Raw genomic sequence first — 56,256 nt, 5'->3', positions numbered from 1 at the left:
CGTGGCGCGCAGCCGCAGCGTGCCGACCAGCCGGACGAACGCCTCGGACCAGTAGCCGCCGGAGCCGGGGGAGGCGCCTTCCGGCTCTTCGGTGACGGCCGTGAGCATGTCGAGGCGGTCCGCGGCGGCCGGGTCCAGACAGCGCTCGGCCAGGCCCATCACCCCGCTGAAGCTCCAGGGGTAGCTGCCCGCGTCCCGGGCGATGTCCAGGGCGTCGACCACCGACCGGCCCAGCGGCTCGGCCCAGGGGACGCCGCACACCCCCAGCATCCGGAAGGCGTCCGACAGGCCGTGGGCGGCGATGAACTGCGCCACCCACGCGGCGCGTTCGTCCTCGGGCAGGACGGTCAGCAGCTTGGCCACATCGCGGGAGGAGCCGGTCGGCGCCGCCTCCGTGGCCTGCGCGGGGGCGGCGGGCGTGCCCAACAGGGCCCGCGCCCAGGTGGCGTCGCGCTGGCGTACGGCGGCGCGGCACCAGGCGTCGTGCAGCTCCGTCCGCCAGTCGTCGGCCACCGGCAGGGCGAGGATCTCCGCCGGGCCGCGGCCCTCGAACACCGCGCGCCAGCCGTGCAGGGGCGCCGCCTCCAGCAGCTGGCCCAGCCACCAGGCGCCCCGGCCCCGCCCGGAGGGCGGTTTGGGCGCCACGCCGTCCCGCTCCATTCCCGCATCGCACTCCCGGGGCGGTTCGACGGTGATCACCGGGCCGGGGCCGTGCCCCAGGCCGAGGCAGGCGGTGGCGCGCCGTGCCATCCGGGCGGCGAGCGCGGAGCCGGGCAGCGCCGAGAGCAGCTCGGCGGCCGTGGCGCGGACGTTGCGGCTGCGGTCGGACAGCGCCTGTTCCAGGAACGGCTCATCGGCCGACGAGAGGCACTCGCGTAGCGCATCGAGGAACATCAGGCGGTCCTCGGCGCGCTCGGCGGCCCAGGTGGTGGCCAGCAGGCCGAGACCGGCGGCCGCGTCGCGGCGGCGCAGCGCCGTCAGCAGGCTGACCCGCTCGGCGAACAGGCCCTCCTCCCACAGGCGCCGCACGCCCTCCGGGGCTTCGGGACCGGGCACCGCGGCCGTACCGCCGAAGCCGCGCAGAGCGAACTTCCAGTCGTCGTTCAGCCGGGCCAGCCACAGGGCGCGCGGGCCCGCCAGGGCGAGCGCCGCGGGCCGCAGATCCGTACGGGCACGGGCGGCGTCCAGCAGGGCGGGCAGCAGCGCCCCGGGGGCGCGATAGCCGTGATCCTGGGCGGCGGCGAGCCACTGGGGCAGCAGTTCGGTGAGGTCGGGGGTGGTGCCGCGACGGCTGCCGCCGCCCCCGCCGCGGTCGGCGAGCAGCAGGGACAGCCGGCGCCGCGCGGCGGGCGGCAGCGGGGGCCGCGGGTCGGCCGGCGCCGGGGCGGGCCGCTCCCCGGCCGGGGCCGGGCGCAGGGCGGCGCGGCGGCGGACCGTGCTCACGGCGGCCGCGTCCAGCAGGGCGGCCGACGGGCTCTGGCCGGGGCGCAACGGCACCGGCGGAGTGCGCCGATCCGTTCCGAGCAGGGCGGCGCTGACCAGCTCCTCCCAGGCGGGCGCGGGCGGTGCCTTGGGCGCAGCGGCAGCGGCAGCGGGCGTGGTCGGCGGGGCGGTCCGTGGGGTGGTCGACGAGGTGGTCCGTGGGGTGGTGGGTGTGGTGGTCATCGGCTCTCTCCCAAGGTCGGGTGGCGGGGTTCGGGCGGTGGCGTGGCCGGGCCGGGGCGGCGGGTCACAGGGACACCGGGGTCGGGTCCCAGACGGTCAGCGGCACGAAGCCGCGGTGGCCGCATTCGCCGAAGACCGTGACCGGCGCGCCGCCGGATATGGCGGCCAGCTGCCACAGGCCCGCACGGCCCAGGAACCGCGGGTCCAGCGGGAGCGCCGACTCCCCGTCCGCATCGGCCAGTTGCCAGCCCGATCCGTCCCTGGCCGGGACCGGGGTGACGTCGGCGAGCACCACCGGCCAGGACTCCAGCCAGGGGTCGTCGCGCAGCGCATCGCCGTACGCGGCCAGGGCGGCGTCGACACCGCAGCCGGGCGGCACCGGGCCGGGGGCGGCCGGGGCGTGCCGCTCGCCCAGGGCGGCGCGCAGCGGGCGGGCGCCCGGGTAGTAGGCCAGATCCGCGTCCAGGACGAGACCGGGCGGCAGGGCCAGGTCCAGGGGCCGGCCCCCGCCCCCGAAGGACAGATGCAGCGCCATCCGGCCCGTCCGCTCGCCGCGCAGGAAGATACGGCGGGTGGTCAACCGGCCGTCGTCGCTGTCCTGTTGGGCGAGCACCAGCCAGCGGTCCCGGACCGTGGCCGCCTCGGGCCCGGTGAGCAGCTCCGCCGCGTCCGTGGTCAGCCCGATGCGGGCGCGCACGGTCGCGGCGAGCGGGGCCGGCAGCCGCTCCCGCCCCAGGAACCCCTGGTCGAGGAGGTGGAGCAGGGCGCACTCCGCCAGCAGCCGGGCCGGCCAGTCCGCTGCCCCGGAGGCCGCCACCGAGCCCAACTCCCGTACCCGGGAGGCAAGTCCGGGCGCCTGCGCGTCGACCATCCGCGCGGCCGTCTCGTCCCACTGGCGGTAACTGCCGCCCTCGGCCGCCGTCAGGCCCGTACGCAGCAGGTCCTCCAGGCGCTGCTCCAACTCCGTGGCGCCGGAGGCGATCCGCTCCAGCCGGCGCTCCGCCCGCCGCCTGGCCGCCTCCGGATCGGACGGTGTACGCGCCGCGCCGCCGCCCCCGGCGGGCGTGGCCGCCGCCCGCTCGGCCTTCTCCCGGCGGCCCGCCAGCCACGGGCCCGCCCACTCCGGCGGCGCCCCGGCCGGCACCGTCTCCCCCTCGCCGGCCCAGAGCAGCAGCAGACCCAGCGCATGCTTGCACGGGAATTTGCGGCTCGGGCAACTGCACGTGAACGCGGGCCCGGTGACGTCGATGACGGTCTGATACGGCTTCTTTCCGCTGCCCTTGCACAGCCCCCACACCGCGCCGCCGTCCGCGCCGGTCTCCGACCACGGTCCGGGCGCGGCGAGCTTGCCGCCCGCCTTGCGTGAGGCATCGTCAGGCGCCAGCGCCAGCACCTGATCCGTCGTCCAGCGTTCCCCCTGCGGATTCATGTCTTCGACGCTACGACCCGCCACTGACAATCGCCCTCGTGAAGAATGAAACAGCAGGTCAGGTGCGGTTTTCGGGGCGTTGTCAGTGGGGTGGTGCAGGCTGGATTCCAGCACGCGGCCGACGCATCGAGCGGCGGGTCGCAGGCGTTGTCACGGCATTTCTGCGACGAGGGGGAGTCATGTCCGAGACCAAGACGGAGACCCAGTCAGGGACCACGTCCGAGAGCAGCATCGACGCACCGCACGAGCAGGCGCTGCGACCCCACGCGGAGGACTCCTTCGCGCACGAACTCAAGGCCCTGGATGCGGCCGACGACCGTCCGCGGCCCGAGCGCTGGCGTCTCTCGCCGTGGGCGGTCGCCACCTATCTCCTCGGCGGCACCCTCGCCGACGGCACGGTCATCACCCCCAAATACGTCGGTCCCCGGCGGATCGTCGAGGTCGCCGTGACCACCCTCGCCACGGACCGCGCACTGCTGCTGCTGGGCGTGCCGGGCACCGCCAAAACCTGGGTGTCGGAGCATCTGGCCGCCGCGGTCAGCGGCGACTCCACCCTTCTGGTGCAGGGCACCGCCGGCACTCCGGAGGAGGCCATCCGCTACGGCTGGAACTACGCCCAGCTGCTCGCCAACGGCCCCAGCCGCGAGGCGCTGGTGCCCGGTCCCGTGATGCGGGCGATGTCCCAGGGCATGACCGCCCGGGTGGAGGAGCTCACCCGTATCCCGGCCGACGTCCAGGACAGCCTCATCACGATCCTGTCGGAAAAGACCCTGCCCGTCCCGGAGTTGGGGCAGGAGGTGCAGGCCGTCCGCGGCTTCAACCTGATCGCCACCGCCAACGACCGCGACCGCGGGGTCAACGACCTCTCCAGTGCCCTGCGCCGCCGCTTCAACACCGTGGTGCTGCCGCTGCCCGCGACACCGGAGGAAGAGGTGGACATCGTCTCGCGGCGGGTCGAGCAGATAGGGCGTTCGCTGGACCTGCCGGCCGCCCCGGAGGGCCTGGACGAGATCCGGCGCGTCGTCACGGTCTTCCGCGAGCTGCGCGACGGCCTGACCGCCGACGGCCGCACCAAGGTCAAGTCGCCGTCGGGCACGCTGTCCACGGCCGAGGCCATCTCCGTCGTCACCAACGGCCTGGCGCTGGCGGCCCACTTCGGGGACGGCGTCCTGCGGCCCGGCGATGTGGCCGCCGGCATCCTGGGCGCGGTCGTCCGCGACCCGGCCGCCGACCGTGTCGTCTGGCAGGAGTATCTGGAGGCCGTGGTGCGCGAGCGCGACGGCTGGAAGGACTTCTACCGCGCCTGCCGCGAGGTGAGCGCATGACCACCGGGACGACGGCGAAGCCGGTGCTGCTCGGGGTACGGCACCACGGCCCCGGGTCGGCGCGTGCGGTGCGGGCCGCGCTGGAGGCGACCGCGCCGGCCGCGGTGCTGATAGAGGGCCCGCCCGAGGCGGATGCCCTGCTGCCGTTGACCCTGCATGCCGACATGCGGCCACCGGTGGCGCTGCTCGCCCACATCGTGGACGACCCGGGGCGCGCGGCGTTCTGGCCGCTGGCCGAGTTCTCCCCGGAGTGGGTGGCGCTGCGCTGGGCCCTGGAGCGCGAGGTCCCGGTCCGTTTCATCGATCTGCCCGCGGTGCATTCCCTGGCCATGGCGGCGGAGGAGGCCGAGGGGGAGGGGGAAGCCGAGGCGGCGGAGGCGCTTGGCCGGGCGTCGGCCGACGCCCCTGATGCACCCGGCATCCCCGGCATCCCCGGCATCCCCGACACCCCCGACGTTCGGATCGACCCCATCGGCGTGCTCGCCGAGACGGCCGGTTACGACGACCCCGAGCGCTGGTGGGAGGACGTCGTCGAGCACCGCGGGGCGGCCTCGGGGGCAGCGGGCGCGGACGCGCTGGCGCCGTTCGCGGCGCTGGCCGAGGCGATGGGGGCGCTGCGCGAGGCGTACGGCGACGGCGGCCACGACCGAGACCTGGTGCGCGAGGCCCATATGCGGCTTCGACTGCACGAGGCGCGGCGGGAGTTCGGCGACAACGTCGCCGTGGTGTGCGGCGCCTGGCACGTCCCGGCGCTGGCCCGCCGCAGCACCGTGACCGCCGACCGGCGGCTGCTCAAGGGCCTGCCCAAGGCGAAGGCCGCGCTGACCTGGGTGCCCTGGACCCACCGCCGGCTCTCCCGGCGCAGCGGCTACGGCGCCGGAATCGCCTCGCCCGGCTGGTACGGCCATCTCTTCGCCTCTCCCGACCGCCCCCTCGAACGCTGGATGACCAAGGTCGCCGGGCTGCTGCGGGACGAGGACTACGCCACCTCGTCGGCGCATGTCATCGAGGCGGTGCGGCTCGCCGAGGGCCTGGCCACGGTGCGCGGCCGCCCGCTGGCCGGGCTCACGGAGGCCGATGACGCGATCCGCGCCGTCATGGGCGGCGGCTCCGACGCCCCGTCCGCACTGATCCACGACCGCCTCGTGGTCGGCGATGTGCTGGGCGAGGTCCCCGAGGACGCACCCGCCGTCCCCCTGCAACGCGACCTCGCCCGCGGCCAACGGGCGCTGCGGCTCAAGCCGGAGGCCCGGGAGCGGGAGCTGGAGCTGGACCTGCGCAAGGAGACCGACGCCGCGCGCAGCCGGCTGCTGCACCGGCTGGCGCTCCTCGGCATCCCCTGGGGCGAGCCCGCCCGCTCCCGGGGCAGTACGGGCACTTTCCGGGAGACCTGGCAGCTGCGCTGGGAGCCCGAGCTGTCCGTACGGGTCGCCGAGGCCGGTATCTGGGGCACCACCGTGCTGTCGGCGGCCACCGCCAAGGCGGCCTCGCAGGCGGTGGGCGCCGCCACGCTCGCCGAGGTGACGGCGCTCGCCGAGCGTTGCCTGCTGGCCGAACTCCCCGATGCGCTGCCGGTGGTGATGCGCGCCCTGTCGGACCGCGCGGCGCTGGACGCCGATGTGGGCCAGCTGGCCCAGGCGCTGCCCGCCCTCGTCCGGTCCGTGCGCTACGGCGATGTCCGCGGTACGGACGGTGCGGCGCTGCGCGAGGTGGCGCTGGGCCTGGCCGAGCGGGTCTTCGTCGGTCTGCCGCCCGCCTGCGCCGGCCTGGACGACGACGGCGCCGCCCAGATGCGCGGCCCGCTCGACGCCACCCACCAGGCCGTCGGCCTCCTGGACCGGCTGCCGGACGGGCCGACCGGCTCCGCGGCCGGGACCGCGGATCTGCGGACCCGCTGGGCCGGTGTGCTGCGCACGCTGAGCGCACGGGACGCCGTACCGGGGCCGCTTCGCGGCCGGGCCACCCGGCTGCTGCTGGACGACGGGCAGTTGGGCGACGGAGAAGCCGAGCGCCTGATGGGCCTCGCCCTGTCCCCGGGCGCGGCGCCGGCCGATGCCGCCGGATGGATCGAGGGCTTCGTCGGCGGCGGGGACGGCGGCATGCTGCTGGTCCACGACGAACGGCTGCTCGCGCTGGTCGACGGCTGGCTGACCGGCGTCCCGGCCACCGCCTTCTCGGGCGTCCTGCCGCTGCTGCGCCGTACGTTCGCCGCCTACGAGTCCGGGGTGCGGCGCACCCTGGGCGAGCTGGTGCGCCGCGGGCCCGCGGCCTCCCGCCGCGACCCGGCCGCCGCCGCCTCCGGAGCCGCGGCCCCCGGCTTCGGCCCCGGCCTGGACCGCGACCGCGCCGCGGCCGTCCTGCCCACCCTCCGCCTCCTGCTGGGGACCGACCAGGACGGCGACCCGCCCCCTCACCTCACCCCTCATCCCACCCGTCACCCCACCCCTCACCCCACCCCACGACCGGAAACCGACCTCACAGGGGCGCGGACATGACCACCACAGCAACGGACCCCACGGCAACGGATCCCACGGCAACGGATCCCACGGCAACGGATCCCACGGCAACGGATCCCACGGCAACGGATCCCACGGCAACCGACCCCGCAGCAACGGACCGCGTGGCAACGCCCCCCGACGCCACCACACCCCCCGATGCCACCGCCCCATCCTCCGCCCTCCCCCCATCCGAACGCCTGCGCCGCTGGCGGCTGGTGCTCGGGGACGGCGGGGCCGACGGCACCGGATGCGGGCTGACGGGCCGGGACGCCGCGATGGACGGGGCGCTGGAGGCGCTCTACGGCAAGGGCAGCGACGGCAAGGGGGCCGAGGGCGGGCGGCGTTCGGCGGGGCTGGGCGCCTCGGCGCCCTCCGTGGCCCGCTGGCTCGGTGATATCCGCACGTACTTCCCCTCCTCCGTGGTGCAGGTGATGCAGCGCGACGCCATCGACCGGCTCGGCCTGAACTCCCTCCTGCTGGAGCCGGAGATGCTGGCGGCCGTCGAGGCGGACGTCCACCTGGTGGGCACCCTGCTCTCGCTCAACAAGGTCATGCCCGAGACCACCAAGGAGACCGCGCGGGCCGTGGTCCGCAAGGTCGTCGCGGAGCTGGAGAAGCGGCTGGCGACCCGCACCCGCGCCACCCTCACCGGTGCCCTGGACCGCTCCGCGCGCATCCACCGCCCCCGCCACCGCGATATCGACTGGGACCGCACGATCCGGGCCAACCTCAAGAACTACCTGCCCGAGTACCGCACGGTCGTCCCCGAGCGGCTCATCGGCTACGGCCGAGCCGCCCAGTCGGTGAAGAAGGAAGTGGTGCTCTGCATCGACCAGTCCGGGTCGATGGCCGCCTCCGTCGTCTACGCCTCGGTGTTCGGCGCCGTACTGGCCTCGATGCGGGCCATCGACACCCGCCTGGTCGTCTTCGACACCTCCGTGGTCGATCTGACGGACCAGATGGACGACCCGGTCGACGTCCTCTTCGGCACCCAGCTCGGCGGCGGCACGGACATCAACCGCGCCCTGGCCTACTGCCAGTCCCGTATCACCCGACCCGCCGAGACCGTCGTCGTCCTCATCAGCGACCTCTACGAGGGCGGCATCCGCAACGAGATGCTCAAACGGGTCGCCGCGATGAAGGCGGCCGGGGTGCAGTTCGTCACGCTGCTCGCGCTGTCCGACGAAGGCGCGCCGGCCTACGACCGGGAGCATGCCGCGGCGCTCGCGGCCCTGGGCGCACCGGCGTTCGCCTGTACGCCGGATCTCTTTCCGGACGTGATGGCCGCCGCTCTTGAGAAACGGCCGCTGCCCATACCGGACATGGCGGAGCAACGGTGACAGGAGCACCAAGGGGGCTTGCCAGACACCTGGCCGGTCATGCAAGGATCAGCTCATCGCTCGATCGCCCGCGACGGGAGTGACACCGATGAAGCGCGTCCGCGCGCTGGTGTGTCCCCGTCCGTATGGGAAGGTCCCCTCCTTGTCCGCTGTGTTCGCTCCGCCTGCCGCCGTGCGCCTGCCGCGCACCGTGGCCGCGCGGCGTGCGCTGCTGGCGGGGCTCTTCCTGGTGGGCTTCGTCGCCCTCGGCTTCGCCTTCGGCCCCGGCGCACACGCCGCCGACCGTACGGGCGCGCAGGCCCTGACCGGGGCATCGACCCCGGCCGGGGCGGCCGACGGGGACGGGGCCGAGCGGCTGTCGGACTCCCGGGAGGCGTTCGCCCAGCAGGGCGAGGCGGCCCGCGACCAGCTCGCACAGCACACGGACACTGCCTCCACGGCGGTCACCGAGGCCGTACGGCCCGCCGCCGACCGGTTCGCTCCGGTCACGGACCAGGTCACCGACCCGGTCACCGGTGTGGTGCACGAGATCGGCACCACCGTCGGCGGCACGCTGCCCGTGCACGTCCCCTCCGGGGACCACGCGGGACGGCCCGGCGACGGTTCCGCGCCGCAGCACGGCAAGGCGCCGGCCGGCGCCCGTCGGGCCGGTCCGCACGGCGTCGGCCCGGCCGCCATCCCGGCGGCCGCGCTGCACCCGGCGCACTGCACCGGTGCGCACCAGGCCGCACCGCACGCCCGTCCCGCCCTGCACACGCAGCGGGACGCGGGCCACCACGGCCTTCCCGGGCAGGCCCCGCAGGGCCCCGTGGCGCCCTCCTCGCAGACCGCGGGCAACGGCCACGGCCCCCGTGGCGGGGACCACCACGCCGCCGCTGCGGCTGCCCCGGCACGCTTCCGGCTGCTGCCCGGTGGCGTCCGTACGGCCGATGGCGCCCCGACGCGCCGCCGCGCCGAAGACATCCTCGAATTCCCCGGCTAGGGCAGACCGCTCCGCGTCTGCATCACCGACCTGCCGCGCGGGGGCGGGACAGGTCTGCCCTAACACCCCCTGAATTCGAAGGACTTTCACCACCATGCGCTCGAACATCCGCCGTTCCATCGTCGTCGCCGCTGCCGCCACCGGTCTGTGGGCCCTGGGCTCCGTCGCGGCCAACGCCGCCGAGCTGCCCGCCGCCCCGCACCTGCCGGCCGCCGGTACGGTGACCGACGCCACCGGGAAGCTGCCCACCGGCGACGTGACCGGCACCGTCACCAAGACCGTCGACGGCGCGACCCAGACGGTGAAGAAGACGACCGGCGACGTGACCGGCGGCGGCCTGCCGACCGGCAAGCTGGGCGACGTCACCGGTGCCGTCGGCGGCGTGCAGAAGCTGGTCGGCAACGCCGGTCTGCCCGGCGCCAACGCCGGTGACCTGCACAAGGCCGCCGATGTGAAGAACGCTCAGAAGACCGCGAAGAAGGCCCTCAAGAAGGCCAAGCTCGGCAAGGCCGGTCAGCTGCCCAACGTCGCGCTGCCCGGCGTCCCGGCCGTGCCCGCCGTCCCGGCCCTGCCCGGCGTCCCGTCGCTGCCCGCCGCCCCGGGCGTGCCGGCCGCGGACCTCGGCGGTCTGACCAAGGGCCTGCCCAAGCTCCCCGCGCTGCCCAAGGCCCCCGGTTCGGCCAACCTGCTGGCCGCCCTCGCCGGTGCCGGTGTGCGTCCCGAGCAGCTGACGAACCAGGCCAAGACGGCGCTGGCCGGCGCCCGCCCGATCGTCGACAACACCGCCGCCGATGTGCTCCCGCCCGTCGCGCAGCGCATCGTCGTCAAGGTCGTCCCGGTCGCCCAGAACGCCGTCGGCAACGCCGGTGTGCTCGCCGGTGACGCGGCCGCCAAGGCCACCCCGTTCGCCACCGCCGTGGACGGCCGTGCGCAGGTCCTCGCGCAGGGTGTGGGCGCCCAGGCCACCCCGTTCGCGCAGGGTGTCGCCACCGACGCGACCCCGTTCGCGCAGGGCCTGGCCACCGTCGCCACCACCGACGGCACGCACCTCGCCACCAACGCCGCCGCCGGCGCCAAGGGCATGGCCCCCGCGCAGGCCGGCAACCTGGCCGACGCCGCCAACATCCCGGCCCTCCCGGCCCTGCCCGGCGCGGCCACCCTCCCGGCCGTCCCGTCGCTGCCCGGTACCGCCACCCTGCCGGCCGTCCCGGCCGTCCCGTCGCTGCCCGGCGTCGCCACCCTGCCCGTTCAGGGCCTCTGAAACCCGCCGGCCGGTGATCCCGGCCGGTAGGCAGCCCGGTCCGCCCTCGCGGCGGAGTGGAAGGACCGGGCACCGCCGTCCCCCGCGGGACGGTGTGGATCGCGTCGGCTGACCCCGGCGCCCCGGAACGGCCGGGCGGTTCTCTGTGGGGGAGAGCCGCCCGGCCTCCGTGTTTTTCGCGGCCGGAACGCCACGAGCCGTGGCAGCACTGCGAGTTGGACACCCGCAGCAGCTCCCGGCTCATCCGCCCCGGCACCCCGTCCGCGCGCCTGCCGGAGAAGCCGAGCCCATCGCCGAGCCCATCGCCGCGATCACCGCGCCGCGATCACCGCGCCGCGCTCGCCGGAGCGGAAGAAGAAGCCGCCGCCGGGGCGCCTGCGCAAACCGCCGCTCGGGCGGCCCACGACTCAGGCCCGCGACTCAGGCTCGCGACTCCAGCCCGCGACTCCGGCTCGTGACTTCTGATGCGTAACTGCTCAATTTCTCAACGCATACTCCGCTGTGGGGAGTTGAGCGGTCCAGAGGGCTTTCCGGGCGCCGCTTGAGGGGCTGTTGCGCGCGGCGCTTTCCGATTCTTCTCCAGCGGAATGCGACGGAAAGGCGGAAAGCGGAGGCGGAGGGCGGGATGCCCGGCCCCGCCGCCGAAAATCATCCCGGAACGGGCGCACACGGGGGTAACGGACCCGTGATGCAGACGGCGCCCGGGTGTCGCCTCCGGTTCGGCGAAACGATCTGTGACCGTAATCTCTGTGACCGTAATCACCGCCGGAGTGTGATCCCTGATTTAGGAGGTCAAGCGACGCGGCGATAACCTGCGAGACGGACATGCCGCGTATCCGGACTCCGTGTACGCCTCCCCTGTGACAGCGCCGTCACGTTGCCCTTCGCGGCACGCCCATATGCATCGCAGACAACGAACCGCGATCACTACGGCGATTCTGAGAAGACAAGGGACGGACGCGCGTGGACCTGTTCGAGTACCAGGCGAGGGACCTCTTCGCCAAGCACGGTGTACCGGTGCTGGCCGGTGAAGTCATCGACACGCCTGAGGGGGCGCGCGCGGCGACCGAGCGGCTGGGGGGCCGTTCCGTCGTCAAGGCGCAGGTGAAGGTCGGCGGCCGCGGCAAGGCCGGCGGCGTGAAGCTGGCCTCCAGCCCCGACGAGGCGGTCGCCCGCGCGACCGACATCCTCGGCATGGACATCAAGGGCCACACGGTCCACAAGGTGATGATCGCCGAGACGGCTCCGGAGATCGCGGACGAGTACTACGTCTCGTACCTCCTCGACCGCACCAACCGCACCTTCCTGGCCATGGCCTCGGTCGAGGGCGGCGTGGAGATCGAGGTAGTCGCGGCGGAGACGCCCGAGAAGCTCGCGAAGGTCCCGGTCGACGCCAACGAGGGCGTCTCGATCGAGAAGGCCCGCGAGATCGTGGCGCAGGCGCAGTTCCCGGCCGACGTCGCCGAGCAGGTCGCCGAGATCATGGTGACCCTGTGGGAGACCTTCATCAAGGAGGACGCCCTCCTGGTCGAGGTCAACCCGCTCGCCAAGGTCGCCGACGGCCGCGTCATCGCGCTCGACGGCAAGGTCTCCCTCGACGAGAACGCCGAGTTCCGCCAGGCGGACCACGCGGCCCTCGAGGACAAGGACGCGGCCAACCCGCTCGAGGCCGCGGCCAAGGCGAAGAACCTCAACTACGTCAAGCTCGACGGCCAGGTCGGCATCATCGGCAACGGCGCGGGCCTCGTCATGAGCACCCTGGACGTCGTCGCCTACGCCGGCGAGAACCACAACAACGTCAAGCCCGCCAACTTCCTCGACATCGGTGGCGGCGCCTCCGCCGAGGTCATGGCGAACGGCCTGGAGATCATCCTCGGCGACCCGGACGTCAAGTCCGTGTTCGTCAACGTCTTCGGCGGCATCACCGCCTGCGACGAGGTCGCCAAGGGCATCGTCCAGGCGCTGGAGCTGCTCAAGTCCAAGGGCGAGGACGTCAGCAAGCCGCTGGTCGTGCGCCTCGACGGCAACAACGCCGAGCTCGGCCGCCAGATCCTCTCGGAGGCCAACCACCCGCTGGTGCAGCGCGTGGACACCATGGACGGCGCGGCCGACAAGGCCGCCGAGCTGGCCGCTAAGTAAGAAGGACGAGGACTTACACAACCATGGCTATCTTCCTCAAGAAGGACAGCAAGGTCATCGTCCAGGGGATGACCGGCGCCACCGGCATGAAGCACACCAAGCTGATGCTCGGTGACGGCACCAACATCGTCGGTGGCGTGAACCCCCGCAAGGCCGGTACCTCCGTCGACTTCGACGGCACCGAGGTCCCCGTCTTCGGCTCCGTCAAGGAGGCGATGGAGAAGACCGGCGCGAACGTCTCGGTCCTCTTCGTGCCGCCGGCCTTCGCCAAGGCCGCCGTCGTCGAGGCGATCGACGCCGAGATCCCGCTCGCCGTCGTCATCACCGAGGGCATCGCCGTCCACGACTCCGCCGCCTTCTGGGCGTACGCGAAGTCCAAGGGCAACAAGACCCGCATCATCGGCCCGAACTGCCCCGGCCTGATCACGCCGGGTCAGTCGAACGCCGGCATCATCCCGGGCGACATCACCAAGCCCGGCCGCATCGGCCTGGTCTCGAAGTCCGGCACGCTCACGTACCAGATGATGTACGAGCTGCGTGACATCGGCTTCTCCTCCGCCGTCGGCATCGGTGGCGACCCGGTCATCGGCACCACGCACATCGACGCGCTCGCCGAGTTCGAGGCCGACCCCGACACCGACCTGATCGTCATGATCGGCGAGATCGGCGGCGACGCCGAGGAGCGTGCGGCCGACTTCATCAAGGCCAACGTCACCAAGCCGGTCGTCGGCTACGTCGCGGGCTTCACCGCGCCCGAGGGCAAGACCATGGGCCACGCCGGCGCCATCGTCTCCGGCTCCTCCGGCACCGCCCAGGCGAAGAAGGAGGCCCTGGAGGCCGCCGGCGTCAAGGTCGGCAAGACCCCCTCGGAGACCGCGCGTCTGGCCCGCGAGATCCTCGTCGGCTGACCGCGCCACCCGGCACCACGGGCCCGCATCCCCAGGGATGCGGGCCCGTGGCCGTTCCGGCTACCGCAGCGCGGGCGTCAGCCGGGCCTCAGCGGGCGCAAAGCGGGCGCCGCGCCCCTTCCGCGGGCCCGCGGACGGTGTGCTGACGGCGTCCGGCTCGGCCCCCGACGCCTCGGGCCGCGCCCTGTCGTCGGACCCGTCCGATACGTCACCGGGCGCACCGGGCTGCGGGCCCGAGGTGGCCGCGGGCCGCTGCGGGGGCGGGGCATAGCGGTCCGGGGCGGTGAGCACCGTGACCGCGGTGGCCGCCGCGACCAGCCCCGTCAGACCGATCGCGGCGCCGGTCGTCCAGCGGGCGGTGCGGGTGCCCTTGGTCCGTACGGCCCGCGGCGCGGGCACCCTGACCTCCTGTGCGGCGGCCAGCTCGCCGAGCCGGACCCGCAGCATCTCGCCCTGCCGGACCGGCGACCGGCCGGCCAGTCCCAGCTCGGGCAGCCGCTGGGCGAGCCGCTCCCGCGCATGCATCAGGCGCCCGGCCGCCGCCCGGCTGCTCGCCTCCACCTCTGCCGCCGTCTCGTACAGCCCGAGCCCGACCCCGTCGTGCAGCAGCAGGGTGCGCCGGTAGGAGGCGGGCAGCTCCAGGAACGCCCGCAGCAGCGCGCGGTCCTCGGGCGTGGCTCCCTTGGCGGCGAGCGGGCGCCGCGGGCGGAACCGGTGCCAGGGCGCCAGCGCGTGCTCGTACGCCACCGCCCGCACCCACCCCGCCGGATCCGCGTCCGCCGCCACCTCCGGCCACCGCTGCCACGCCAGCTGGAACGCCCGCACGACGGCCCGCCGCGCGAGCCGGGGCCGCCCGGTGAGCAGGAACGCCTGACGGACGAGGGTGTCGGCGTGCCGGGCGCACAGCTCGTCGAAGACGGTGGCGGGGGACGCTGCGGGATCCACCGACGTGGGGTCGACGGGCGCGGGGTCCGGGGGCGGCTGCCGTTTGCGCTTGCTCATGCGTGCAGTGTGGAAAACGCGCATAAGCATACGCATGACGACACGTCGGACATTCGGCCACTGCCGTGAGGAAAGTGCGGCAAGCGAGGCAGTGAGGTGAGGTGGTGACGCCCTACTGCTGCGCGTCCAGCAGGGGGCGCAGCTCCTTCGGGAGCAGACGTTCGCAGGACTTGCCGGCCTGCTGCGTCAGGGCGTCGTCGACACAGGTGAAGTAGTCGCGGTAGACGATCTGCACGGTGAAGGTGGCGGCCACCATCATCAGCGCCAGCGCACCGGTGACCAGTCCGGCGATGGCCGCGGTGGTCTGCGGTCGGGTCGAGGCCGGACCGGACGGCCCGTCGGCCGGGCCGGGCCGGGGTGCCGGGCGGCCCTCCATCGCCGCGGTGGTCGCCGCCGCGGTCTGCTTCGCGGCGCCCGGTTTGGCGCGCAGCGAGCTGATGCCCCAGTACAGCGCCAGCGCGCCCAGCAGCAGCGCGACCTCCGGCAGGCTGAACAGCACGAAGAAGAACGACCACAGGCCCGAGAGCAGGGCGTAGCGCGCCCGGCGCTGGGCCGGGTCGGTGGGGTCCCAGCGCAGCCCGGCCGGCCCGCCCTGGCCACCGGGCCCGCCCTGGCCCCGGCCGCCCGGCCGGGACCCGAAACCGCCGCTCTGCCGCCCGGGCTGCCTGCTGCTCCACTGGCTGCCCCACACCGGCGGCCCGTTCTGCGGCTGCTCCTGATCGTCGGGTCGGTCCTGACCCTGCGGATGGCGCGGTTGCCACTCCTGGTCGGGGGTGCCGGCCGGCGGGGCCGCGAAGGGGTTGTCCTTGTCCGGGGTGTGCGCACGGCGCCGCTTGCCGGAGCCCGGAGAGTCGGCGGAGGGGTCCGACGAGGAGTCGGGGGAGGAAGAGTCCGGGGAAGGGGCCTGGGGGGAGCCGGGGGCGGAGTCGGGGGAGTCCTTGTCCGTACCGGACCGGTCCGGGCCTCCGGATGCCTGTGAGGCCCCGGAGGGCGACGGCTTGTGCTCGCGCAGCAGGAACGCCCCCGGGGTGGTGGCGGGCAGCGGAAGGAGGGCCGCGCGGCGGCGTCGGTCCGTCATCTGGAGTGTGTCTTCCCCTTGTCTCATCGGTACGCAGGCCGGCCGGCCACAGCGCCCCGTTACCACGAACTGCATGCAGTCTCTGCCCTGACGCTACCTCCCGTGCTCGCCCCCGTCCCGCGGGGGCCGCTCGGTGTGCCGGTATCGTTGCTGACGGTCGGCGCCTTCGTAGGGTTCCCCGGATCTGCGGTACCCACGGCTTTGTGCGACCACACAAACGATGTGCCGGCACGTGAGACCAGCACGTGAGAAGAGAGAAAGAGACCCGCCGTGGCCTCCTCCCCAGCCCCCGCTCCGTCCGCCCCCCTCGCGCGACCGGGCCGTCCGGCGCGTCTGGTCGTCCTGGTCTCCGGCTCCGGTACGAACCTTCAGGCGCTGCTGGACGCCATCGCCGAGCAGGGCCCGGAGGCGTACGGCGCCGAGATCGTGGCCGTCGGCGCGGACCGGGGGGCCATCGCCGGGCTGGAGCGTGCGGAACGGGCCGGTCTGCCGACGTACATCTGCCGGGTCAAGGACCACGAGAGCCGCGAGGCATGGGACCGGGCGCTGACCGAGGCGACCGCGGCCCATGAGCCCGACCTCGTGGTCTCGGCCGGCTTCATGAAGATCCTCGGCAAGGAGTTCCTCGCCCGCTTCGGCGGCCGGACCGTCAACACCCACCCCGCGCTGCTGCCGAGTTTCCCCGGTGCCCACGGCGTACGCGATGCGCTCGCGTACGGCGCGAAGGTCACCGGCTGCACCGTCCACTTCGTCGACGACGGCGTCGACACCGGCCCGATCATCGCCCAGGGCGTGGTCGAGGTCCGGGACGAGGACGGCGAATCCGCGCTGCATGAGCGCATCAAGGAAGTCGAGCGATCGCTGCTCGTCGAGGTCGTGGGGCGTCTGGCCCGGCACGGCTACCGCATTGAGGGACGAAAGGTACGTATCTCGTGACCGCCACCGAAGGCACCCGGCGCCCCATCCGGCGCGCGCTGGTCAGCGTCTATGACAAGTCCGGCCTGGAGGAGCTGGCGCAGGGGCTGCACGCGGCCGGCGTCCAGCTCGTCTCGACCGGTTCGACGGCGGGGAAGATCGCCGCTGCCGGGGTGCCGGTCACCAAGGTCGAGGAGCTCACCGGCTTCCCGGAGTGCCTCGACGGCCGGGTCAAGACCCTGCACCCCAAGGTGCACGCGGGCATCCTTGCCGACCTGCGGCTGCCGGCCCACCAGCAGCAGCTGGCCGACCTGGGCGTCGAGCCGTTCGACCTGGTGATCGTGAACCTCTACCCGTTCCGGGAGACGGTGGCCTCCGGCGCGACCCCCGACGAGTGCGTCGAGCAGATCGACATCGGCGGCCCCTCGATGGTCCGCGCCGCCGCCAAGAACCACCCGTCGGTGGCCGTCGTCGTCAACCCCGCCCGCTACGGCGATGTGCTCGCGGCCGTCTCCGCGGGCGGCTTCGACCTCACCGCCCGCAAGCGGCTGGCCGCCGAGGCGTTCCAGCACACCGCGGCCTACGACGTGGCCGTGGCCTCCTGGTTCACCCATGCCTACGCCCCGGAGGACGGCTACAACGGCCTCACCGAGTTCGTCGGCGAGACCCTGGAGCGCAAGAACGGCCTGCGCTACGGCGAGAACCCGCACCAGGCCGCCGCGCTCTACACCAACGGACAGCCGGGCGGGCTCGCCAACGCCGAGCAGCTGCACGGCAAGGAGATGTCCTTCAACAACTATGTGGACACCGAGGCCGCGCGGCGCGCCGCCTTCGACCACGAGGCGCCGTGCGTGGCGATCATCAAGCACGCCAACCCCTGCGGTATCGCGATCGGCGCGGACGTCGCCGAGGCCCACCGCAAGGCGCACGACTGCGACCCGGTCTCGGCGTTCGGCGGCGTGATCGCCGTCAACCGCCCGGTGACCGTCGCGCTGGCCGAGCAGGTCGCGGGCATCTTCACCGAGGTCATCGCGGCCCCGGCGTACGAGGACGGCGCACTCGAGATCCTCGCCAAGAAGAAGAACATCCGCGTCCTGAAGGTCGATGGCACCCCGGCTCAGCCCGGCGACGTCAAGTTCATCTCCGGCGGCGCGGTCGTCCAGCACACCGATGTGTTCCAGGCCGAGGGCGACGACCCGGCCAACTGGACCCTGGTCACCGGCGAGGCGCTGCCCGCCGAGGAGCTCGCGCAGCTCGCCTTCGCCTGGAAGTCCTGCCGCGCCGTCAAGTCCAACGCGATCCTGCTCGCCAAGGACGGTGCCTCGGTCGGTGTCGGCATGGGCCAGGTCAACCGCGTCGACTCCGCGAAGCTCGCGGTCGAGCGCGCGGGCGAGGAGCGCGCGCGGGGCTCGTACGCCGCCTCGGACGCCTTCTTCCCCTTCCCCGACGGCCTGGAGATCCTCACGGCGGCGGGCATCAAGGCCGTGGCCCAGCCCGGCGGTTCGGTGCGCGACGAACTCGTCGTCGAGGCCGCGAAGAAGGCCGGCGTGACGATGTACTTCACCGGGACGCGGCACTTCTTCCACTGAGCCGCGGCGGGACAACGCCGAAGGGCCGCACCCTCGTTGAGGGGGTGCGGCCCTTCGGCGTCGTCGTCCGCGTCACATCAGTAACGCGGGCGCTTGAACCACATCTCGCCGTCGTCCTTCGAGACCATGACAATGATCATGATGCCGAGGACGGTGTGCACCAGCCCGACCGGGAAAGCGAAAAAGCTGACCAGGGTGTTGATGACACCGAAGACGATGGTGGCGACGCGGACGCCGGTGCCGCCCTTGCCGAACTGTGTGGCGCAGGTGATCGCGAGCACCGTCAGCGCCACGATCAGCACGATCGCGAAGATCAGGAAGCCCTTGCCGACGTTCAGTGCGGTCATCGAGTCGGAAGTGGCGTACTCCGAGGCGTTCTTGGAGGCCTTGCTGAGGCTGCCGAGGCCCATCACGGCGAGCACGAGACCGATCAGGTTCAGACCGGCCAGCACGAACAGCATCACGCGGGCGGCCTTGACGCCGCCCGGCATCCCGTTCGGCACCGGCCCACCCGGCATTCCCGGACCTGGCATTCCCGGACCCGGCATCCCGGGACCAGGCATTGCCGGCCCTGGCATCCCGGCGCCCGGGTAGGGCCCGTACGGCGAGGGCTGCGGGGGCTGCTGGGGATAGCCGTAGCCGGGCTGCTGGCCCGGCGGCGGACCGTAGGGATTCTGATTCGGGTAGCTCACGGGCAAAGTCCTTCAGACGTCTGGAGCGGGACGGCGCCGCGAAGGCCCCTGTCGCGGCGATGCGAGGGGGCCTTCGGGCGGTGGAGCCGGCCGTGGTCGGCCGGCGAACCGGCTTACTGCGCGCGCACGACCACCGTGCCGACGACCTTGTCCGCGAAGGTCTGGTTCTTCTCGTCCCACAGCGGCCACCAGTAGCCCAGACCGCACAGCGGGGTGTCCAGGAAGTGGCAGAAGCGGCGGCCCAGCGCCAGACCGAAGCCGGGCACCTGGCCGTTCATCTCGCGGACGAGCCGGATGCCCAGGGCCTTCTTGCCCGGGGTCTGGCCGGTCTTGCCCTCCTTGACGAGGATGACGATCCCGCCGGCGATGGCGCACGCCCAGGCGACCAGGCTGAGGATGATGACGATGCCGGCGCTGCCCTGCGCCGAGGACTGCGCGTCCTGAAGGCAGTTGATGTCGCTGCCGCAGCTGCTGACGGCGCTGTGCGCATCGCTGTTCGCGCTCGCCCCGATGATGATCGAGATGATGCCGACGATGAGCGGCACCGCACCCACGATCAGCCCGTCGAGCAGGGCCGCACCCACGCGCGCCCCCCAGCTCGCGAACGCCGTCGGCATGCCCGCCATACCGACCTGGCCGTAGCCGTAACCCGGCGCCGCCTGCTGCTGCGGGTAGCCGCCGTACTGGGCGGGCTGCTGCGGCGCGCCGTAGGGCTGCTGCTGGGGCGCCTGCTGCGGGTAGCCGTAGCCCGGCTGGCCGCCCTGCGGGGCCGCGCCGTACGGGCCCTGCGGCGGCTGCTGGCCGTAAGGGTTGTTCGGGTCGCCGAAACTCATCTGCTGTTTTCCTCCGTTGTGTCAGTGGGGGACGACGCGGCGTGACTCGGAGGAAAAACAGGTTTCACTGGCCACCCCCCGACGAAGCCTGCGGCACTGAACGACAATCCTTCTAGTTACCACTTGGCTCTGTCCAGTCAAGGCCCTAAGGCGTTGTCCAAGCGCAATGATCAATTTCGGCCACCGTCGTCCCGCTGCCGTCCGGCCGCCGCCCCGCCGCCGCCCCGCACGGCCGCTTGCGCGCCCTGATTGGTATGCGGCCGCCCTCATCCGGGAGGATGGGGGTATGACTGCCCAGATTCTCGATGGCAAGGCCACCGCCGCAGCGATCAAGTCCGAGCTCTCCGCCCGCGTCGAGGCGCTGAAGGCCAAGGGCGTCCAGCCCGGCCTGGGTACCGTCCTGGTTGGCGACGACCCCGGCAGCCGCTGGTACGTCAACGGCAAGCACCGCGACTGCGCCCAGGTCGGTATCGCCTCCCTCCAGCGCGAACTGCCGGAGACGGCCACCCAGGAGGAGATCGAGGCGGTCGTACGGGAGCTCAACGAGAACCCCGAGTGCACCGGGTACATCGTCCAACTCCCGCTCCCCAAGGGCATCGACGCCAACCGCATCCTGGAGCTGATGGATCCGGCCAAGGACGCCGACGGCCTGCACCCGACGAATCTGGGCCGGCTGGTGCTGGGCGTCGAGGGTCCGCTGCCGTGCACCCCGTACGGCATCGTCGAGCTGCTGCGCCGGCACGGTGTGGAGATCAAGGGCGCGGACGTGGTCGTCGTCGGCCGCGGCATCACCATCGGCCGCCCGATGCCGCTGGTGCTGACCAGGAAGTCCGAGAACGCCACGGTCACCCAGTGCCACACCGGCACCCGGGACCTGTCCGCGCACCTCAAGCAGGCCGACATCATCGTCGCCGCGGCGGGTGTGCCGCACATCATCAAGCCCGAGGACGTCAAGCCGGGCGCGGCCGTCCTGGACGTCGGCGTCAGCCGCGACGAGGCGGGCAAGATCGTCGGCGATGTGCACCCGGGCGTCGCCGAGGTGGCCGGCTGGGTCGCCCCCAACCCGGGCGGCGTCGGTCCGATGACCCGCGCCCAGCTGCTGGTCAACGTGGTCGAGGCCGCCGAGCGCGCGGCCGGCCTGCGCTGATCCGCAGCCGTCCCCGTATCCCGTACGCACCGTGTCCGCACCCGATCCGAAGGGAGTGCCCCGTATGGCCGCCGAAGCGCATTCGGAACAGGCATCGGAGCCGCAGCGCCCCTCGCGCCGCTTCCCGATGCTGACCCGGGACACCGCCCGGCCGGAAGGCGGCGGCCGGGCCGCCTCCGGCGAGCACCCGGCGCCCGCCCGGCAGTGGCCGCTGCTGGCCGTCATCTCCGGTGTCGCGGCCGGGCTGCTGCTGGTGGCGGTCGACGCCTTCCGCATCGGGACGCTGGTGATCGGGCTGTCCCTGCTGGCGGGGGCGGCGCTGCGCTGGGCGCTCCCGTCGGTGGGGATGCTGGCCGTCCGCTCCCGCTTCACCGATCTGCTGACGTACGGGGTGCTGGGGGCGGTGATCGTGCTGCTGTCGATGATGGTGCAGCCCAGGCCGTGGATCCATCTCCCGTTCCTGGACGACATCGTGCACTTCACGGTGCGGTAGGGGCCTCGGCGGCGGCCACCGGCGAGACGCCCGGCACCGCCCGGACCGTGCGCCCGGCACCGCCCGGACCGTGCGCCCGGCACCGCCCGCCCCGCGCGCCCGGCACCGCCCGGACCGTGCGCCCGGCACCGCCCGCCCCGCGCGCCCGGCACCGCCCGGACCGTGCGCCCGGCACCGCCCGCCCCGCGCGCCCGGCGTCCGGCCGCGCGGGCCCCGGCGTGAGTACCGTGGCGGCATGGCCAAGATCAAGGTAGCCACCCCCGTCGTCGAGCTCGACGGCGACGAGATGAGCCGCATCCTGTGGTCCTTCATCAGGGACAAGCTGATCCTGCCCCACCTCGATGTCGACCTGGAGTACTTCGATCTCGGCATCGAACACCGCGATGCGACCCACGACCAGGTGACCGTCGACGCCGCCCGCGCCGTCCGGCGCCACGGCGTCGGCGTCAAATGCGCCACCCTCACCCCGGACGAGGCGCGCGTCGAGGAATTCGGCCTCAAGGCGATGTACCCCTCGCCCAACGCCACCCTGCGCGCCGCCCTCGGCGGCGTGATCTTCCGCGAGCCGGTCCTCCTGGCCAATGTGCCGCGGCGGGTCCCGGGCTGGACCCGGCCCCTGGTCATCGCCCGCCACGCCTTCGGCGACCAGTACGGCGCCACCGACCTGCGCATCCCCGGCCCCGGCACGCTCACCTTGGCCTTCACCCCGAAGGACGGCTCCGAGCCGGTCGAGCTGGAGGTCCATGACTTCCCGGACTCCGGCGTGGCGCTGGCGATGTACAACCACGACGCGTCGCTCCGCGACTTCGCCCGCGCCGTCTTCCGCTACGGGCTCACCCACGGCCTCCCCGTCTTCCTCTCCACCAAGAACACCGTCCTGAAGAAATACGACGGCCGCTTCAAGGAGCTGTTCCAGGAGGTCTTCGACGCCGAGTTCGCCGAGGACTTCCGGGCCGCGGAGCTGACGTACGAGCACCGGCTGATCGACGAGATGGCCGCCGCCGCCCTCCGGTCCGCCGGCGGCTTCGTCTGGGCCTGCAAGAACTACGACGGCGACGTCCAGTCCGCCCTCGTGGCGCAGGGCTTCGGCTCGCCCGGCGTGATGACGTCCGTGCTGATGTCCCCCGACGGCCGCACCGTGCTGGCCGAGACCGCGCACGGCACCGTCACCCGCCACTACCGCCGCCGCCAGCAGGGCAAGGTCACCTCGACCAACCCCCTTGCGTCCGTTTTCGCCTGGACCCGGGGCCTGGCCCACCGGGGCCGGCTGGACGACACCCCCGAGGTCACCCGCTTCGCCGGGACGCTGGAGCGGGTGTGCACGGAGACGGTCGAGGGCGGGCGCATGACCAGGGATCTGGCGCTGCTCATCTCGCCGGACGCGCCATGGCTGACCACCGGGCAGTTCCTGGACGCGCTGGAGGTCACCTTGCGGGCGAGGATGGCCGATTGAGCCGCGTCCCGGCCCCGTAGCGAGGTGTGCCCCCGGGGCCCACCGGTACGCCCCGGGGCACAACCGGCGCACAAGAGCCCTGGCCGGAGGCGTCCATGCCTCGGTGCGCCCTGGCCGGACGGGGCCGTATCCGATATGGCCGAAAGCGGAGGGCATGCCGGTGGGGATCCCGGGCAGGCGAACGAGTACCCCCCACGGGTGCGGCACAACCTGGCGGTCGCCTGCTTCCCCCCTCCTTGAGTGGGCGACCGCCGCCCCCTCCGCGTCCCCGTACCGGGTCAGCGACACCCGGCCTCGACACCGGTCCCGACACCCGGTGAGGTGTCCCACACCGGCCCGTCGCCTGTGCCGGGCGGGGGTCCGATAGCCTGACGGGCGGGTCTCTCGACACCAAGAGACCTCGATGAGACCTCGATAACCGGGCAGGGACACCCACCGCCACCCCTGGTGGTCCGGGGGCTTGCCCCCAGAAAACGTCGCGCAGGAGATCGCCATGACCCGCACTCCCGTCAATGTCACCGTGACCGGCGCCGCCGGCCAGATCGGTTACGCCCTCCTCTTCCGCATCGCTTCCGGTCACCTCCTCGGCGCGGACGTCCCGGTCAAGCTGCGCCTCCTGGAGATCCCGCAGGGCCTCAAGGCCGCCGAGGGCACCGCCATGGAGCTCGACGACTGCGCCTTCCCGCTGCTGCGCGGCATCGACATCTCCGACGACCCGAACGTGGCCTTCGACGGCGCGAACGTCGCCCTGCTCGTCGGCGCCCGCCCCCGTACCAAGGGCATGGAGCGCGGCGACCTGCTGGAGGCCAACGGCGGCATCTTCAAGCCGCAGGGCGCCGCCATCAACGCGCACGCCGCGGACGACATCAAGGTCCTGGTCGTCGGCAACCCCGCCAACACCAACGCCCTGATCGCCCAGGCCGCCGCCCCGGACGTACCGCGCGAGCGCTTCACCGCGATGACCCGCCTGGACCACAACCGCGCCGTCTCGCAGCTCGCGCAGAAGACCGGCACCCCGGTCAGCGAGATCCGCAAGCTCACGATCTGGGGCAACCACTCCGCCACCCAGTACCCCGACATCTTCCACGCCGAGGTCGCCGGCAAGAACGCCGCCGAGGTCGTGAACGACGAGAAGTGGCTGGCCGACACCTTCATCCCGACCGTCGCCAAGCGCGGCGCGGCCATCATCGAGGCCCGCGGCGCCTCCTCGGCCGCCTCCGCCGCCAACGCCGCCATCGACCACGTCCACACCTGGGTCAACGGCACCGCCGCCGGCGACTGGACCTCGATGGGCATCCCCTCGGACGGCTCCTACGGCGTCCCGGAGGGCCTGATCTCCTCCTTCCCCGTCACCACCAAGGACGGCAAGTACGAGATCGTCCAGGGCCTGGAGATCAACGACTTCTCCCGCGAGCGCATCGACGCCTCCGTCAAGGAGCTGTCGGAGGAGCGCGAGGCGGTCCGCGGCCTCGGCCTCATCTGAGCCACCGCATCTGAGCCACCGCGCTTCCGCGCCGAGCCCGCACTGCCTGCAACGGCCGTGCGGGCTCGGCCGTTTCCGGCGCGGAACGGGGCGTGGTCGGCAACCTTGGGTTATCACGCTGACACGGAGCGGTCCGCTCGCCTATGCTGCGGCTTCCGTATCGCCGCGGCCGGTGGTTCCCAGCCAACTCGCCGGTTGCGGCAGTTCGTTGGCGTTTTTGGGGGAGGCCGATGGCCCGGACGGATGTGCCCGCGCAGCCCGGGGAGCCGGAGGGCGGCGGGCGGTTACGGAAGACGCCCGCCGATCCTGCCGGGTCCGTGGAACCCATCGGCCGGGAGGCCCCGCCCCCGCTGCTGCCGACCCCGCCAGGGGCCAGTGAAACCACCCGGCTGCTGTGCGCCGGGACGTATCTGGACGAGACGTTCCGCGATGAGGTCATCGACGAGCTCTACGTCCACGAGGAGCGGTTCGCCGCCCCCTCCTCCGGGATCGACGCCGCCCGCGTCCTCGCCCATGCGCTGCGCGCCCGCCGCCTCCAGCTGGCCTGGGCGGGGGCGATCCTGCTCCTGTGGATCGTCGCCCTCCCGCTGTCGTCCTGGCTGGCGGCGCTCTACTTCTTCCCGATCGCCCTGATGGCGCTCGGCCGCTTCATGCGGAAGCTGTCCTTCCTTCCGCCGTGGCTGGCCGTGGTCGGTTCCTTCGTGCTGCGCTGGTACGGGCGGATCTCCCTGCTGCTGTTCGTCGTGGCGCTGCTGGTGGGGGCCTTCGGCGGCGGGCTGGCCGGGATCGGGCGCCTGCCGTTGCCGAGCCTGCCGAGCCTGCCGACCTCGGACTCCGGCTACTCGACCTTCTCGACCGCTTCGACCGCCTCGACCGATGCGGCCGTGGGCGCCGACGACCCGTACACCGGTTCGTACGACGTGCCGGACACGGGCGGCGCGCTCAGCAACGCCTTCCCCCTGTGGGTCGCGCTGCTGCTGTTGCCCGCGGTGGCCCTCCTGGTCGCCCTGCAACGCGGCCAGTTCGCCCGCGCCCTGCACAGCGAACTGTCCGAACAGCGCTTCCCCGATGTGATGTCCGACCCCGCCGAACGCTTCGAGGGCCTCCGTTTCCAGCGGCTGCGCGACCTGGTGCGCGCCGAGCAGCACGGGCCGCTGGTGATGTACCGCGACACCAACCCCTTCTGCGGCGCCGGCCAGCCGTTCAAGATCTGGTCGCTGACGGTGGAGCTCAACCCGCGCACCGACCGTACGGCCGAACCGCTCGACAACGGCGCCATCCTGGAGCGCATCGTCCCGCTCGTGGCCGCACTGCGGGTGCCGACCCCGCACGGCTCGCCCGAGGTGGCGGCCGCGGTGCGCGACCGGCTGCGCGCGCTGGAGATCGAGGAGTGCGTCTTTCTGCCGGCCCAGGGGCTCAAGGCCCGTACGCATGCGCCGTACGCCCCGCCCGATTTCGCGCACCACCGGGCCGAGGCGGTCGAGGAGGGCGGCGAGCGGCGCCGCCATCTGCTGCGTATCCGGGTGGGCGGCTGGCGCGAGGGCGTCGTGGTCACGGTGTTCGTCCGGGTCCACACCCAGGGCGGCATGCTGATGCTGGAGGTCGCCCCGCATGTGCTGTGGCCGCTGCGGCAGCTCTTCCAGGACGCCGACCGGATCGCCCACCAGTACCGTCACCACCACCACTTCGGCAAGGCCGTCTGGGCGCTGGCCGGCACCCCGCGCTCCGCGGGCGCGGCCGTCCTGACCCTGCTGCGCGGGCTGGCGTCGGTGTGGCGGCTGGCCACCGACGGCCACGGCTCGGCGCTGCCGGAGGGCCCGGCCGTGTCCGTACGCGAACTGGGCTCCTACGGCGAGTCCTCGCTCTTCCAGGACATGGACGTCGCCCGCTATCTGGAGACCATCCAGCAGCGGGTGGCGGCCGGGGTGACCACGGCGCTGCGCGCGGCCGGTTACCAGACCGACGAATTCGAGCAGCGGATCGTCAATGTCGCCAAGGGCGGCGTCTACGTCGAGTCCGCGCAGGGCGCCGTCGGCATCGGCGACCACAACACCATCACCCACAACACCGGCACGGCGCGCAGCGGCACCGACGGGAAGGGACCGAAATAGCATGGCAACGGCTGACGAGCGCGGGAACGGCATCCATATCGGCAGCGTCCAGGGGGCGTTCGCCATCGGCGACCACAACACCGTCACCCACAACGAGGGCGTCGCCGCACCGGCCGTCGACCCCGCGCACGAGGAACTGCTGCGTGCCGTACGGGAGTTGCGCGACGATCTGGGGCGCGCGGTGCCCGGTCCGCAGGTCGCGGCCCTGACCGTCGAACTCACCGACACCGAGACGGAGATCACCGGTACCGGCGCGGCCGGACCCGGGCGGCTGGCCCGGCTCCGCACGGCCCTCGCCGAGGCCGGTGCCGTCGTCGGGCTGCTGTCCTCGGGGGCGGCCGTCGTCCAGGCGGTCGCGGCCCTGGTGGGCGGATGACGACGCCGAGCGGGCGCGCCGCCCACTGGAACCGCGTAAGACAGGGCTGGGACTACGGCACCCCGCCACCCGCCCGCTATACGGGCCCGATGCCGCCGCGCCCGGTCTTCGTCCCGATGGGCGGCGCGGAACCGCTCCCGGGCCCGGCGACCGGCCCCACCGTCCCGCCCGCGACGGCCGGCCCCGGCGCGCTGCGCGGCGACTTCCTCGCGCCGGACGGCTTCGCCGACGCTTCCGCGCCGCTGGGCCCCGTGCCCGGCAGCTTCCCTCCGCCGGACGGCTTCGCCGACATCCCCGCGCCGCCGGGCCCGGTGCCCGGTCCGCGCCGCCGGAGGCAGGCGCTGGTGGCCGGCGGGGCGGTGGCCGTGCTCGCGGCGGCCGCGGGCGGCAGCTACTTGCTCTGGGGCGGCGACAAACCCGCTCCGGCCCACGCCGCGCACCACGCCACCTCCTCGTCGGCCCACCCCACCGCCCCGTCCACCGCCACCGATGCCACCACGGGCCCGACCGCGGTCACCGATGTGCCCACCGACTATCGCCTCGTCCACGACCAGGCGGGCTTCACCCTCGCCGTCCCCCGTGACTGGCAGCGCACCGAGCGCACCAACGGCGTCTTCTACAGCGCGCCCGACCAGCACGGCCTGGTCCAGATCTTCCAGGTCCAGCACCCGACCGAGACCCCGCGCGAGGCCCTGGAGAAAACGTCGCAGCAGCTCTCCCACTCCGCCGCCAACCCGAGCTACGAGGAGATCTCCCTGGCCCCCCTGACCGACCCGGCGCCCGGAGCCGACGCCGTCCAGCTGATCTACGCCTACGACAGCAAGGACGTCGGCGAACGCGTCAAGATCGTCGACTGCGCCTTCACCGCCGCCGACGGCCGCCAGTTCGCCGTCCTCGTCCGCGGCACCGACACCGAATGGCCCCACCAGCAGGACATCCAGCGGATCGCCCTGCGCACCTTCACGGCGACGGGCTGAGCCCGCGACGGACTGGGCCTGCCACGGGCTGAGCCTGCCACGGGCTGAGCCCGCGGCGGCGCGGCGGCGTCCGCCGACCCGCCGCGCTACCCCGGCAGTTCGGTGCGCTCCCACCACTCGTAGACCGGCAGCGTGCCCTCCGCGGTCTCCTCGCTCCGGCCGGTGGCCTGGAAGTGCTCGTAGCCGGCCAGATACGGGATCTTCAGCTCGCGGGTGCCCGGGGGATCGATCGCCACGATGCGGCCGGGGAAGTCACCGGGACCGCCCTCCAGCACCGCCTTGTCCGCCGTCCCGCTCGCGCCGCCTGTCGCGTTAGCCTTTTGCTGAGCCATGTCCGAATTGTCGTCCGGGTGGACGGGCGGGAGGGAGGCGGCTCGCCGACGGACGACGATCGGCCGCCCGCCCGGCGCCCGGCGCGGCCGCACCCGGCGTACGCGGCCCGTCCGGGGCCATCGGCCCCGCCGTGTCACATTCGCCGGGGCCGCGTCGTCCTACGCAGTGTCGTCCTCCGCCATGAGGACACCCGCCGTACGAGGAGGCACCGCCATGACCGCTGACACGACCCGCACCGCACGGATCTCCCTCAGCCCGCCCCGCACCCTCACCCTGCGGCTGGCCGAGTGGTACTCCCGGCGCACCTACGGCAAGCTCCTGGAGCCCGCCCTGGTCTTCGGCCACCACCCCCGGCTGCTGCGCGCCTATTTCGCCTTCGAGGCGAAGACGGGGCGGTGGCGGGCCCTGGATCCGACGCTCAAGCATCTGGCCCAGATGGTCCCGGCGGCGCGGATCGGCTGCTCGTGGTGCATGGACTTCGGCCACTGGGAGGCCGACCGGCTCGGGCTGCCGATGGAGAAGATCAGCAAGGTGCCGGAGTGGCGGGCGCACCAGGAGTCGTTCACCGAGCTGGAACGGCTGGTCATGGAGTACGCCGAGGCCATGACCGACACCCCGCCGACGGTCACCGACGAGCTGGCCGAGCGGCTGCGCAGCCGCCTGGGCGAGAGGGCCTTCGTCGAGCTGACCGCCATGGTCGCGCTGGAGAACTTCCGCTCCCGCGTGAACGGGGCCATGGGGCTGCGCAGCCAGGGTTTCTCCGACAGCTGCGCCATTCCGCCGGGCGGGCGGCGCCCGTAGGGCGCACTGGTACGTCAGTCCCTGGGGAACTCGTCGGTGGTGATGGTGAATCCGGGAAAGAGTTCCCTGAGGTCGATGGGCTTGCCGTACGCCAGGGTGAGGTCGCTCTTGTACTCGCCGTCCTGCGGGTGCGTGAAGACCCGGCACCGGCCGATGTAGGGGTCGGCGATGACGTAGACGGGCACTTCGGCGGTGGCGTAGACATCCCGTTTCGGTCCGTAGTCGTTGGCCGAGGTGCCCTTGGAGATGACTTCGGCGATGAATTCGATGTCTTGGTAGCACCAGCGGCCCTGTTTGTTCTTCTTCGCGCCGTCGGCGATTTTGGCGACGTCCGGGCAGAGGCCGTTCAACTCGCCGGGAAAGTCGATCCGGACGTCCGATGTCACCAGCACATCCATGCCGAACCGGTCTTCCAGCGCCCGCACGATCCGGCGGATGGTCTGCCAGTGGATATCCCGCTGCGGCACCATGAACACGGCCCCCTCGACGATCTCGATCTTGTAGCCCTCGGGGACAGGCGACCGCTCCAGCCATTCGAACAACGCGTCCAGCGCGTTCGGGCTCGGCTCAAGGGGCTGCTCGCTGGGCTCGTCCATCTCGATCCCGTCGGTCTCGACCGTCGCGGTCCGTTCTTCGGTGATGGTCATCGTGCCGCTCCCTCCCCGCCGCCACGCGCATGCGGGCAGCCGCACGGTCCAACGATCGTACGTACGAAGAGTTACCTCCGCACGAGTCCCTACACCGCCTCCGCCCCCTGCGCCCCCTGCAACAGGTTCTCCAGTACCGAGATGTCCACCGTCTTGCCCCGCGGCGGCGGCTTGAACGGCACCGGCTTGTCGTAGTTGCTCAGCAGGACCGTGCCGGTCTGGTGGTTGGCCTCGGCGGTGAGTTTGCGGGGGTAGTGCTTGCCGCTGATGGTCACGTAGAGGGTCTGGATGACGCCGTCGGTCTTCTTGATGACCGGCAGGACGCGGGTGCCCTCCTGGACGGTCGCTTTGCCCTTGGTCAGGTGGGGAGCGGGGTGGCCGGGCCGTGGCGGGGAGGTGGGGGCGGTGGCGGACTTCTGGAAGGCGGTGAGGTTGCAGGCGGTGGCCAGGCTCCTGAGGAAGGAGTCGGCGGTGGTGCCGTGCAGATAGCGGCCGTGGTACCGGCGGGCGGCCGCGTCGCCCTCCTTGCCCGGCACCTGGGTCTTCCAGAAGGCGGTGTCCGGTCTCATCCAGACGTTCTTGCCGCGTTTGACGAGGTCGACGTGGCCGTAGGAGCCCTTGCTGATGGTGCCGGTGCAGTTGCCCGCCCGGTCGAGGGTGAGGTCGATCCGGCCGGGGTCGGCGGTGGCGGAGGTCCGCAGCCGCAGTGAGGTGGCGCCCGCGAGCGCGTGCAGGGCGGTGTCGTTGACCTGCTGGGCCGTCTTGCCGGCGAGATCGCCCTCGCCGCCGTCCCGGCCCGCCGCGGCCGCCGCGGCCGTCCCGAAGGAGCTGGCGAGAAGCGCTGCGCCGCAGGTCAACGCGGTGATCGCGGTCGCTGGGCGGCGTCTGCTGGCCATCGCGGTACCTCCGGTTCCCAAGGGCGTGCGGGTCGGGCATACGGCTATTCAGGGTACGTTCCGGAATTTTCGGGCGCACATTGGGCGCAGGGCGGGCCAATGGGGCGGCCGCCGAGTGACTCGCCTCACTTTCCGTTGAGGTTTGGGCATAGGTAGGGGGCTTTCGGATAGGGGTCCCCGTTGCTGAGTGCGCGAGTGGTTGCACCAGTGGAAACACGATCCAGTAAGCGGAAGGCAGAACACACGTGTCGGCAAGCGAGACCATTCACGTAGACGGGGTGTGGCTCCCCGCCGCATCCGGCGCCACGCGGGAGGTCCTCGACCCCGCCGATGCGACGGTGCTGGCCGTGGTCGCCGAGGGCGGCGCCGACGACACGGACGCGGCGGTCGCCGCGGCCAAGCGGGCCTTCGACGGCGGCGCCGGCGCCTGGCCGCGTACGGCCGTGGCCGACCGCGCCGCCCTGCTGCGCAAGGTCGCCGAGCTGCTCCAGCGCGACCGCGAGGAGATCGCCCTCATCGAGAGCCGGGACACCGGCAAGACGCTCGAAGAGGGCCGGATCGACGTCGACTGCGTCACCGACGCCTTCCGCTACTTCGCCGACCTGGTGATGAACGAGAGCGGCGGGCGGGTCGTGGACGCCGGGTCGCCGGACGTGCACAGCGTGGTCGTGCACGAGCCGGTCGGCGTCTGCGCGCTGATCACGCCGTGGAACTACCCGCTGCTCCAGGCCAGCTGGAAGATCGCCCCGGCCGTCGCGGCCGGCAACACCTTTGTGATCAAGCCCAGTGAGGTCACCCCGCTCTCCACCGTCCACCTGATCAAGCTGCTGGTGGAGGCCGGGCTGCCGGCCGGTGTCGCCAATATCGTCACCGGTGCGGGCCTGCCCGTCGGCCAGCGGCTGGCCGAGCACCCGGACGTGGATCTGTTCTCCTTCACCGGCGGCCTGGCCAGCGGGACGAAGGCGGGCGCGGCAGCGGTCTCCGATGCCAAGAAGATCGCGCTGGAGCTGGGCGGCAAGAACCCCAATGTCGTCTTCGCGGATGCGTGCGCGACGGAGGAAGGCTTCGACACCGCCGTCGACCAGGCGCTGAATGCCGCGTTCATCCACAGCGGCCAGGTCTGCTCGGCCGGTGCCCGGCTGATCATCGAGGAGTCGGTGCGCGACCGCTTCGTGGCCGAGCTGGCCCGCCGCGCCGAGCGGATCAAGCTGGGCCGGGGCACGGCGGACGGCGTGGAGTGCGGGCCGCTGGTCTCCCAGCAGCAGCTCGACAAGGTCGAGGCGTACGTCGCCTCCGCGCTCACCGAGGGTGCGCAGCTGCGCTGCGGCGGCGCCCGGCCCGAGCCGTCGGACGTGCGGCCCGCCACCGGCTACTTCTACCTGCCGACCGTGCTCGACGGCTGCCACCGCGAGATGAAGGTCGTCCGCGAGGAGACCTTCGGCCCGATCCTGACGGTCGAGACCTTCACGACCGAGGACGAGGCCGTCGCGCTGGCCAACGACACCGAGTACGGGCTGGCCGGTGCCGTCTTCTCCGCCGACACCGCCCGCGCCCGCCGCATCGCCGCCCGGCTGCGGCACGGCACCGTATGGATCAACGACTTCCACCCCTACCTCCCGCAGGCGGAGTGGGGCGGCTTCGGCAAGTCCGGCATCGGCCGGGAATTGGGCCCCACGGGTCTGGACGAGTACCGCGAGAGCAAGCACGTTTACGAGAACCTCCGGCCGGCGCCGGTCCGGTGGTTCGCGGGCTGACGGCCGTCCCGAACCGTACCTCCCAGGCCACGCACGCACTTTGCAGTAAAGGAGCACCCCTCATGCCCGTGTACGACTATGTCGTTGTCGGCGGTGGAACCGCCGGTTCCGTCATCGCCTCGCGACTCGTCGAGGACCCGGACGTCACCGTCGCCGTCATCGAAGGCGGACCCTCCGACATCGACCGCGAGGACGTCCTGACGCTGCGCAAGTGGCTCGGTCTGCTCGGCGGCGAGCTGGACTACGAGTACACGACCACCGAGCAGCCGCGCGGCAACTCGCACATCCTGCACAGCCGCGCCAAGGTCCTCGGCGGCTGCTCCTCGCACAACACCCTGATCTCCTTCAAGCCGCTGCCCTCCGACTGGGACGAGTGGGAAGAGGCGGGCGCGGCCGGCTGGGGCGCCAAGGCGATGGACCCCTACTTCGGCAAGCTGCGCAACAACATCGTGCGGGTGGCCAAGAAGGACCAGAACCAGATCGCCACGGACTGGATCGAGGCCGCCAAGAGCGCCCTCGGCGTCCCGGAGGTCGTCGGCTTCAACGACAAGCCCTTCGAGGAGGGCGTCGGCTTCTTCGACCTCTCCTACCACCCGGAGAACAACAAGCGCTCCTCCGCTTCCGTCGCCTACCTCCACCCGCACATGGAGGCCGGCGACCGCCCGAACCTCACGCTGATGCTGGAGACCTGGGCGCACAAGCTGGAGCTGGACGGCACCCGCGCCAAGGGCGTGCACGTCCGCACCAAGGACGGCGCGGAGGTCTACGTCGAGGCCGCGCGTGAGGTGCTGGTCTGCGCCGGTGCGGTGGACACCCCGCGGCTGCTGATGCACTCGGGCATCGGGCCGAAGAAGGACCTGGAAGCGCTGGGTCTGCCCTGTGTGCTGGACCTGCCGGGCGTCGGGGAGAACTTGATCGACCACCCGGAGTCGGTGATCGTCTGGGAGACCGACGGGCCGATCCCGGACAACTCCGCGATGGACTCCGACGCGGGTCTGTTCGTCAAGCGGGACCCGCAGCACAAGGGCCCCGACCTGATGTTCCACTTCTACCAGATCCCCTTCACCGACAACCCCGAGCGGCTGGGCTACGAGCGCCCCGAGCACGGGGTGTCGATGACTCCGAACATCCCCAAGTCCCGCTCCCGCGGCCGCCTCTACCTCACCTCCGCGGACCCCGAGGCCAAGCCCGCCCTCGACTTCCGGTACTTCGAGGACGAGGGCGACTACGACGGGCAGACGCTCGTCGACGGCATCAAGCTGGCCCGCAAGGTCGCCCAGGCCGAGCCGTTCCGGAAGTGGCTCAAGCGCGAGGTCTTCCCCGGTCCCGACGTGACCGACGACGCGGAGATCAGCGAGCTGGTGCGCAAAGCAGCGCACACCGTCTACCACCCCGCCGGCACCTGCAAGATGGGCGCCGCCGATGATCAACTGGCTGTCGTGGACCCGGAGTTGAGGATCCGGGGCCTGGACGGCGTCCGGATCGCCGACGCCTCCGTCTTCCCGACGATGCCCGCCGTCAACCCGATGCTGGGCGTGCTCATGGTGGGGGAGAAGTGCGCCGAACTGCTCAAGCAAGCCACTGCCCAAGGAGGTGATGCGTGATGGCCAGCACCGCCACCGGCGCATCCGCTGCAAACCCGTCCAAGAAGACCGCTGCCACGGAGGACCGCGAGGTCGTCTTCTCCGTCCGACACCTGTGGAAGGTCTTCGGCCCGAAGGCCGACAGGATCCCCGATGACGCCTCCGTCACCGGGCTCTCCGCCCAGGAACTGCGCGAGCAGACCGGCTGCACCGCCGCCGTCCGCGATGTCTCCTTCGACGTCCACAAGGGCGAGGTCTTCGTCGTCATGGGCCTGTCCGGCTCCGGCAAGTCCACCCTCGTCCGCTGTCTGACCCGGCTGATCGAGCCGACCAGCGGCGACCTGGAGATGGACGGCGAGGACGTGCGCGCCATGGACCGCGGCACCCTGCGCGAACTGCGCCGCCGCCGCGCCTCGATGGTCTTCCAGCACTTCGGCCTGCTGCCGCACCGCAGCGTCGTCGACAACGTCGCCTACGGCCTGGAGATCCAGGGCATGGGCAAGAGCGAACGGCGCGAGCGGGCCAACGAGATGGTGGAGAAGGTGGGCCTGGGCGGGCTGGAGAAGCGCCGCCCCGGACAGCTCTCCGGCGGTCAGCAGCAGCGCGTCGGCCTGGCCCGCGCCCTCGCCGTCGACCCCGAGGTCCTCCTCTTCGACGAGCCGTTCAGCGCCCTGGACCCGCTCATCCGCCGCGATATGCAGGAAGAGGTCGTCCGCCTGCACCGCGAGGAGGGCCGCACGATGGTCTTCATCACCCACGACCTCGCCGAGGCGCTGCGCCTGGGCGACCGCATCGCGCTGATGCGCGACGGCGAGATCGTCCAGCTCGGCACCCCCGAGGAGATCGTCGGCTCCCCGGCCGACGACTACGTCCGCGACTTCGTCCGCGACGTCCCGCGCGAGCAGGTGCTCACCGTCCGCAAGGCGATGCGCCCGGTGCAGGACGGCGAGGCCGACCAGGGCCCGGCGCTGGGCCCCGACACCCTGATCTCCGACGCCATCGAGGCGGTCGCCCGCTCCGGCGGCGCCGCCCGCGTCGTCGACGACGGCCGCTGCCTGGGCATCGTCGACCACGCCTGCCTGCTCAACGTGGTCGCCCGGGTCGATCACCGGCCGGAGGAGGTGGCCGCCTGATGTACGCCACCGCCACCCACCGCACGGCGCCCCTGCGCGCCGTCGGCTCCCGCGCCCCCGTCGCGACGCGCCGCTCCCGCCTGCGCACGGCCCTGCTGCACCGCTGGCGCGAGGCCCAGCGCGCCGCCGCGATGAATGTGGTCGCCGGCACCGTGAAGCGGGGGCGCGCATGAGTACCGCGACCCCGGTTTCTCCGCGCGGCACCCTCGGCGTCGACACCCCCAAGGGCCCGGCCCAGATCCTGGCGAACCGCCGCGGCCTGGCCAAGCTGCTGCTGCTCGCCGTCGTCGCGGCCGTCGTCGTCCCGCTGCTGAGCGCGAAGTACGGCGCCGCCTGGCCGCACGCGCTGACCGTCGACGTCTCCGGTCCGCTCGACAAGACCAGTAGCTGGATCATCGACAACCGCGACAGCCACTGGCTGTTCGTCTACTTCCTCGGCCACCTCAGCAACGCCGTGGTGCTCTCCGTCCGCGGCGTCTACCTGCTGCTGCTCGCGCTCGGCTGGACCGGCGTGACGGCCGGCGTCACCCTCCTCGCCTGGCGCGTGGCCGGCTGGCGCATCGCCCTGACCGCCCTGCTGTCCTTCGTCGTCAGCGGCCTGCTGGGGATGTGGGTCCCCACCATGCAGACCCTCGCCCTGATGGTGGTGGCGGTCGTGGTCTCGGTCGCCGTCGGCGCCCTGCTCGGCCTGGCCGCGGGCCTGTCCGACCGGCTGTTCAGGATCCTGCGCCCGGTCCTCGACACCATGCAGGTCCTGCCGGCCTTCGCCTACCTCCTGCCCGTCGTGCTGGTCTTCGGCATCGGCGTACCGGCCGCCCTGCTGGCCACCGTCATCTACGCGGCGCCGCCGATGGCCCGCCTGACCGCGCTCGGCCTGCGCGGCGCGGACGCCGGTGTGCTGGAGGCCTCCGCCTCGCTCGGCGCCACCGGACGGCAGCGACTGCTGACCGCCCGGCTGCCGCTGGCCCGCAAGGAACTCCTGCTCGGCGTCAACCAGACGATCATGATGGCGCTGTCCATGGCCGTGATCGCCTCCGTGATCGGCGCGGCCGGTCTCGGTGACCGCGTCTACCAGGCGCTCGCCTCGGTCGACGTCGGCGCCGCGCTGGCGGCCGCCATCCCGATCGTGCTGCTGGCCATCGTCATGGACCGCACCACCGCTGCCGCGGGCGAGAAGATCGGTGCGGACACCTCCGCCGCCGGTCCCGCCTTCCTGCGCGGCTGGCGGGCCTGGACCGGCGTCGCCGTGGTCACCGCCGCGCTCGCCCTCCTGGGTCGGCTCTCCGGCTCCCTGGTCTGGCCGACCGGCTGGGCCGTGGACATCGCCCACCCCGTCAACGACTTCAAGGAGTGGATGGTCAACCACCTCTACTCCGGAGTCCCCGTGGTCGGCGGCACCGCCGACTGGGCCGCCCACTTCACCAACTGGGTGCTCAACCCGCTGCGCGACGGCCTGACCGCACTGCCCTGGTACGGCACGCTGCTTCTCGTCGCCGCCCTGGCCTGGCTGATCGGCACCTGGCGCACCGCCCTGACCGCCGTCCTCGCGATGGCCGCCATCGGTGTGCTGGGCGTGTGGAAGCCGTCCATGAACACCCTCTCCCAGGTCCTCGCCGCCCTGGTGGTGACCCTGGTGCTGGGCTTCGCCATCGGCATCCTCGCGGCCGGCAGCAAGCGCCTGGAGGCGATCCTGCGCCCGGTCCTGGACGTCATGCAGACCATGCCGCAGTTCGTCTACCTCATTCCGGTGGTGGCCCTCTTCGCCGTGGGCCGCGCCCCGGCCGCCGCCGCTGCCGTGGTCTACGCCCTGCCGGCCGTCATCCGCATCACCACCCAGGGCCTGCGCCAGGTGGACCCGGCCGCCATGGAGTCCGCCCGTTCCCTGGGCGCCACCCGCTGGCAGATCCTGCGCCAGGTCCAGCTCCCGCTGGCCCGGCCCGCGCTGCTGCTGGCCGTCAACCAGGGTGTGGTCCTCGTCCTCGCCGTCGTCATCATCGGCGGTCTGGTCGGCGGTGGCGCCCTCGGCTACGACGTCGTCACCGGCCTGGCCACCGGAGACCTGGGCCTCGGCCTGGTCGCGGGTGTCGCCATCGTCTGCCTGGGCCTGATGCTCGACCGCGTCACCCAGCCGACGGAACGCCGCACTACGGGGAAGGGAGCCTGACCATGTCCCGTACTCGTACTCGTACTCTCGCCAAGCTCATCGGTACGTCGGCGGTGGCCGGAGCGGTGCTGCTGTCGCTCTCCGGCTGTGGCAAGGCGGACATGACCAAGCAGGGCTCGCCGTTCGCGGCGGCCAAGGGCTCCAAGTCCGTCACCCTGTCCGTCCAGACCTGGGTCGGCGCGCAGTCCAACGTCGCCGTGGCCAAGTACCTCCTGGAACACCAGCTGGGCTATCACGTCGACACCGTCCAGGTGGACGAGATCCCCGCCTGGGACGCGCTCAGCCAGGGCCGCGTCGACGCGATCCTGGAGGACTGGGGCCACCCCGACCAGGAACAGCGCTACGTCAAGGACAAGAAGACGATCACCGCGGCCGGCGGCAACGGCGTCACCGGGCACATCGGCTGGTACGTCCCCAAGTACTGGGCCGACAAGCACCCCGAGGTCACCAACTGGAAGAACCTCAACAAGGTCGCCCAGCAGCTGCGTACCTCGGAGAGCGGCAACAAGGGCCAGCTGATGGACGGTTCGCCGTCCTACGTCACCAACGACAAGGCCCTGGTGAAGAACCTGAACCTCAACTACGAGGTCGTCTTCGCCGGTTCCGAGGCGGCGCAGATCACCCAGATCCAGCAGTTCGCCAAGCAGAAGAAGCCGTTCCTCACCTACTGGTACGAGCCGCAGTGGCTCTTCAACCAGGTGCCGATGGTGGAGGTCAAGCTCCCCAAGTACACCGACGCCTGCGCGGCCAAGGGCACCAAGGACCCGACGTCCATCGACTGCGCGTACCCGACCACCCCGCTCCAGAAGTTCTTCAACACGGAGTTCGCCAAGCACGGCGGCAGCGCCGCGGCGTTCCTGAAGAAGTTCAGCTGGACCAAGGACGACCAGAACGAGGTCTCCGAGTCGATCGCCTCCAGCGGTCTGTCCGCGGACGAGGCGGCCAAGCGCTGGGTGGACAAGCACCCGGACGTCTGGAAGAAGTGGCTGCCCAAGAAGTAGCGCAGCAGAAGTAGCGCAGCGCCCTTCATCAGAGGCGGGCGGCCGTACGCGAAGGCGTGCGGCCGCCCGCCTCTTTGGGTGGCTCCCGTGGCGTACGGGTCCTTCTGCGGGCCCCGTGGCGTACGGGTCACACCGCAGTCACCCGTCCGGATGGCCGCGGGGCCAACCTCCGCGCGGCGCGGCGGCGGGCGCAGCAGTGTGGGGCCGCCTGCCGCCGACGAAGGGCCTCCCGTCATGCTGCTGCCGCCGAAGTGCCCCACCCCGGACTGTGACGACTGGCTGTGGAAGGACACCACCACCACCGACACCGACTGGGACAACTGGCGCTGGTGGTGTCGCCGCTGCGACCGGCGGTGGTATCCGACGGCGCAGCAGCTGCGGGACTTCCGCCGCGGCTCCACGGGCGGCGGCCGGCACCGCACGGGTCCGGCGTACGGGGACCCGCGGGTGGCCCCGCGCTGAGGGGCCGGGCGGGCCCCGGCCTGTCCGCCCGCGGCGCAGGACGGCATAGTGGAGCGCGGCCCCCGTCACAGGGGGCATGACAATCCGGCGCCTCGCGTACGGCGATGCGCCCGTGTACGCGTGTACCAGGGGGACCGCACATGCCGCCCACACCCATATCCACCGAGCCTTCCGAGCCGTCCAGGCCGCACATATCGCGGCGGCGGTCCGTCCGCCGAACCGCCGCCGCCTCCGCGGTACTCGCCGCCCTTCTCGCGGTCACCGTCACCGCCTGCGGCCCCAGCGACGACAAGGCCGGCAGTTCGGCCTCCGCCGAGCACGGCACCGGGGGCCTCAAGCTCCCCAAGGGCATACCGACCAGCCTCGACGACCTGAAGAAGTGGAAGGACGGCGGCTGGAAGAACTGGGACAACTGGGCGCGTAAGGCGAAGGACTTCGCCAACCCGGTCATCAAGGGCCACTGGAACAGGGAGAGCCTGTCGCAGGCGAAGGCCGCCCCCGATCTCAGCGTGAAGGCCACCGATGCGGGCAGCGGGCTCGACGGCACCGACGCCGAGCCGCGGCCGGTCAACGCCCAGCAGATCCCCCGGCCGTACCACCAGAACATGGCGCCGGTCGGCAAGGTCTTCTTCAACAGCCCGCAGGGCCCCATGGTCTGCTCCGGCACGATCGTCAGCGACCCGGCGCACCCGGGCAAGTCCAACCTGGTGTGGACCGCGGGCCACTGCGTGCATTCCGGCAAGAAGGGCGGCTGGATGCGCAACATCATCTTCGTGCCGTCCTACAACGACTACGGCGCGCCGATGAACCAGGTCAACAGCGCGCCGCAGCAGCAGGTCACGCCGTACGGCCGCTTCTGGGCCGACTGGATCAGCACGTCCGGTGAATGGATGAACATGGGGGACCAGGAGCACGGCAGCGCGGGTTCCGCCTACGACTTCGCGGTGCTGCACGTGAAGCCGGAGAACGGCAGCGGCAAGTCCCTGGAGGAGACCGTGGGCACGTCCGTCCCGATCTGGTTCAACGCCCCCGACGCCCACCAAATCAGCGGCATGAAGGCCGTCGGCTACCCGGCCGGCCCCCCGTACGACGGCGCGCGGATGATGAACTGCCTGGACCGCCCCGGCCGCTTCACCATGCAGCAGGGCACGCCGCCCATGGACCGGATCGGCTGCACGATGACCGGCGGTTCGTCCGGCGGCGGCTGGTTCGCCAACCGCGGCGGCAAGCTGGCGCTGGTGTCCAACACGTCCATCAGCTCCGCCCAGCACACCTGGCTGGCGGGCCCCCGCCTGGGACCGGAGGCGCAGCGCGTCTTCGACGGGATGAGCCGGAAGTTCGCCGGGCAGTAGCCGCCGGGCCGGGGCGCCTCTCCCGTAGGCGCCCCGGCCTGCCCTTACCTCCCTACCTCCCCAGCTCCTTGCGCAGCCCCGCCGCCATCTCCGCCACCGCCGCCGTCGCGCGCCGCTGGAGCCCCGGCCCGAAGGTGATGCGGGAGGCGCCGAGGGCGCCCAGTTCGCGCGGGGAGGGGCCGTCCGGGGTGACCACGGCGTTGACCGGGACACCGACGGCGGCGGCGATATCGGCCAGCCGCGGCGGCGGGGCCAGCAACGGATAGACGCAGTCCGCGCCCGCCTCGGCGTACAGCCGGCCGCGGTGGATCGCGTCCTCCACCGCACCCTCGCCCCTGGCACCCCGCAGGAACGTATCGATCCGGGCATTGATCACCAGCCCGTCACCGGCCTCGGCCCGCACCCGCGCCAGCCAGTCCGCCTGCTCCCGCGGATCCCGCAGCGCGCCGGACGCATGATCGCTGTCCTCCAGGTTGCAGCCCACCGCCCCAGCATCCGCGAGCCGCCCCACCAACTCCTTCGCGGACAGCCCGTATCCGGCCTCCACATCCGCCGATACGGGGATGTCCACGGCCCGCACGATCCGTGCGACGGCCGCGAACATCTCCTCGGCCGGCGTCTTCCCGTCCTCGTAACCGAGCGAGGCCGCCACCCCCGCGCTGGGCGTGGCGAGCGCCGGAAAGCCCGCATCCGCGAACACCCTGGCGCTGCCCGCGTCCCAGGGACCCGGCAGCACCAGCGGCAGATCGGGGCCGTGGTGCAGTGCGCGCAGGGTCTCGGCGGGGGTCACAGCTCCACCCCCGGAGGCTGGCGGATGGTGACATTGACCCGGTTCCAGTTGTTGATCGCGACGATCACCGCGATGAGGTGGGCCAGTTCGCGCTCGTCGAAGTGCGCGGCGGCCCGGTCGTAGACCGCGTCGGGAACGAATCCCCCGGTGAGCAGGGTGACGGCCTCGGTGAGCGCGAGGGCCGCCCGCTCCCGCTCGGAGTAGAGCGCGCCCGCCTCCTCCCAGGCCGCCAGCAGATCGATCCGCTGCTGTGCCACGCCCGCCTGGCGCAGGTTCGTGACGTGCATATCGATGCAGAACGCACACCGGTTGAGCTGCGAGGCGCGCAGGACGACCAGCTCGCCCAGGACCGGATCGCCCAGCCCCTTCTTGGCGGCCGTCGTCAGCCGCAGCTGGGCCTCGTAGAACGCGCGCTGCCGGCCCCAGAACTTCATACGGTGGGTGTGGATACGGTCGTGGGTGTGGATGCGGTCGGCCATCTCTGCCATCTCTGCCATCTCTGTCATCTCGGTCAGCCCTGCCCCGGTGCCCTGCGCGTCGACACGGCGAAGCGGTTCCAGGCGTTGATGGTGGTGATCGTGGCGATCAGCTGGGCGAGTTCGTCGTCGTCGAAGTGCGCGGCGGCCCGGCCGTAGACCGCGTCGGGAACGAATCCCTCGGTGAGGACGGTGACCGCCTCGGTAAGGGCGAGCGCCGCCCGCTCTTTCTCCGTGTAGAAACCGGCCGCCTCCTCCCAGGCGGCGAGAAGAGCGATCCGCTCCTCGCTCTCCCCGGCCTTCCGCGCCTCCGTGATGTGCATGTCCAGGCAGAACGCGCAGTGGTTGATCTGCGACGCCCGGATCCTGACCAGCTCGACCAGCACCGGGTCCAGCCCCCGCTTCGCCGCCGCGTCCAGCGCGATCATCGCCTTGAACACCTCGGGCGCATGCTGCGCCCAGAGCATCCGGGGGCCGTGTTCGTGTCCGTGCCCGTGTTCGTGCCCGCGGGTCTCGCTCTTGGCTGCCTCTGTCGTCATGGCTATGACGCTACGGGGTCAGTGGCGCAGGGGTATGGTCCACTTCTATGGGTGATTCGTGGGCCAATCAAGGGCGCAATCCAGGGGCGGACCCGGGCAGTAATCCGGGAGCCGACCCGGGGGCGGGCCCGGAAGCCGATTCCTGTGCCGACCCGGGGACCGGCCCGGGGACGAGTCCAGGCGCTGACCCGGGGGCCGGCCCGGGGACGGGCCCAGGCACCGACCCAGGCACCGACCCAGGCACCGACCCAGGCACCGACCCAGGCACCGACCCAGGCACCGACCCAGGCACCGACCCAGGCACCGACCCAGGCACCGACCCAGGCACCGACCCAGGCACCGACCCAGGCACCGACCCAGGCACCGACCCAGGCACCGACCCAGGCACCGACCCAGGCACCGACCCAGGCACCGACCCAGGCACCGACCCAGGCACCGACCCAGGCACCGACCCAGGCACCGACCCAGGCACCGACCCAGGCACCGACCCAGGCACCGACCCAGGCACCGACCCAGGCACCGACCCAGGCACCGACCCAGGCACCGACCCAGGCACCGACCCAGGCACCGACCCAGGCACCGACCCAGGCACCGACCCAGGCACCGACCCAGGCACCGACCCAGGCACCGACCCAGGCACCGACCCAGGCACCGACCCAGGCACCGACCCAGGCACCGACCCAGGCACCGACCCAGGCACCGACCCAGGCACCGACCCAGGCACCGACCCAGGCACCGACCCAGGCACCGACCCAGGCACCGACCCAGGCACCGACCCAGGCACCGACCCAGGCACCGACCCAGGCACCGACCCAGGCACCGACCCAGGCACCGACCCAGGCACCGACCCAGGCACCGACCCAGGCACCGACCCAGGCACCGACCCAGGCACCGACCCAGGCACCGACCCAGGCACCGACCCAGGCACCGACCCAGGCACCGACCCAGGCACCGACCCAGGCACCGACCCGGGGACGGGCCCAGGCACCGATCCGGAAGCCGATTCCTGGGCCGCTTTCGGGCGTGACCTGCACCTGGACCTCACCGGCCCCGGCGGGCTGCGGGCCGCCCTGATGCGCGCGCTGCGCGAGGCCGTACGGAGCGGGCGGCTGGTCCCCGGGACCCGTCTGCCGTCCTCCCGCTCCCTCGCCGCCGACCTCGGCATCGCCCGCAATACGGTCGCCGACGCATACGCCGAGCTGGTCGCCGAGGGCTGGCTCAGCGCCCGCCAGGGCTCCGGTACCCGCGTCGCCGAGAGGACCCTGCCGCGCGCCGCCCCCGCGGCCCGCCGCACCCCGGCCCGGGCGCCCCGGCAGCCCGACCGGCCCCGCTTCGACCTCACCCCCGGCACCCCCGACGTCTCCTCCTTCCCCCGCACCGCCTGGCTGGCCGCCGCCCGCCGCGCCCTGACCGCCGCCCCCAACGAGGCGTTCGGCTACGGCCCCCCGAACGGCCGCCCCGAACTCCGCACCGTCCTCGCCGACTACCTGGCCCGCGCCCGCGGCGTACGCGCCGACCCGGACCGGATCATCGTCTGCTCCGGCTTCATGCAGGGCCTGGGCCTGCTCAGCCGTGCGCTACGGGGGGAGGACGGGGGGCCGGTGGGGTGGCCGGACCCGGGACGGCCGGATCCCGCAGGGACGGACGCGGGCCGCCCCGGCGAAGGCCGGCGCCCCGCCGAAGGCTGGCGCCAAGGCGACGGCCAGATCGCCGTCGAGTCCTACGGCCTCCACTTCCACCGCAACGTCATCACCCGCGCCGGCCTGCGCACCGTCCCCCTCGCCGTCGATGAACACGGCGCGCAGACAAGCCAGTTGGCCTCCCTCGACGACGTCCGCGCGGCATTGCTCACCCCGGCCCACCAGTTCCCCACCGGTGTCCCCCTGCACCCCGACCGCCGCGCCGCCGCCGTCAACTGGGCGCGCTCCACCGGGGGTTACGTCCTGGAGGACGACTACGACGGCGAACTCCGCTACGACCGCCAGCCGGTCGGCGCCCTCCAGGGCCTGGACCCCGACCACGTCGTCTACATGGGCACCGCCAGCAAAAGCCTCGCCCCGGCCCTGCGACTGGCCTGGATGGTCCTCCCGGACCGCCTCGTCGACCGCGTCCTCGCCATCAAACGCTCCGGCGAATGGCAGTCCGGCATGCTGGACCAGCTCACCCTCGCCGAATTCCTCTCCTCCGGCGCCTACGACCGCCACCTCCGCGGTATGCGCCTGCGCTACCGCCGCCGCCGCGACCAGCTCGTGGCCGCCCTGGCCGAACGCGCCCCCCACGTCCACATCTCCGGCATCGCCGCCGGCCTGCACGCCATCCTCGAACTCCCACCCGGCACCGAACAGTCCATCCTCCAGGCCGCCCACTGGCAGGGCCTTGCCCTCCACGGCCTGACCACCTTCACCGACCCGTCCGCCACGGCCGTCTCCCGCGACGCCCTGGTCGTCGCTTACGGGAGGCCGCCGGACCATGCGTTCGGGGGCGTGCTGGAGGCGCTGCTGAGCGTGCTGCCGGAGGCTTAGGGATGGGCTGGCTGCTCTTCCCTCCGCACGGGAAGCACCGTGCCGTCGCCACGCCCACACCGCTACCCTGCTGGCCCTTCCGGAGCCCGCGCCCGCGCGAAGGACTGTCGTCCGCACCCGGCGTCCAATGGCTCAGATCAGATCAGATCGACACGGCACGCACCGTTGTCAGGCTCGTCCGCGACATGCCGGACGGCACGAAGGCCGCGCCGCCGGACGACGTGCGTTTCGCAGCGGTCAGGCAGAACGAATGCCTGACAGACATGCTGAGGGTCGTCGAAGGCCGGCCTTCTCCTGGCGTCTCGTCATAGATCCCCTGGGGGAAATCGGCTTGACCGTAAGGCGTTTCCATCGCCTCAAGGCATCGGTTTCTCCGGTTCGAGCGGGTTACCCGTTACCGAGGCCAGGGTGTTCTCCCAGGTCTGACGTAGCCGCAGACCAGGGGGCGATCAGCACGCACCATCAGATTCAAGGCGTCTTCTACCGATTCTCCAAGTCGCCAGACAAGCCCGCCGAGGTACCCCACGACACGCCCTGAGTCTTCCATGAAGACATAGGAACTGCTGAGCCACCACCCCAGAGGAACGTAGTTCCCGCCGAGTTCCTTTTGGATCAACTCGGCTGCGCTCCTATGTCTGCGGCACAGCTCGGGTTTGAGAATCAGCGGATCGTCATTGATGAATTCTCCGGACTCCGTGTCCACCGGGTGAACGCGGAGCCCATAGAGCGTGGAGATGACGGACTCCGCGTGTGCATTGAAGGAGAAACCTGCCTCCTTCAGGGTCTCCAGCGGCAGTTCAACATCCATCATGCGGTCCGTCGTCCACCCTGCCGCTTTCAACGCCTGTAGCGTTTGTGGATGAAGTTTCGCGATGTCGAGATATTGCGACTTGTTACTCAATTCCGAGTCCTTTTTGGAGTCGCCGACACCTGCCGCACGCGCCAGCCCCTCTCGTCCCCCCTGCGCCCTGGATATCTTTGCCGCCATGACTGCCACTTCCCACGACCATCCCGCCTCGTACGGTTTCGACGCCCCATACGCGCTGATAGGCATCACCGGCACCGGGCTCTCCGCGGTGATGCTGGCGGTCGTCGCGTTCGCTTCCGGCTGGCCGACCGGCTGGTTCTTCTCCCTCCTCGCGCTGTACTTCCTTGCCAGTGCGGCGAGTTATGCGTACGCGACCCGCTACGGCAAATTCCGTGTGTGGACGCAGGAGTTGGAGGGACTGGGGCTCCACGGAACGGAGCGCGTACTCGACCTCGGCTGCGGACGCGGCGCCGTTCTGCTGCATGTCGCCAAGCACCTGGACACCGGCCGCGCCACCGGTGTCGATCTCTGGCGTACACAGGACCAGTCGGGCAACGCCGAGGCGGTGACCCGGTCCAACGCCGAGGCGGAGGGGGTCTCCGACCGCGTCGATCTGGCCACCGGCGACCTGCGTGCGTTGCCCTTCGAGGATGCGGATTTCGACCTCGTCGTATCGAGCCTTGCCCTGCACAACATCCCCGGCGCCGATGCCCGCGAGCGCGCGATCACCGAGGCGTACCGCGTCCTCGCCCCGGGAGGACGCCTCCTCCTCGCCGACATCCGGCACGCGTCCGCCTACGCCGCCACACTGCGCCGCCTCGGCGCGGAGGACGTCACCGTCCGCGGCCTCGGACCCCGCTTCTGGTTCGGCGGCCCGCTGTACGCCACGCGGATGGTCAGCGCGCACAAGCCCGTGTGAGGGCGCAGGTCTCAGGGACGGTCCTGTTTCCATGCCGTCAGCTGGAACAGCCGAGCGGTGTGCATATAGGGCGGACGCGCGGTCGCGGCGAGTTCCAGTTCTTCGAGGTCGGCGTAGAACGCCGGATCGTACTTTCGCGCGTCGTCGGTGAGGTAGTCGCAGAAGCTGCGGATGCCGTAGTGGCGCACGTCCTGGCAGCCGAGGCTGAGGAGGACTGGGGTGATCTCCTCGGCCGTGTGGAGCGTCAGCACGGAATCGAACGTCTGGGTCCGGGCCCGGTCCGAGTCCAGCGCGGTCAGTGCGGTGGCGGGGTCCATTTCCCGCACCGCGATGTTCAAGGCGGCCGAGTGCCGGTTGATCGCCATCACGGAGAGCAGGCCGCCGCGCTTCAACGGGGCGAGGGCCGCGGCGAGAGTGCCCGGCACGTCGTCCACGTACGGGAGGAGGTTGTGGCACAGCACCACATCGAACTCTCCGTCGGCGATGTCGGCGGGCAGCGCAGTCACATCGGCCTCTACGCAGGTGATCAGCTCTGCCAGGCCGGCCGACGAGGCCCGCTCGGCCGCGGCGGCGAGCATGGCCGGGGCGTAGTCGACGACGGTGACGTGGTGCGCGCGAGCTGCGAGGCGCAGGGCATCGCCGCCGTCACCGCCGGCCAGGTCGAGGATGCGCAACGGCCCGTCCTCGGCGTCGAGATGGCGGACCAGATTCGTCTCGGCGATCGTGTAGCGCAGACGTCCCCAGGGGGCTTCCTGCCATTCCTGCCAGGCGGTCATTGCGGTGTCGAACTTATCGGCTGCGTCGGACATCTGGTGACGGTAGCTCACACATGCCTCAAGATGCTTCATTTACTTGGGAGTTCGGTGTACGGCAACCACAGTCCGGGTGGCTATTCGTCCCTCCTTCGCGCCCTCCCGAGAACTCCCTTCACCGCGCCCCAGGACTCCTCGGTGAAATCCTGGAGTCGCAACAGGCGTCCCTCAACGGTATCGCGTACCGACAGCCACAGGTCCAATCTCCGCATCCACCACGGCAATTGCCGGAAGGGGATGAACGTCAGCGTGTCCCTGATGGCGGAGTCGGCCACACCGCCGAGCCCTTCCGCGCGCAGCACGGCATAAATTCCTGGACTGAGCGTGGTGTACAGGCGGGCCATGTCGCCCGCGGCGACGCATCCCAGCTGGCGCACATAGGGGTCCGGCGAGCGCATCGCGCGTTCCACCCGGGGCGCGAGCACGGCGATGTCCTCGCCGTGCAGCACCATTCCGATGACGGCCGTGCCCACATGACGTTCGCCCCGGTCGAAGGCGGCGTCGATCTCGTCCGGATCGCGGATGTCGATCACCCCGTCACCGGTCTCCCAGTCCGGCTCATTCGGCATGCGGGTAATAATCCTCGGCGTCCTGAAGCTTCCCGGTGGACAGGCTGGTGATTACTTCATGAATACCCACGCCCGCGAAGTAGATACCGGAGTGATGAATATAAAACATTCGCTGAGCTGGATCCATGACTACTAGCCCGGCTTCAACTTTGTCCCATCCGACGGGGAACACGGGGCGTTGCAGCTCATCGGCAAGTTCCGAGATGTCTCCCGCCCGGTCGTTACAAAATCTCGCGCAGGTGTTGAAGTGGTCCGTGCGCTCCTCGTCGTAGGGGAAGGACACGTCAAGAAATCCATAGGAGCGCAGGAAAGCTTCCGCCTCCGAAAAAAGCGATACTTGACAACCGTGCGCCGCCAGGTCGGCCACCACAAATTCCGCCAGTTCTGAAACCCTGTCGCCGACGTCACGGCCTGGATGCCATCCGGCATCCGTCAAGAGCTGATCGATCTCTTTACGCGTCAGACCGGCCGTCATGGGAACCTCCTCCGTGCACCGCGCATCTCAACTCGTGCTCAGACGCTTTGAAAATTCCCCCTCAACCAGTTGCCGAAGGCTTCATATTCATCAGCCCCGATATAAGATGCGCCGGTGTGATGGATGTAGTAGAAGCAACCGTCTTCGGCCAAGGCGAAGAGGCCTCCTTCCGGCAGGTCATAGCCGACCCGAAACAGGCTCTTTCCGATTTCCTGCGCAAGCTCGGCGATCTCCTCGAAGTCTCCCTCGTAGCCGCCGGTCGGATTGGTGACGAGCTTCTCATCCGGAGCGCCGGGGTGTCTGAGCTGTAGCAGCCCGTAAGTGCGAACGAACCTCTCTGCTGCTTCCGAAGGGATTAGCGGGAAACCCTCCGCCACCGAATCCGCTACAGCGTCGTCAATGAATTCACGTGCCTTGTCGGCAATATCCCTGTCCGGGCTCCATCCGTTCGTGGACAGCCATTGCAGAATTTCTTCCCTCGACACTTCGGGGTTCATGGCAGACCTCATCGCTCAGACCACCGCCGAACTGCCCTCAAGTATCGCCGACCGACCTCGTGCTCCGCCCCTCCCGTTCACCCGCCGAAGACGGCTCACTCCCCGCCTCCGCCGGCGCCTCCCCGAACCGCGCCAGTGCCAGCGCCCCGGCCACCGCGAGCGCGAAGCCCAGGGCGGTCAGCGGGGTCAGCCCCGGCCGGGTGCGGTCGCCGAGCCAGGCGATGCCGACCAGGGCGGGGCCGATGGTTTCGCCGATGACCATGGCGGCGGTGGCGGTGGTCACCGAGCCGCGCTGGAAGGCGGAGGTCAGCAGGAGGAAGGCGGCGCCGCCGCCGATGAGGAGGGCGTAGCAGGCGGGGTTGGTGAGGAGGGAGGGGAGGGGGAAATCGTCGATGAGGCGGACGGCCACCTCGACGACGCCGAAGCCGAGGCCGGCGCCCAGGCCGAGGGTGGCGGCGCGGGCGCGGTCCGGGAGGCGGCCGGCCAGCGCGCCGGAGGCGAGGACGGCGAGGGCGAAGGCCAGTACGCCGATGCGGAGTTCGGGGGTGCCCCGTAGGTGCCCCTGTGCGCCGGAGGAGAGCGCCAGCAGCGCCAGGCCGCCGCAGACCACCCCCACCGCGCCCCATTCGGCGGGGCGCAGCCGGGTGTGCAGGACGGGCGCCGCGACCACCGCCGTCACCGCGAGAGTGGCCGCCAGGGCCGCCCCCACCGCGTAGATCGGCAGGACCCGGAGCGCCACCAGCTCCAGTACGAAGCCCACACCGTCCAGGGCGAGGCCGAGCAGGTAGCGCCATTGCGACAGCACCCGCAGGAGCAGCCGGGGGTCCACGCCCGAGTCGGTGCCGGGTGTGGTGGTCCGGGCCGCCACGGCCTGGAAGACGGAGGCGGTGCCGAAGCAGACGGCCGAGCCGAGGGCGCAGATCATCCCGAGGATCACGAGGCGACTGTACGGCGCGGGGGGCCGCCGCCGCGCCCCGGCTGCCGACCCTGGCTACCTCTCCCGCACCCCGCCGCCAGAACCGGCCTGATGCACGGCTCCCCGTGCCCCTCCAACACCCCGCCCCCATTGCTCGCCTACCCCTCCAACACCCCCGCCCCCATTGCTCGTCTATCCCTCCAACACCACCCGCAACTGCTCCAGCCCCCAGTCCAGGTCCTCCTTGCTGATCACCAGCGGCGGTGCGATCCGGATCGTGGCGCCGTGGGTGTCCTTGACCAGGACGCCGCGTGCCATCAGCCGTTCCGCGATCTCCCGCCCGGTGCCGCGCGAGGGGTTGATGTCCAGGCCCGCCCACAGCCCCCGGCCGCGTACCGCGTCCACCGCGCCGTCGCCCACCAGCAGCCGCAGCTCGCCGAGCAGATGCCGGCCCAACTCCGTTGCACGGGACTGGTATTCGCCGGTGCGGAGCATCGCGATGACTTCCAGGGCCACCGCGCAGGCGAGCGGGTTTCCGCCAAAGGTGGAGCCGTGCTCGCCGGGGGAGAAGACGCCCAGCACCGCGCGGGAGGAGACGACGGCGGACACCGGTATCACGCCGCCGCCCAGCGCCTTGCCCAGGACGTACATGTCGGGCACCACGCCCTCGTGCTCGCAGGCGAAGGTGCGGCCGGTGCGGCCCAGGCCGGACTGGATCTCGTCGGCGATGAACAGGACGTTCCGGCTGCGGGTCAGCTCCTGTACGCCCGCCAGATAGCCCGGCGGCGGGACGAGGACGCCCGCCTCGCCCTGGATCGGCTCCAGGAGGACCGCGACGGTGTCGTCGTCGATCGCCGCCTCCAGCGCGGCCAGATCGCCGTACCGGACGATCTCGAAGCCGGGGGTGTAGGGGCCGAAGTCGGCGCGGGCCTCGGGGTCGGTGGAGAAGGAGATGACGGTGGTCGTGCGGCCGTGGAAGTTGTTGCCGGCGACGATGATCTTCGCCCGGCCGCCGGGGACGCCCTTGATCTTGTAGCCCCATTTACGGGCCGTTTTCACGGCCGTCTCGACCGCTTCGGCGCCGGTGTTCATCGGCAGGACCATTTCCATTCCGCACAGGTCGGCCAGCTGCGTACAGAAGTCGGCGAAACGGTCGTGGTGGAAGGCGCGGGAGGTGAGGGTGACGCGTTCCAGCTGGTTCTTCGCGGCGTCGAGGAGGCGGCGGTTGCCGTGTCCGAAGTTCAGCGCGGAGTACCCGGCGAGCAGGTCCAGATAGCGCCGCCCCTCCACGTCCGTCATCCAGGCACCTTCGGCGGTGGCCACGACGACGGGGAGCGGGTGGTAGTTGTGGGCGCTGTGGGCATCGGCGGCGGCGATGCAGCGTTCCGTGGTCGTCACCGGGGACTCCGATCGGTAGGCCATGGGGGCGCGGGGCTGCCGCACCCCTCTTCATTGTTGCTCTGGCCTGGCGGTATTGCGTCGGCCAGGCATACGGCGACGGACGTGCGGGCCAGGCTGGCCCCCAAGCGCGGCGACTGGCGTACGAGGCTGTGTCCTCCCGGGGGACAACCCCCGGACCCCCGGCCGACGAGCCAGCTAGGCTGTCTACCCAGACAGCACGGCGACTGGCGTACGGGGAGACAACCTCGGGGAAGCCGCGCGAAGCCACACCTTCGAGGTGCCGCCCGCCTGGGCACCCCGGGACCACGACCGGACCACCGATCGACCGCCCCGGAGAACGCCATGACACAGTCCCTTCCGCATCCCGCGCTGGCCGCCGCCGACCCCGAACTCGCCGCGCTCGTCGGCGCCGAGGAGCGGCTCCAGGCCGATACGCTGCGGCTGATTCCCAGCGAGAACTACGTCTCCACCGCCGTTCTGGAAGCCACCGGAACGGTCCTTCAGAACAAGTACAGCGAGGGGTACGCGGGCCGTCGCTACTACGAAGGCCAGCAGAACATCGACCTCGTCGAGACGCTGGCCGTCGAGCGCGCCAAGGCCGTCTTCGGCGTCGAGCACGCCAACGTCCAGCCGTACTCCGGCTCGCCCGCCAACCTCGCCGCCTATCTCGCGTTCGCCCGGCCCGGCGACACCGTCATGGGCATGTCGCTGCCGATGGGCGGCCATCTCACCCACGGCTGGGGCGTCTCGGCGACCGGCACGTGGTTCAACGGTGTGCAGTACGGCGTACGGCACGACACCGCGCGGATCGACTTCGACGAGGTGCGGGATCTCGCCCGCAAGGAACGCCCGAAGATCATTTTCTGTGGTGGGACGGCCGTGCCGCGCACCATCGATTTCGCGGCGTTCGGGGAGATCGCGCGCGAGGTCGACGCCGTACTCGTCGCGGATATCGCGCATATCGCCGGGCTGGTCGCGGGCGGGGCCCACCCGTCCCCGGTGCCGCACGCCGATGTCATCTCCACGACCACCCACAAGACCCTGCGCGGGCCGCGCGGCGCCATGCTGATGTCGCGTGCCACGCACGCCAAGGCCATCGACAAGGCCGTCTTCCCCGGTCTCCAGGGCGGTCCGCACAACCACACCACCGCCGCCATCGCGCTCGCGCTGCACGAGGCCGCCGCGCCGTCCTTCCGCGACTACGCGCACGCCGTCGTCGCCAACGCCAAGGCGCTCGCCGAGGCGCTGCTGGCGCGCGGCTTCGATCTGGTCTCCGGCGGTACGGACAACCACCTGGTGCTGATCGACCTGACGAACAAGGACGTACCGGGCAAGGTCGCCGCCAAGGCCCTGGACCGCGCCGGGATCGTCGTCAACTACAACACCGTGCCGTTCGACCCGCGCAAGCCCTTCGACCCGTCGGGCATCCGGATCGGCACGCCCTCGCTCACCTCCCGCGGGCTGGGTACGGACCTGATGCCGCAGATCGCGGAGTGGATCGACCGGGGCGTGACGGCCGCCGGGAAGGGCGACGAGGAGGCGCTGGCGGCGGTACGGGGCGAGGTCGCCGAGCTGATGGCCCGCTACCCGGCGCCGGGACTGCCGATCGCCGGGTGAGTCCGGGGGAGGGCCGGCCGCCGCCACGGGGCCGGCCCTCGCCCGTCCGCCCCGTCCGCACCCCGACCATGCGCCGTCCACACCCCGACCACACGCCGGCCGCCCGTCGCGGACCTGAGACAATCGGTGGCATGGCTCTCGTACCTCGTGTGCTCTCCGGCATCCAGCCCACCGCCGGCTCCTTCCACCTCGGCAACTACCTCGGCGCGGTCCGCCAGTGGGTGGCGCTCCAGGAGTCCCACGACGCCTTCTACATGGTCGTCGACCTGCATGCGATCACCGTTCCGCAGGACCCGGCCGAACTGCGCGCCAACACCCGGATCGCCGCCGCCCAGCTGCTGGCCGCCGGCCTCGACCCGGAGCGCTGCACGCTGTTCGTGCAGAGCCATGTGCCCGAGCATGCCCAGCTGGCCTGGGTGATGAACTGCCTCACCGGCTTCGGCGAGGCGGGCCGGATGACCCAGTTCAAGGACAAGTCCGCCAAGCAGGGCACCGACCGCACCTCCGTCGGCCTGTTCACCTACCCGATCCTCCAGGTCGCCGACATCCTGCTCTACCAGGCCCACCAGGTCCCGGTCGGCGAGGACCAGCGCCAGCACGTCGAGCTGACCCGCGATCTGGCCGAACGCTTCAACGGCCGCTACGGCGAGACCTTCACGATCCCGGCTCCGTACATCCTCAAGGAGACGGCGAAGATCTACGACCTCCAGGACCCGTCGATCAAGATGAGCAAATCGGCCTCCAGCCCCAAGGGCCTGATCAATCTGCTCGACGAGCCCAAGTCCTCCGCGAAGAAGATCAAGAGCGCGGTCACCGACACCGACACCGTCATCCGCTTCGACGCGGAGAACAAGCCGGGCGTCTCCAACCTCCTGACGATCTACTCCACGCTCACCGGCGCCTCCATCGCCGAGCTGGAACAGAAGTACGAGGGCAAGATGTACGGCGCGCTCAAGACGGACCTGGCCGACGTGATGGTCGAATTCGTCACACCCTTCCGGGACCGTACGCAGTCCTACCTCGACGACCCCGAGTCACTGGACGCCGTCCTCGCCAAGGGCGCCGAGAAGGCCCGCGCGGTGGCGGCCGAGACCCTCGCCACCACCTATGACCGGCTCGGATTCCTGCCGGCCAAGCACTGAGCACCCGGCCCGCGGATCCGGCAGCCGCCGGAGCCGCGGGCGGCCCGGGACCGGGCGCCCGTACCGCCCGGCGGATGTGTCCGCCGGTAACGGGACCGAGGACACACCGCGCCACGGGCCCGCACCCGGCACACTGATAGCCGGCGCGTGCGAGCGCGCCGCCCGGGGACCGGCCGCGGCGGGCCGGTCGTGGACCTGTCGTGAGTGCAGCTGCCGCTTTTGGACTTCAGGAGGGAGAACGCCGTGGGGACCGTAACGCTGGGCGTTTCGATCGCGGTCCCGGAGCCTTACGGCAGCTTCCTCCAGGGGAAGCGCGCGGGCTACGGGGACCCCGCGGCACACGGCATCCCCACCCACATCACCCTCCTGCCCCCGACGGAGGCCGATGCCGGGGCGCTGCCCGCCGTCGAGGCCCATCTGGCCGAGGTCGCCGCCGCCTTCCGGTCCTTTCCGCTCCGCCTGGAGGGCACGGACACCTTCCGCCCGCTCTCCCCGGTCGTCTTCGTGAAGGTCGCCGAGGGCGAGGCCGGCTGCACGGCGCTCCAGGCCGCCATCCGCGCCGACTCCGGCCCCTGCGCCCGCGAGCTGGCCTTCCCGTACCACCCGCATGTCACGGTCGCGCACGGCATCGCCGACGAGGCCATGGACCGCGCCCAGACCGGGCTGAAGGACTTCCGCGCCACCTGGACGGTCGGCGGCTTCGGGCTCTACCAGCAGGGCGACGACGCGGTGTGGCGACTGGAGCGGGAGTATCCGTTCGGCCGGCAGACGACGGCCGTGCCACGGCAGGCCGATCTCTCGCGGCCCCCGGCGCCGACGTCCTAGCCGCCGCCCCATCGGAAGCTAAGGTTCCGGATAACCGGCCGGGGTATACGGGCGGGGTATCCGGCCGTGAGACGCGGCCGGCGGACGGCACCGGGGCGAGCGAGGGGGAGCGACCACACCATGGACTGGCTGACCCGACTGCCGGTGATCGGCCCGGCGCTGCGCCCGGTCGTACGGTGGCTGCTCGCCACCCGCCTGTGGGGCGCCTACACGCGCATGCTGCGGGTGCACTGGACCCGGCTCGCCGCCGCCATCACCTTCACCAGCTTCATCGCGCTCTTCCCGCTGCTCACCGTCGCCGCCGCGATCGGCGCCGCGTTCCTCAGCGACAGCCGCCTGCACCAGCTCCAGGCCAAGATCGCCGAACAGATCCCCGGCATCTCCGGGCAGATCGATCTGGCCGGACTGGTCAACAACGCCGCCACCGTCGGCCTGATCGCCGGCGCGCTCCTCCTCCTCACCGGCATCAGCTGGGTCGACTCGCTGCGCGACTGTCTGAGCGCGGTGTGGGAGAAGGAGGACGAGGACATCAACTTCTTCGTCGGCAAGCTCCGCGACGCCGCGCTGCTGCTCGGCCTCGGCGGAGTGGCCCTGCTCTCCGGCGCCTGCTCGGTCTTCGCGACCGCCGCGGTGGGCAAGGCGGCCGACGCGATCGGCCTTCCGGAGGGCGGCATCGGCGCCGCTCTGCTCTCCGCCGCCGGTTTCTGCATCGCCGTCCTCGCGGACTTCGTGCTGCTGGTCTACGTCCTGACCAAACTGCCCGCCGTCCACCCTCCCCGGCGCGCCGTCGTGATCGCCGGACTCATCGGCGCCATCGGCTTCGAACTGCTCAAGCTGCTGCTCAGCGGCTACCTCCGGGGCGTCGCCTCGCGGAGCATGTACGGGGCGTTCGGCACCCCGATCGCGCTGCTGCTGTGGATCAACTTCACGGCGAAACTGCTGGTGTTCTGCGCGGCGTGGACGGCGACGCCCGCGGCCGGGTCCGGGGCGGAAGCGCAGGAGGCGGAGCCGGCTCCCGCCGCGCCCCGCCCCCGTACCTGATCCCTACGCGCCCGCTACGTCACGAGCCCGCCCGCCGACGGCGCAGCACCAGCGCCGCCCCCAGGCCCACCAGCGCCAGCGCGCCGCCGCCGATGCCGACCGCCGTCAGGACCGAGCCCGAGCCGTCCGGGGACCCGTGCATGCCCATCTGCGCATCGTTCTTGCCGTCGGCGCCCCGCTTGGCCGCGCGGTCCCCGCTCTGGGGCCCGACCAGCTGCCCGACCGGCTCCACCTTCCCGGCCGCCGCGAAGCCCCAGTCCAGGAGCCGGGCGGCCTCCCGGTAGCCCTCGTTGTGCTCCTTCTTCTGCGGGTTCATGACCGTGACCAACAGCTTGCGGCCGTTGCGCTCGGCGAGCCCGGTGAACGTCGACCCGGCGTTCGTGGTGGAGCCGTTCTTCACCCCTTCGATACCGGGGTAGGGCCGGATGTCGAAGTCACCGCTCAGCAGCCGGTTGGTGTTCTGGATGCCGAACGTCTTGCGCTTGCCGTGCTTCGCCTCGTCGCCCGGGAACTGGGCGCTCGCCGTCGAGCAGTACTCGCGGAAGTCGGCGTTCTGAAGCCCCGCGCGGGCGAACAGGCTCAGGTCGTACGCGCTGGAGACCTGGCCCGGCGCGTCATAGCCGTCCGGGGTGACGACATGGGTGTCGGTGGCGTTCAGTTCCTTCGCGCGCTTCTGCATCTCCTTGACGGTGGCCTCCGTACCGCCGTTCATCGCCGACAGCGCATGCACCGCGTCGTTGCCGGAGCGCAGGAACACCCCCAGCCACAGATCGTGGACCGTGTAGGTGAGGTTCTCCTTTATCCCCACCATGCTGCTGCCGATGCCCATCCCCGCCAGGTCGGCCGCCTTGACCTTGCGCTTCTCGTTCTTGGGGAACTTCGGCAGCACGGTGTCGGCGAACAGCATCTTCAGCGTGCTGGCCGGTGCGAGCCGCCAGTGCGGGTTCTTGGCGGCCAGCACCTGGCCCGAGTCGGCATCCGAGATGATCCAGGAACGGGCGGTGAGTGCATCGGGGCCGGGCAGCTGGGGCGCACCGGCCTTCAGCCGCCCCACCTGGACGCCCGGCAGGCCCAGCCGTTCCCCG

52 protein-coding genes and 1 riboswitch (2 of these 53 cut by a window edge) are annotated in these 56,256 nt (G+C 71.9%); of the genes, 31 read left to right on the top strand and 21 right to left on the bottom strand.

The features are described from left to right. Both SNA_RS35075 and SNA_RS35070 read right to left on the bottom strand, forming a co-directional pair. Positions 1–1,665: the 5' portion of a DUF5691 domain-containing protein gene (locus SNA_RS35075; RefSeq protein ID WP_241779952.1), read on the bottom strand. It extends 36 nt beyond the left edge of the window; the window shows 1,665 of its 1,701 coding nt (coding positions 1–1,665); the start codon lies at positions 1,663–1,665; its stop codon lies beyond the left edge, outside the window. A gap of 64 nt (positions 1,666–1,729) precedes the next feature. Continuing rightward, complete coding sequence (locus tag SNA_RS35070) at positions 1,730–3,094, bottom strand: SWIM zinc finger family protein (protein WP_044368256.1); 1,365 nt, start codon at positions 3,092–3,094, stop codon at positions 1,730–1,732. 179 nt (positions 3,095–3,273) lie between these two features. On the opposite strand from SNA_RS35070, the gene SNA_RS35065 reads away from it, so the two are divergent. From SNA_RS35065 to sucD, 7 genes are all read left to right on the top strand, one after another. Next, positions 3,274–4,419 (top strand): ATP-binding protein, encoded by a 1,146-nt coding sequence (locus SNA_RS35065; protein WP_044368254.1) that lies wholly within the window; start codon positions 3,274–3,276, stop codon positions 4,417–4,419. Then, a complete protein-coding gene (locus tag SNA_RS35060; protein WP_078970404.1) occupies positions 4,416–6,914 on the top strand; it encodes a DUF5682 family protein in 2,499 nt (832 codons plus the stop codon). The genes SNA_RS35065 and SNA_RS35060 overlap by 4 nt, the downstream gene beginning before the upstream one ends. Then, entirely contained in the window at positions 6,911–8,257 is a 1,347-nt protein-coding gene (locus tag SNA_RS35055) for a VWA domain-containing protein (protein ID WP_078970403.1), read from the top strand. Before SNA_RS35060 ends, SNA_RS35055 begins: the two co-directional genes overlap by 4 nt. A gap of 142 nt (positions 8,258–8,399) precedes the next feature. Next, positions 8,400–9,239, top strand: coding sequence for a hypothetical protein (locus SNA_RS35050; protein ID WP_157880185.1), 840 nt, complete (start codon positions 8,400–8,402; stop codon positions 9,237–9,239). Positions 9,240–9,333: 94 nt separating this feature from the next. Next, complete coding sequence (locus tag SNA_RS35045) at positions 9,334–10,500, top strand: hypothetical protein (protein ID WP_063894112.1); 1,167 nt, start codon at positions 9,334–9,336, stop codon at positions 10,498–10,500. Positions 10,501–11,463: 963 nt separating this feature from the next. Continuing rightward, positions 11,464–12,639: an ADP-forming succinate--CoA ligase subunit beta gene (gene sucC, locus SNA_RS35040; protein WP_030065607.1), complete on the top strand. Its 1,176-nt coding sequence runs from the start codon at positions 11,464–11,466 to the stop codon at positions 12,637–12,639. A 23-nt stretch (positions 12,640–12,662) separates the two neighbouring features. Beyond that, positions 12,663–13,547 (top strand): succinate--CoA ligase subunit alpha, encoded by an 885-nt coding sequence (gene sucD / locus SNA_RS35035; RefSeq protein ID WP_030065606.1) that lies wholly within the window; start codon positions 12,663–12,665, stop codon positions 13,545–13,547. Between the two features lie 60 nt (positions 13,548–13,607). On the opposite strand, the gene SNA_RS35030 is transcribed toward sucD, so the two are convergent. Together SNA_RS35030 and SNA_RS35025 are read right to left on the bottom strand one after the other, a co-directional pair. Next, complete coding sequence (locus tag SNA_RS35030; RefSeq protein WP_037789397.1) at positions 13,608–14,549, bottom strand: hypothetical protein; 942 nt, start codon at positions 14,547–14,549, stop codon at positions 13,608–13,610. A gap of 112 nt (positions 14,550–14,661) precedes the next feature. Further along, complete coding sequence (locus SNA_RS35025; RefSeq protein ID WP_030065604.1) at positions 14,662–15,627, bottom strand: hypothetical protein; 966 nt, start codon at positions 15,625–15,627, stop codon at positions 14,662–14,664. Positions 15,628–15,897: 270 nt separating this feature from the next. Between SNA_RS35025 and purN the strand changes: the two genes are divergently transcribed. Together purN and purH are read left to right on the top strand one after the other, a co-directional pair. Next, a complete protein-coding gene (purN, locus tag SNA_RS35020; protein ID WP_030065603.1) occupies positions 15,898–16,563 on the top strand; it encodes a phosphoribosylglycinamide formyltransferase in 666 nt (221 codons plus the stop codon). Beyond that, positions 16,560–18,131 (top strand): bifunctional phosphoribosylaminoimidazolecarboxamide formyltransferase/IMP cyclohydrolase, encoded by a 1,572-nt coding sequence (gene purH, locus SNA_RS35015; RefSeq protein WP_044368250.1) that lies wholly within the window; start codon positions 16,560–16,562, stop codon positions 18,129–18,131. Before purN ends, purH begins: the two co-directional genes overlap by 4 nt. A gap of 77 nt (positions 18,132–18,208) precedes the next feature. Here purH and SNA_RS35010 read toward each other — a convergent pair whose 3' ends face one another. Both SNA_RS35010 and SNA_RS35005 read right to left on the bottom strand, forming a co-directional pair. Next, entirely contained in the window at positions 18,209–18,634 is a 426-nt protein-coding gene (locus tag SNA_RS35010; RefSeq protein WP_241779951.1) for a hypothetical protein, read from the bottom strand. 302 nt (positions 18,635–18,936) lie between these two features. Continuing rightward, a complete protein-coding gene (locus tag SNA_RS35005; protein ID WP_044368248.1) occupies positions 18,937–19,656 on the bottom strand; it encodes an RDD family protein in 720 nt (239 codons plus the stop codon). A gap of 286 nt (positions 19,657–19,942) precedes the next feature. Here SNA_RS35005 and SNA_RS35000 point away from each other — a divergent pair, with 286 nt between their 5' ends. The 7 genes from SNA_RS35000 (at position 19,943) to SNA_RS34970 (ending at position 27,696) form a co-directional block, all read left to right on the top strand. Next, positions 19,943–20,803 carry a bifunctional methylenetetrahydrofolate dehydrogenase/methenyltetrahydrofolate cyclohydrolase gene (locus SNA_RS35000; protein ID WP_030065598.1) on the top strand — a complete coding sequence of 287 codons (861 nt, stop codon included), beginning with the start codon at positions 19,943–19,945 and terminating at the stop codon, positions 20,801–20,803. 64 nt (positions 20,804–20,867) lie between these two features. Further along, positions 20,868–21,296, top strand: coding sequence for a DUF3017 domain-containing protein (locus SNA_RS34995; protein WP_044368247.1), 429 nt, complete (start codon positions 20,868–20,870; stop codon positions 21,294–21,296). A gap of 235 nt (positions 21,297–21,531) precedes the next feature. Further along, positions 21,532–22,749: an NADP-dependent isocitrate dehydrogenase gene (locus SNA_RS34990; protein WP_030065596.1), complete on the top strand. Its 1,218-nt coding sequence runs from the start codon at positions 21,532–21,534 to the stop codon at positions 22,747–22,749. A gap of 493 nt (positions 22,750–23,242) precedes the next feature. Beyond that, on the top strand, positions 23,243–24,232 hold the full coding sequence (locus SNA_RS34985; RefSeq protein ID WP_030065595.1) for a malate dehydrogenase: 990 nt from the start codon (positions 23,243–23,245) through the stop codon (positions 24,230–24,232). 230 nt (positions 24,233–24,462) lie between these two features. Beyond that, positions 24,463–26,343, top strand: coding sequence for a hypothetical protein (locus SNA_RS34980; protein WP_052809024.1), 1,881 nt, complete (start codon positions 24,463–24,465; stop codon positions 26,341–26,343). A gap of 1 nt (position 26,344) precedes the next feature. After that, positions 26,345–26,719, top strand: a complete 375-nt coding sequence (locus tag SNA_RS34975; RefSeq protein WP_030065592.1) for a hypothetical protein — start codon at positions 26,345–26,347, stop codon at positions 26,717–26,719. After that, positions 26,716–27,696, top strand: a complete 981-nt coding sequence (locus tag SNA_RS34970; protein WP_044368243.1) for a hypothetical protein — start codon at positions 26,716–26,718, stop codon at positions 27,694–27,696. Before SNA_RS34975 ends, SNA_RS34970 begins: the two co-directional genes overlap by 4 nt. A gap of 86 nt (positions 27,697–27,782) precedes the next feature. On the opposite strand, the gene SNA_RS34965 is transcribed toward SNA_RS34970, so the two are convergent. After that, positions 27,783–28,028, bottom strand: coding sequence for a DUF5988 family protein (locus tag SNA_RS34965; RefSeq protein WP_044368241.1), 246 nt, complete (start codon positions 28,026–28,028; stop codon positions 27,783–27,785). 214 nt (positions 28,029–28,242) lie between these two features. Here SNA_RS34965 and SNA_RS34960 point away from each other — a divergent pair, with 214 nt between their 5' ends. Continuing rightward, positions 28,243–28,830: a carboxymuconolactone decarboxylase family protein gene (locus SNA_RS34960; protein WP_030065590.1), complete on the top strand. Its 588-nt coding sequence runs from the start codon at positions 28,243–28,245 to the stop codon at positions 28,828–28,830. Between the two features lie 14 nt (positions 28,831–28,844). On the opposite strand, the gene SNA_RS34955 is transcribed toward SNA_RS34960, so the two are convergent. Further along, a complete protein-coding gene (locus SNA_RS34955) occupies positions 28,845–29,477 on the bottom strand; it encodes a Uma2 family endonuclease (RefSeq protein ID WP_030065589.1) in 633 nt (210 codons plus the stop codon). Positions 29,478–29,566: 89 nt separating this feature from the next. Further along, complete coding sequence (locus SNA_RS34950; RefSeq protein ID WP_030065588.1) at positions 29,567–30,373, bottom strand: hypothetical protein; 807 nt, start codon at positions 30,371–30,373, stop codon at positions 29,567–29,569. Positions 30,374–30,618: 245 nt separating this feature from the next. Here SNA_RS34950 and SNA_RS34945 point away from each other — a divergent pair, with 245 nt between their 5' ends. The 8 genes from SNA_RS34945 to SNA_RS34915 all read left to right on the top strand — a co-directional run bounded on the left by SNA_RS34945 (position 30,619) and on the right by SNA_RS34915 (position 39,822). Further along, a complete protein-coding gene (locus tag SNA_RS34945; protein WP_044368235.1) occupies positions 30,619–32,127 on the top strand; it encodes an aldehyde dehydrogenase family protein in 1,509 nt (502 codons plus the stop codon). 62 nt (positions 32,128–32,189) lie between these two features. Next, positions 32,190–33,731, top strand: coding sequence for a GMC family oxidoreductase (locus SNA_RS34940; RefSeq protein ID WP_030065585.1), 1,542 nt, complete (start codon positions 32,190–32,192; stop codon positions 33,729–33,731). Further along, positions 33,731–34,843 (top strand): quaternary amine ABC transporter ATP-binding protein, encoded by a 1,113-nt coding sequence (locus tag SNA_RS34935; RefSeq protein WP_030065584.1) that lies wholly within the window; start codon positions 33,731–33,733, stop codon positions 34,841–34,843. The genes SNA_RS34940 and SNA_RS34935 overlap by 1 nt, the downstream gene beginning before the upstream one ends. Next, a complete protein-coding gene (locus tag SNA_RS43005; RefSeq protein ID WP_157880184.1) occupies positions 34,843–35,016 on the top strand; it encodes a hypothetical protein in 174 nt (57 codons plus the stop codon). Before SNA_RS34935 ends, SNA_RS43005 begins: the two co-directional genes overlap by 1 nt. Continuing rightward, positions 35,013–37,007 carry an ABC transporter permease gene (locus SNA_RS34930; RefSeq protein WP_044368233.1) on the top strand — a complete coding sequence of 665 codons (1,995 nt, stop codon included), beginning with the start codon at positions 35,013–35,015 and terminating at the stop codon, positions 37,005–37,007. The genes SNA_RS43005 and SNA_RS34930 overlap by 4 nt, the downstream gene beginning before the upstream one ends. Positions 37,008–37,009: 2 nt before the next feature. Beyond that, positions 37,010–38,008: an ABC transporter substrate-binding protein gene (locus SNA_RS34925; RefSeq protein ID WP_030065582.1), complete on the top strand. Its 999-nt coding sequence runs from the start codon at positions 37,010–37,012 to the stop codon at positions 38,006–38,008. Positions 38,009–38,242: 234 nt separating this feature from the next. After that, positions 38,243–38,470, top strand: a complete 228-nt coding sequence (locus SNA_RS34920; protein WP_044368230.1) for a hypothetical protein — start codon at positions 38,243–38,245, stop codon at positions 38,468–38,470. Between the two features lie 140 nt (positions 38,471–38,610). After that, positions 38,611–39,822, top strand: a complete 1,212-nt coding sequence (locus tag SNA_RS34915) for a trypsin-like serine peptidase (RefSeq protein ID WP_241779950.1) — start codon at positions 38,611–38,613, stop codon at positions 39,820–39,822. Between the two features lie 52 nt (positions 39,823–39,874). Here the strand turns inward: SNA_RS34915 and SNA_RS34910 are convergent, their stop codons facing one another. From SNA_RS34910 to SNA_RS34900, 3 genes are all read right to left on the bottom strand, one after another. Beyond that, positions 39,875–40,612: an isocitrate lyase/PEP mutase family protein gene (locus SNA_RS34910; RefSeq protein WP_030070790.1), complete on the bottom strand. Its 738-nt coding sequence runs from the start codon at positions 40,610–40,612 to the stop codon at positions 39,875–39,877. Continuing rightward, complete coding sequence (locus tag SNA_RS34905; RefSeq protein WP_030070792.1) at positions 40,609–41,046, bottom strand: carboxymuconolactone decarboxylase family protein; 438 nt, start codon at positions 41,044–41,046, stop codon at positions 40,609–40,611. Before SNA_RS34905 ends, SNA_RS34910 begins: the two co-directional genes overlap by 4 nt. A gap of 77 nt (positions 41,047–41,123) precedes the next feature. Next, positions 41,124–41,627, bottom strand: a complete 504-nt coding sequence (locus SNA_RS34900; protein WP_030070794.1) for a carboxymuconolactone decarboxylase family protein — start codon at positions 41,625–41,627, stop codon at positions 41,124–41,126. Positions 41,628–42,700: 1,073 nt separating this feature from the next. On the opposite strand from SNA_RS34900, the gene SNA_RS34885 reads away from it, so the two are divergent. Continuing rightward, positions 42,701–44,149, top strand: coding sequence for an aminotransferase-like domain-containing protein (locus SNA_RS34885; RefSeq protein WP_420823537.1), 1,449 nt, complete (start codon positions 42,701–42,703; stop codon positions 44,147–44,149). Between the two features lie 142 nt (positions 44,150–44,291). Here the strand turns inward: SNA_RS34885 and SNA_RS43000 are convergent, their stop codons facing one another. Next, entirely contained in the window at positions 44,292–44,501 is a 210-nt protein-coding gene (locus SNA_RS43000; RefSeq protein WP_157880183.1) for a hypothetical protein, read from the bottom strand. A 42-nt stretch (positions 44,502–44,543) separates the two neighbouring features. Continuing rightward, the gene (locus SNA_RS40840; RefSeq protein WP_157880182.1) at positions 44,544–45,137 is read right to left on the bottom strand and encodes an SUKH-3 domain-containing protein; all 594 of its coding nucleotides are present in this window, start codon (positions 45,135–45,137) and stop codon (positions 44,544–44,546) included. Between SNA_RS40840 and SNA_RS34880 the strand changes: the two genes are divergently transcribed. Then, on the top strand, positions 45,136–45,876 hold the full coding sequence (locus SNA_RS34880; protein WP_030070797.1) for a class I SAM-dependent methyltransferase: 741 nt from the start codon (positions 45,136–45,138) through the stop codon (positions 45,874–45,876). The two genes, SNA_RS40840 and SNA_RS34880, sit on opposite strands and share 2 nt — an antisense overlap. Positions 45,877–45,887: 11 nt before the next feature. On the opposite strand, the gene SNA_RS34875 is transcribed toward SNA_RS34880, so the two are convergent. The 6 genes from SNA_RS34875 to rocD all read right to left on the bottom strand — a co-directional run bounded on the left by SNA_RS34875 (position 45,888) and on the right by rocD (position 50,567). Continuing rightward, on the bottom strand, positions 45,888–46,685 hold the full coding sequence (locus SNA_RS34875) for a methyltransferase domain-containing protein (RefSeq protein WP_030070800.1): 798 nt from the start codon (positions 46,683–46,685) through the stop codon (positions 45,888–45,890). A gap of 80 nt (positions 46,686–46,765) precedes the next feature. After that, positions 46,766–47,257, bottom strand: a complete 492-nt coding sequence (locus tag SNA_RS34870) for a hypothetical protein (protein ID WP_030070802.1) — start codon at positions 47,255–47,257, stop codon at positions 46,766–46,768. Continuing rightward, positions 47,247–47,732, bottom strand: a complete 486-nt coding sequence (locus tag SNA_RS34865) for an SUKH-3 domain-containing protein (protein ID WP_030070804.1) — start codon at positions 47,730–47,732, stop codon at positions 47,247–47,249. The genes SNA_RS34870 and SNA_RS34865 overlap by 11 nt, the downstream gene beginning before the upstream one ends. A gap of 38 nt (positions 47,733–47,770) precedes the next feature. Next, the gene (locus tag SNA_RS34860) at positions 47,771–48,229 is read right to left on the bottom strand and encodes an SUKH-3 domain-containing protein (protein ID WP_030070806.1); all 459 of its coding nucleotides are present in this window, start codon (positions 48,227–48,229) and stop codon (positions 47,771–47,773) included. Positions 48,230–48,266: 37 nt separating this feature from the next. Beyond that, positions 48,267–49,154, bottom strand: coding sequence for a DMT family protein (locus SNA_RS34855; protein ID WP_030070808.1), 888 nt, complete (start codon positions 49,152–49,154; stop codon positions 48,267–48,269). Between the two features lie 183 nt (positions 49,155–49,337). Next, entirely contained in the window at positions 49,338–50,567 is a 1,230-nt protein-coding gene (gene rocD, locus SNA_RS34850; protein WP_420823536.1) for an ornithine--oxo-acid transaminase, read from the bottom strand. Between the two features lie 189 nt (positions 50,568–50,756). After that, a riboswitch (ZMP/ZTP riboswitch) is annotated at positions 50,757–50,847 on the top strand. 41 nt (positions 50,848–50,888) lie between these two features. Here rocD and SNA_RS34845 point away from each other — a divergent pair. The 4 genes from SNA_RS34845 (at position 50,889) to SNA_RS34830 (ending at position 55,171) form a co-directional block, all read left to right on the top strand. Continuing rightward, a complete protein-coding gene (locus tag SNA_RS34845) occupies positions 50,889–52,163 on the top strand; it encodes a serine hydroxymethyltransferase (protein WP_044368223.1) in 1,275 nt (424 codons plus the stop codon). A gap of 131 nt (positions 52,164–52,294) precedes the next feature. Further along, the gene (gene trpS, locus SNA_RS34840) at positions 52,295–53,305 is read left to right on the top strand and encodes a tryptophan--tRNA ligase (protein ID WP_044368219.1); all 1,011 of its coding nucleotides are present in this window, start codon (positions 52,295–52,297) and stop codon (positions 53,303–53,305) included. 243 nt (positions 53,306–53,548) lie between these two features. Next, complete coding sequence (locus SNA_RS34835; protein WP_044368214.1) at positions 53,549–54,130, top strand: 2'-5' RNA ligase family protein; 582 nt, start codon at positions 53,549–53,551, stop codon at positions 54,128–54,130. Positions 54,131–54,250: 120 nt separating this feature from the next. Then, the gene (locus tag SNA_RS34830) at positions 54,251–55,171 is read left to right on the top strand and encodes a YihY/virulence factor BrkB family protein (protein WP_078970398.1); all 921 of its coding nucleotides are present in this window, start codon (positions 54,251–54,253) and stop codon (positions 55,169–55,171) included. Positions 55,172–55,190: 19 nt separating this feature from the next. On the opposite strand, the gene SNA_RS34825 is transcribed toward SNA_RS34830, so the two are convergent. Beyond that, positions 55,191–56,256, bottom strand: partial view of a D-alanyl-D-alanine carboxypeptidase family protein gene (locus tag SNA_RS34825; RefSeq protein ID WP_078970423.1) — the 3' portion only. 302 nt of this gene lie beyond the right edge of the window; 1,066 of the gene's 1,368 nt are visible here — the last part of the coding sequence; its start codon lies beyond the right edge, outside the window; it ends in the stop codon at positions 55,191–55,193.

The organism is Streptomyces natalensis ATCC 27448, assembly GCF_000935125.1.
In the GTDB taxonomy this organism is placed as follows: Bacteria; Actinomycetota; Actinomycetes; order Streptomycetales; family Streptomycetaceae; genus Streptomyces; species Streptomyces natalensis.
Note: the sequence above shows the minus strand (reverse complement) of the source record. Positions and strands in the feature narration are given on the sequence as shown.

Excerpts from the sequence above, each read along its gene's own strand:
- SNA_RS35070 (WP_044368256.1), bottom strand. The coding sequence starts at position 3,094 with ATGAATCCGCAGGGGGAACGCTGGACGACGGATCAGGTGCTGGCGCTG.
- SNA_RS35065 (WP_044368254.1), top strand. The coding sequence starts at position 3,274 with ATGTCCGAGACCAAGACGGAGACCCAGTCAGGGACCACGTCCGAGAGC.
- SNA_RS35060 (WP_078970404.1), top strand. The coding sequence starts at position 4,416 with ATGACCACCGGGACGACGGCGAAGCCGGTGCTGCTCGGGGTACGGCAC.
- SNA_RS35055 (WP_078970403.1), top strand. The coding sequence starts at position 6,911 with ATGACCACCACAGCAACGGACCCCACGGCAACGGATCCCACGGCAACG.
- SNA_RS35045 (WP_063894112.1), top strand. The coding sequence starts at position 9,334 with ATGCGCTCGAACATCCGCCGTTCCATCGTCGTCGCCGCTGCCGCCACC.
- sucD (WP_030065606.1), top strand. The coding sequence starts at position 12,663 with ATGGCTATCTTCCTCAAGAAGGACAGCAAGGTCATCGTCCAGGGGATG.
- SNA_RS35030 (WP_037789397.1), bottom strand. The coding sequence starts at position 14,549 with ATGAGCAAGCGCAAACGGCAGCCGCCCCCGGACCCCGCGCCCGTCGAC.
- SNA_RS35025 (WP_030065604.1), bottom strand. The coding sequence starts at position 15,627 with ATGACGGACCGACGCCGCCGCGCGGCCCTCCTTCCGCTGCCCGCCACC.
- SNA_RS35005 (WP_044368248.1), bottom strand. The coding sequence starts at position 19,656 with ATGAGTTTCGGCGACCCGAACAACCCTTACGGCCAGCAGCCGCCGCAG.
- SNA_RS35000 (WP_030065598.1), top strand. The coding sequence starts at position 19,943 with ATGACTGCCCAGATTCTCGATGGCAAGGCCACCGCCGCAGCGATCAAG.
- SNA_RS34995 (WP_044368247.1), top strand. The coding sequence starts at position 20,868 with ATGGCCGCCGAAGCGCATTCGGAACAGGCATCGGAGCCGCAGCGCCCC.
- SNA_RS34990 (WP_030065596.1), top strand. The coding sequence starts at position 21,532 with ATGGCCAAGATCAAGGTAGCCACCCCCGTCGTCGAGCTCGACGGCGAC.
- SNA_RS34985 (WP_030065595.1), top strand. The coding sequence starts at position 23,243 with ATGACCCGCACTCCCGTCAATGTCACCGTGACCGGCGCCGCCGGCCAG.
- SNA_RS34980 (WP_052809024.1), top strand. The coding sequence starts at position 24,463 with ATGGCCCGGACGGATGTGCCCGCGCAGCCCGGGGAGCCGGAGGGCGGC.
- SNA_RS34975 (WP_030065592.1), top strand. The coding sequence starts at position 26,345 with ATGGCAACGGCTGACGAGCGCGGGAACGGCATCCATATCGGCAGCGTC.
- SNA_RS34970 (WP_044368243.1), top strand. The coding sequence starts at position 26,716 with ATGACGACGCCGAGCGGGCGCGCCGCCCACTGGAACCGCGTAAGACAG.
- SNA_RS34965 (WP_044368241.1), bottom strand. The coding sequence starts at position 28,028 with ATGGCTCAGCAAAAGGCTAACGCGACAGGCGGCGCGAGCGGGACGGCG.
- SNA_RS34960 (WP_030065590.1), top strand. The coding sequence starts at position 28,243 with ATGACCGCTGACACGACCCGCACCGCACGGATCTCCCTCAGCCCGCCC.
- SNA_RS34955 (WP_030065589.1), bottom strand. The coding sequence starts at position 29,477 with ATGACCATCACCGAAGAACGGACCGCGACGGTCGAGACCGACGGGATC.
- SNA_RS34950 (WP_030065588.1), bottom strand. The coding sequence starts at position 30,373 with ATGGCCAGCAGACGCCGCCCAGCGACCGCGATCACCGCGTTGACCTGC.
- SNA_RS34940 (WP_030065585.1), top strand. The coding sequence starts at position 32,190 with ATGCCCGTGTACGACTATGTCGTTGTCGGCGGTGGAACCGCCGGTTCC.
- SNA_RS34935 (WP_030065584.1), top strand. The coding sequence starts at position 33,731 with ATGGCCAGCACCGCCACCGGCGCATCCGCTGCAAACCCGTCCAAGAAG.
- SNA_RS43005 (WP_157880184.1), top strand. The coding sequence starts at position 34,843 with ATGTACGCCACCGCCACCCACCGCACGGCGCCCCTGCGCGCCGTCGGC.
- SNA_RS34930 (WP_044368233.1), top strand. The coding sequence starts at position 35,013 with ATGAGTACCGCGACCCCGGTTTCTCCGCGCGGCACCCTCGGCGTCGAC.
- SNA_RS34925 (WP_030065582.1), top strand. The coding sequence starts at position 37,010 with ATGTCCCGTACTCGTACTCGTACTCTCGCCAAGCTCATCGGTACGTCG.
- SNA_RS34920 (WP_044368230.1), top strand. The coding sequence starts at position 38,243 with ATGCTGCTGCCGCCGAAGTGCCCCACCCCGGACTGTGACGACTGGCTG.
- SNA_RS34915 (WP_241779950.1), top strand. The coding sequence starts at position 38,611 with ATGCCGCCCACACCCATATCCACCGAGCCTTCCGAGCCGTCCAGGCCG.
- SNA_RS34905 (WP_030070792.1), bottom strand. The coding sequence starts at position 41,046 with ATGAAGTTCTGGGGCCGGCAGCGCGCGTTCTACGAGGCCCAGCTGCGG.
- SNA_RS34900 (WP_030070794.1), bottom strand. The coding sequence starts at position 41,627 with ATGACGACAGAGGCAGCCAAGAGCGAGACCCGCGGGCACGAACACGGG.
- SNA_RS34885 (WP_420823537.1), top strand. The coding sequence starts at position 42,701 with ATGCGCGCGCTGCGCGAGGCCGTACGGAGCGGGCGGCTGGTCCCCGGG.
- SNA_RS43000 (WP_157880183.1), bottom strand. The coding sequence starts at position 44,501 with ATGGAAACGCCTTACGGTCAAGCCGATTTCCCCCAGGGGATCTATGAC.
- SNA_RS34880 (WP_030070797.1), top strand. The coding sequence starts at position 45,136 with ATGACTGCCACTTCCCACGACCATCCCGCCTCGTACGGTTTCGACGCC.
- SNA_RS40840 (WP_157880182.1), bottom strand. The coding sequence starts at position 45,137 with ATGGCGGCAAAGATATCCAGGGCGCAGGGGGGACGAGAGGGGCTGGCG.
- SNA_RS34875 (WP_030070800.1), bottom strand. The coding sequence starts at position 46,685 with ATGTCCGACGCAGCCGATAAGTTCGACACCGCAATGACCGCCTGGCAG.
- SNA_RS34870 (WP_030070802.1), bottom strand. The coding sequence starts at position 47,257 with ATGCCGAATGAGCCGGACTGGGAGACCGGTGACGGGGTGATCGACATC.
- SNA_RS34865 (WP_030070804.1), bottom strand. The coding sequence starts at position 47,732 with ATGACGGCCGGTCTGACGCGTAAAGAGATCGATCAGCTCTTGACGGAT.
- SNA_RS34860 (WP_030070806.1), bottom strand. The coding sequence starts at position 48,229 with ATGAACCCCGAAGTGTCGAGGGAAGAAATTCTGCAATGGCTGTCCACG.
- SNA_RS34855 (WP_030070808.1), bottom strand. The coding sequence starts at position 49,154 with ATGATCTGCGCCCTCGGCTCGGCCGTCTGCTTCGGCACCGCCTCCGTC.
- rocD (WP_420823536.1), bottom strand. The coding sequence starts at position 50,567 with ATGGCCTACCGATCGGAGTCCCCGGTGACGACCACGGAACGCTGCATC.
- SNA_RS34845 (WP_044368223.1), top strand. The coding sequence starts at position 50,889 with ATGACACAGTCCCTTCCGCATCCCGCGCTGGCCGCCGCCGACCCCGAA.
- trpS (WP_044368219.1), top strand. The coding sequence starts at position 52,295 with ATGGCTCTCGTACCTCGTGTGCTCTCCGGCATCCAGCCCACCGCCGGC.
- SNA_RS34830 (WP_078970398.1), top strand. The coding sequence starts at position 54,251 with ATGGACTGGCTGACCCGACTGCCGGTGATCGGCCCGGCGCTGCGCCCG.